The organism is Bradyrhizobium sp. USDA 336 (assembly GCF_044908355.1).
Lineage (GTDB): Bacteria > Pseudomonadota > Alphaproteobacteria > Rhizobiales > Xanthobacteraceae > Bradyrhizobium > Bradyrhizobium yuanmingense.
Genome location: NZ_JBIYDC010000002.1, coordinates 2080840 through 2136221, shown reverse-complemented (window position 1 = coordinate 2136221; position 55382 = coordinate 2080840). Strand labels below are relative to the sequence as shown.

Genomic DNA, 55382 nt, shown 5'->3' with positions numbered 1-55382 from the left:
CGTGGCGCGCAGGTCGCGCCAGATCGCCTGCTGGTCGGAGGCGAGCTGGGAGACGGTGCGGTTGATCAGCGCGAGCTGCTCGGACGGCGTCAGGCCGTCGGGGCTGCGCTCGGCGATGCCCTCGCGGACCTGGGCCTTGATGCCGGCGACGCGAACCATGAAGAACTCGTCGAGGTTATTGGCCGAAATCGACAGGAATCGCACCCGCTCCAGCACGGGGTGGCTCGGGTTGACCGATTCCTCCAGGACGCGGCGGTTGAAATGCAGCCAGGACAGCTCGCGGTTGATGAACCGCTCGGGACTGGACGCGATCGCCGGAAGGCTCTCGGATTCCGGGGCTTTCTCTTTCGTTTCAACAGCTTGCGCAGAGTCCATCAGAAGTCGGTCCATCCAGTTCACCCCAATTGCGACTCAAGCGCAAAAATCGGCGGGAGCATGTGTTAGAGCGATGACGTTTCGATGACATTGATGTTCCGCCCCCGCGCCGCGTCAAGCGGACTTCGGGGAGGCCTGCGAGCCGGTCAGGCGTCCCGGAGCAGCTCGGCGGCCAGCGCCCGGGTGACGGGACGGCCGAGCCGCAGGGCTTCGCTGTCGAGCAGCTCGACGGCCCGCCGGGCGGCGGCCGAGGACCGTTCCAGGCGCGTCGCGAGGTAGCCGACCACGCTCTCGTCCACATTGAGCTGGCGGTCGGCGCAGAACTTGACGATGAGGCCGCGGAACAGCTGGTCGTCGGGCGGCATCAGCGTGACCGCCGGAACGGCCCGCAGGCGCGAGCGCAGGTCGCGAAGCTCGATCGGAAGCGCGGCCGGCGCCTCGCGGCCGGTGAACAGGACGTAGGCGCCGTCCTCGCGGGCGAGGTTCATCAGGTGAAACAGGGCACGCTCGTCGAAGTCCCCCGCCTTGACATCCTCGACCACCAGCGCGCCGGTGGCGAGCGCGCCGGGCACGTCCGTCGCGGTCAGCGCATTGGCGGTGGTCGAGCGGGCGCCAGCTTCCTCGGCCCAGATCGCGGCGAGATGGCTCTTGCCGCTTCCCTCCGGGCCCGCCAGCGACATGATCCGGTTCGGCCATTCCGGCCAGCCGTCGATGAGGCCGAGACCGGCCGCATTGGCGGGGCCCTCGAGGAAGTTGTCCCGGCTGAGGCTCTCCGCATGCGGAAGCGCAAACGCCAATTGTCGGGGATGAACGCGGCCTGCCACGCTTGCTCTGCTCCATGCCGGCGCGCCGGCCCGCTTGTAGAGATTCGACTTGATGGTGCGGGACTTGGCCTTTTGCTGGGCCGCTTCCCCGCTCATTTGGCCTCGATCGTGCTCATGTGCCGCAGCCACTCGACGAGATAGAGCGACACGGAGGAGAGCGTGAAGACCGTGACGAGACCCATCAGGATGATATCATAAGGCGCGGGCTTGAAGCCGAAGGCAAGCGCCGCCAGCACCAAAGCTGCGAACGCTACTTGTGCCACCGTGTTGAGCTTGGAGACTTTCGACGGCTTCATCTCGACCGGCCGGTCGAACAGCCAGGACACGATCACGGCGGCGACAATCATGATGTCGCGCGAGACCACCAGGATCACGATCCAGCGCGGGATCGCGCCCCAGATGCCGAGCGCCATGTAGATCGAGACCAGCAGCGCTTTGTCGGCGAGCGGATCGAGCAGCGCGCCGAGCTCGCTCGTCATGTTGAAGCGCTTGGCCAAAAAGCCGTCCACGGCATCGCTGATGCCGGCGATCAGGAAGACGGCGAACGCCACCTCCATTTGGCTCGACACGATGGCCCAGACGATGATCGGGACCAGCATGATGCGGCCCAGGGTAATGATATTCGGAATACTCACGCAGCGCTTCCCGGCACCGGTTCTGACCTCAAATCCGGCCCGTGGCAGGCTGAACCGGTTGATATGTCTACATAGTATAGCGGGGAACGCCATGCGAGCCATTGCGCGTCCCCGGAATTCGACGTAACCAGCCGCAAACCCACTGGAAATCGGGCATGACCGACCGCAAAAACGGCCTCACTTACGCCGATTCAGGCGTCGATATCGACGCGGGCAACCGCCTGGTCGACCTGATCAAGCCGATGGTGCGCGCCACGGCGCGGCCGGGCGCCGATGCCGAGATCGGCGGCTTCGGCGGCCTGTTCGACCTCAAGGCGGCCGGCTTCAAGGACCCGGTCCTGGTGGCCGCGACCGACGGCGTCGGCACCAAGGTCAAGATCGCGATCGAGACCGGCCTGCATGGCGGCATCGGCATCGACCTCGTCGCCATGAGCGTCAACGACCTCGTGGTGCAGGGCGCCGAGCCGCTGTTTTTCCTGGACTATTTCGCCTGCGGCAAGCTCGACCCCGAGGCCACGGCCGCCATCGTCGCGGGCGTTGCGGAGGGATGCCGCGAATCCGGCTGCGCTTTGATCGGCGGGGAGACCGCCGAGATGCCCGGCCTCTACAAGGACGGCGATTACGATCTCGGCGGCTTTGCGGTCGGCGCCGCCGAGCGCGGTACCTTGTTGCCGCGCAAGGACATCGCCGCGGGCGACGCCGTGATCGGTCTCGCTTCGTCCGGCGTGCATTCCAACGGCTTCTCGCTGGTCCGCAAGATCGTCGAGCAGTCCGGCCTCGGCTTCTCGGCGCAGGCGCCGTTCGCGCCGGTGATGACGCTCGGCGGCGCGCTGCTGACGCCGACCAGGCTCTACGTCAAATCCTGCCTGCGCGCGATCCGCGAGACCGGCGCGGTGAAGGGGCTTGCCCACATCACCGGCGGCGGCTTCACCGACAACATCCCGCGCGTGCTGCCGAAGCATCTCGGTGTCGGCATCGACCTGGCACGCCTGCCGGTGCTGCCGGTGTTCAAATGGCTGGCGGCGCAAGCCGGCATCGCCGAGCTTGAAATGCTGCGCACCTTCAATTGCGGCATCGGCATGATCGCGATCGTCGAGCCCGACAAGGTCGACAAGGTCGTGGAAGTCTTCACCGACGCCGGCGAGACCGTGGCGCAGCTCGGCACCGTCATTCCCGCCGAGGGCGAGCACCGCGTCGTCTATAACGGCCACCTCGACATGGCACTGTGATGACTGGCGCTGTGATGAAGCGCCGCGTCGCCATTCTGATCTCCGGGCGCGGCTCCAACATGGCCGCGCTGATCAGGGCAGCCGCTGCCGCGGATTTCCCGGCGGAGATCTCGCTCGTCATTTCGAACAAGGCCGATGCGCCCGGACTCGAACGCGCGAGGGCGAGCGGGGTCACGACCGAGGTGATCGAGAGCAAGCCGTTCGGCAAGGACCGCGCCGGCTTCGAGACGGTGCTGCAGGCCGCGCTCGACAAGCACGGCATCGAGCTGATTTGTCTGGGCGGCTTCATGCGCCTGTTCACGGCCGAGTTCACAAAAGCCTGGTACGGGCGGATGCTCAACATCCATCCCTCGCTGTTGCCGTCATTCCCCGGGCTCGACCCGCACGGCCAGGCCCTGCGCGCCGGCGTCAAGCTCTCCGGCGCGACGGTGCACTTCGTCATCCCCGAGACCGACGCCGGCCCGATCGTGATGCAGGGCGCGGTTCCCGTCAGCGACCACGACACGGGAGATACGCTCTCGGAACGAATCCTAGAGGTTGAGCACCGGATCTATCCCGAAGCGCTGCGGCTGCTCGCAACCGGCAAGGTCCGGATCGAGGGCGATGTGTGCAGGACGGACGGCAGCGGGCCCTCGGAGAATTTTCTGATCGCGCCGGTGGTGCACGGCTGATGTCGCCGGAAGACGCCTTGGCGCTTGCTAACACCGAGGTTGTTCGGGTCGGTCAGGCATGCGCGGAAGACCTGATGCTGTCGGGGCAGGCCATCGAGATCGATGAAGGGTGGGTCTTTTTCTACAACACCCGAGAATTCGTCGAGACCGGTAAACCAAGTGCCCGGCTCGCAGGAAACGGCCCCATTTTTGTCGATCGAGACGGCCGCATTCACCAACTTCCAACCTCGATGCCTTGGGAAGAAAGCCTCGAGCGACTTCGGAAGTCGTCGACGTAGATCATCCGCGCGTCCCAAACAAAACCCCCCGGCAGAGCCGGGGGCAACGTCATGATCTCTCGCCTGCGGCGAGAAAGATCAGGAGACCTTGAGATTCTCCGCGGACGACTTGCCGCGGTTCTCCACGAGGTCGAATTCAACCACCTGGTTCTCGTTGAGGGTGGAAAGTCCGGCACGCTCGACGGCGGAGATGTGGACGAACACGTCCTTGTCGCTGCCATTCGGCTTGATGAACCCATAGCCCTTTGTCGGGTTGAACCATTTGACGGTGCCCTTTTGCGGCATCGCTCGTCTCCTCCACTAGATATAAAAACGACGCGGCCGCTTTTTCGCGTGCCACGCCACAAACGGCTCCCGGAAGTCTGTTCGAGTCTTGAGGCGCAATGTCGCGAAACGCACAGCAAACGGTCAATTCCGATTGTGACCGATATTGCAACATGAAATTCGCCGGCTAGCAAGCCGCGCGCGGATTTCAAGACCAAGCCGGGTGCCGTCAAGCGCAAGTTTGCCACCTGTGGCAGCAGAACCACAATCGGTGCAATAGCCTCGGCCGTTATGCGCCAACCGGTTGACCCCTCGTGGCAGTTCGGCACAAATCGTCGCAAGCGCCGCAGACATTGTTGCATTTTTGCGCGCCGCCACTTCGCTTTCGGGATTCATCGTCATGCGCTGCGCCGCGCAGCTCTCCGGGACACGGCAGACGATCGGGCTCACCCGCATCCGCCGGATCGTGGCTGCGCTCGCGATGGCGTTTGCACTGGTCGTGACGATGGCGGCCGTGACGCCCGGCTTCGCGCAAAGCACGCCCACACCGACCCCGACGCCCACGCCGACACCCACGCCGTCACCGACCCCAATTCCGTCGCCGACCTCGACCAATCAAAATCAGTCAGCCGGCAACAGCATGCTCAGTTTCGGCTCGGGCTTCCTGGAGCGGCTCGGCAATCAGGCATCCGGCGGCGTCAACCGTGTGTTCCGCACCAATCCCGGCGGCGGCGGCGCCTCGGCGGCTGCGGAAGATCCGCGCTACCGCACCTGGTTCGAGGGCTATGGCCTTTCGGTCCGCACCGATGCGCAAGGCGACTTCGTCGGCGACAAGCGCAAGACCTTCGGCGGCGTTGCCGGCTTTGGCGCGCGGCTCGCACCCGGCGTCAACATCGGATTCTCCGTCGACCACAGCCACACCGACATCGACGTGCCGCTGGCGCTGCAATCGGCAACCCTCGATCTGACCCAGCTCGGCTTCAGCGGCTCCGTCGACAAGGGCCCGTGGACCTGGGCCTTTGCGGTGGTGCACGGCTTCGGCAAGGTCCATTCCAGCCGCGATACCGGCCTTGGCCTTGCGACCGCGGGCTATCGCGCCGCCGTGGACGGCGCGCTGACCGAGATCAGCTATTACTGGACCAAGGACGAGATGCGCATCGTGCCCAAGGGCGCGCTGGAATATGTGCGCGCCACCAGCGCTGCGTTCCAGGAGACCGGCGGGCTCGATCCGCTCAACGTCGGCTCGTCGGCCCTCTCGCGCGCGCGCGTCATGATCGGGGCCGAGGTCGGCCGCTACTTCATCATCGACCAGAAAATCCTCGACCTCTCGGCCTACGGCAAGTTCGTCGACAATTTCCACCAAGACCTCGGAACCATCCAGGTCAGCCTGGGCGCCCAGAACATCATCGTCCCCGGCATCGGCGAGAGCCGTTACGGCGCGGATGCCGGCGCCTCGGCTTCGCTCAGCCTGACCAACGTGGCGAGGCTCTACGTCAATTACGACGGCAAATTCCGCAAAGAGCTCACCTCGCACCAGGGCACGCTCGGCTTCGAATACAAATGGTGAGTTGACGCTCGCCTGCGTTAAGTCGGCGCCGTCGCCACGTATCCCGCCAGGCCAAAGCCCTCGCGCGCCGCCGTCATCATCGGCACCAGCGCGTTCGGATGGATGAACTCGTCGCGGAAGCAGGGATAGGTCCTGGCATCGAAGATCTTCTTCAGCCAGTCGACCACGATCTTGTGCCGCTCGGAGCTGCGGAACTCCTTGTGATAGGTGAGCCAGAGATCGGCGTGATGGCTGACGCCGAGATCGACCGCAACGAGCGGCGCACCGAGCGCGATCGACACCGTCGGCAGGAAGCCGATGCCGGCGCCGCGCTCCACCGCGTAGAGCACGCCCACCGACGAATTGGTCTTGATCCCGACGATGCCTTCGAGCGACTTCAGCCCGAGCACGCGGGCATAGGCGCCGTCGTCGACCTGCGGCGCGCTCTGCTTGATGATGCGGTGATTGTTCAATTCGGCGAGCGTTGCCGGCACGCCGTAGAGGCTTTCATACTCCTTGGAGACGAAGGGATAGATGTGGAGGCGGCCGAGCTTGGCGACGATCAGATCGGGATTGGTCGGCGGCTCGAGCTGGATGGCGATATCGGATTCGAGCCGCGCGACGTCGGCCTGCTCCATCGCGCAGCGCAGATCGACCGTGATCTTGCGGTAGGTCTTCTGGAAGTCGATCAGCCGCGGCAGGATCCAGAAATTGCCGGGGCCCTCGGTCACCGCGACGCGAACGGTGCCCGAGGTGTCGTTCGAGGACCGCGCGGCGCGGCGGAAGACGTTGAAGGCATGACGCTCCATATGCGTGACGTCGGCGATCATCGCGGCGCCTTCATCGCTGAGCGTCAGCCCGCTCTGGTCGCGCAGGAACAGCTTGCACCCAATGCTCTCCTCGAGCCGGTCGATGCGGCGCATCAGCGTGGTGGAGGTGAGGCCGAGCTCTTCGGCGGCATTCCGAAAACTTTTAAATTTTGCGCACGCTAAAAACAGCTTCAAATCATCCCAGGACGCGCCCAGGGCTTCTTCACGGTGCTGCATCATCGCAGCACCCCGGTGCAATAACTGCTGCATACTCCTGATCCCCAACCGCTAAGCTCGTCGTAGCGGGGCATGAAAGCCTCGAACGATAGAGGCGCGACATGAGTATGGAAAGGGGCACGTTTGCCGCAAGGCATGATTTCGATGCCTTGCCGTTGAGCCCGGACGTCGACGTCCGCTGTGCGCAATTTTCCGAAATTGGAGCGCTTTCGGAGATGGCGCACCGGCTGGTGCCGGGTGTGCAGATCGGGACGGCGGAGCTTGCCAAATATTACGTCTTCGATCCCCAGAGCATCCTGACATTCAGCCGCAAAGGCAAGCTCGTCGGCGGCATGGCCTTCCTGTTTCTCAATGACCGTGGACATGACGCGCTGCTGCTCGACGAGATTTGCCTCACCGCGCCCGAGACGCGTTATCTCGCATCGGCAGACGAAGACGTCGCTGCCATCTACATCTGGGCGATCGCGGCGACGGGCCGCGGCATCGCCGGTCTCGGTAAGGCCGCGGCTCATCTGCGGCAGATAAGGTTTCGCGGTGCGGATTGCTATGCGCAGCCGTCAACGGTGGCCGGACGCGACATCATGAAGGCGACAGGCTTTGCGCCCGTCCCGAGCTTCCAGCCCGACCTTTGGTGCTACGAGCGGCCCTGGCATCGACAGCCGATGCGCATGCCGGGAGCGGTCATCCAATCAAGGAGCTTTGCAGATGCACGGTACTAGGATTCCAGTCGCCAAGCCCTGTTCCCGCGCCATCACCATCCGCCTCGCGCGCGACCCAAGCGATCTCATGCTGGTGACCGCCATCCGCTCGGCGGTCTACCTCGCCGAGCAGGATTGTCCGTTCGAGGAGGAGTTCGACGGCAACGACATGGTCGCGGCGCATTTCATCGGCTTCGTCGGCAACGAGCCTGCGGGCTGCCTGCGGGTGCGCTTCTTCGGCGATTTCGCCAAGGTGGAGCGGCTTGCGGTGCGTCACCAATATCGGCGCTCGCGCGTCTCGTTCAAGCTGGTTCAGGCCAGTGTCGATTATGTGAAGCGCAAGGGCTTTCGCAAGATCTACGGCCAGGCGCAGGACCGGCTGGTCGATTTCTGGGCCCATTTCGGCGCTAAGCCGCTCGGTCACAACCGCAAGATCACGTTCTCGGATTTCTCCTACACGGAGATGCTGCTGGAGATCGAGCCGGGCCCGGACGCCATCACGCTGGACAGCGATCCCTATGTGATCATTCGTCCCGAGGGCGATTGGGACCGTCCTGGCGTGCTCGATGCCTCGGCCGGGCGGGCGGTGACCTCGCCGCTGCGGGACCTCGCGCTCGCCGACCGCTGAAACCGGTGCAGCTGCGCGCAACTCGATGCTGGTTTCAATGCACGATGATCCGCCGATCCTGGTCTGTGCGGATCTTCAGGTCGAGTACCTGACCCCCGGCCGCCGCCACGTCATCCGCGACGGCGATGTGACGACGGCGCGCTGCCTGGAACTCCTGACGCTGTGGCGCAGCAATCTATGGCCGGTGATGCATCTGAAGCGCATCGCGCAGGCGGCCTGGTTCAATCCGTCATCCAGGCTGACCGATTGGATCGCGGAGACCAGGCCACAACCGGGCGAGATGACGTTCGAGCACCCGCTGCCGTCCGCCTACAGCTCGTCGCGGTTTGGCGGCCACATGTCCGCTATCCGCACCACACGCTGCATCCTGATCGGCTTTTCCCTGGACGAGACCATCCTGGCCACTGCCGTCGAGGGGTTTCACCGCAGTCATCGCTACCATGTGATCACCGACGCGGTGGCTTGCCGGCAGCCGGGCACGGACGATGCCGCGGCCTACCGGCATGCGGTAGTGGATGTCATTGCGAATTTTGCTACAGTCCAGTCCAGCGCCGAACTGATCAGAACCAGCGGCGCCGTTGCGGTGTAGGCGGCCGCGGCCGGTCGATGGGGTTGAGAATTGTCGCGGGGAGATGAGCTCAAGGAGCTGGCGAGCGATCTGTCGCATGCCGCCGAGAAGGCGCGCAGGCTTGGGCTGCCCACGACTGTCTACTTGCTCTCGATGGCGCTGATGGAAGTGAGGGAAGCCGTTTCCGCCACCGACGAAGCGAACGACGACGGCGCGGCGTGAGAGCTGCCCAGCCGGATTCTGCGATCCGCGGTCCTGTCATATGCGGCTTTGTGCATCGCTGCTGAGCGCTTGCCGCCGACGAATTGGCATTGCAAGTTTTGCGTCGTGGCAATAGCCAAGTACTTGAGACAAGTACTCGCCATCGAGTGATGACGCCGGCCCGCCGGCGGCGTGACGCTTTTAGGGATCATCAAATGTCCATGCTGCCCAATTCGCAAGAGGCCCGGGATGTAGCCTATCAGCTCCATCCCTACACCAATGCGCGCACGCATCAGCAGGCCGGTCCGCTGGTGATCGAGCGCGGCGAGGGGCCTTACGTCTTCGACGCGTCGGGCAAGCGCTATTTCGAAGCGATGGCGGGCCTGTGGAGCGTCGGGCTCGGCTTCAACGAGAAGCGACTGGTCGAGGCGGCGCACAAGCAGATGCAGGCGCTGCCGTTCTACCATACGTTCTCCGCCAAATCGCACGGTCCCTCGATCGACCTCGCCGAGAAGCTGGTCGCGCTCGCGCCGGTGCCCATGAGCAAGGTGTTCTTCACCAATTCCGGCTCGGAAGCGAACGACACCGTGTTGAAGCTGATCGCTTATCGCTCCAACGCGCTCGGCCAACCGCAGCGCAAGAAGGTGATCAGCCGCCTGCGTGCCTATCACGGCGTCACCATCGCATCCGCCAGCCTCACGGGCCTGCCGAACAACCACCGCTCGTTCGACCTGCCGCTGCCGAACATCCTGCATACGGGCTCGCCGCACTTCTACAAGGACGGCGCCCCGGGCGAGAGCGAGGAAGCCTTCGCCACGCGCCGGGCCGAGGAGCTCGACGCCCTGATCCAGAAGGAAGGGCCGGATACGATCGCGGCGTTCTTCGGCGAGCCGGTGATGGGGGCGGGCGGTGTCGTGGTGCCGCCGGCGACCTATTGGGACAAGATCCAGAAGGTCCTGAAGAAGTACGACATCCTCCTGGTCGCCGACGAGGTGATCTGCGGTTTCGGCCGCACTGGCAAGATGTTCGGCTGCGAGACCTACGGCATCAAGCCCGATGCGATCGTCGTCTCCAAGCAGATCACATCGAGCTATTTCCCGCTCTCGGCGATCATCCTGAACGACCGCATGTTCGAGCCGATCGCGGACGAGAGCAACAAGATCGGCGTGCTCGGCCACGGCTTCACCGCGGGCGGCCATCCGGTCGGCTCGGCGATTGCGCTGGAGAACCTCAAGATCATCGAGGAGCGCGGCCTCGTCGCACACGCGGCCGAGCTCGGTGGCTACATGCAGGGCCGCTTGCGTGAACTCGCCAGCCACCCGCTGGTCGGCGAGGTTCGCGGCGTCGGCATGATTGCCGCGCTCGAGCTCGTGCTCGACAAGGCGCGCAAGACCGCCGCCACGACGCCGGGCGCCGTCGGCGGCATCGCCAGCCGCATGCTCCAGGAGCGTGGCGTGATCTCGCGCAACATGCTCGATGCCATCGCCATCTGCCCGCCGCTGATCACGACCAAGGCCCAGATCGACGAACTGGTGGACGCGATCTCCGGCGTGTTGAACGACATGAAGAGCGAAGTGGCGAAGCTGACGCCGGCGTAAGGCTTCGTCGCTCTCTCCGTCGTCATTGCGAGGAGCTCTTGCGACGAAGCAATCCAGACTGTTTCCGACGAGGGATTCTGGATTGCTTCCCTGAACCTGTCATCGGCCCGCGCTTCGCGCGGACCCGTTGGCTCGCAATGACGGGAAATCGGCGCGGCAGCGTGCCCCTACGCCCGCTGCACCCCGATCACGCGGCCTTTCTCGATCGCGAGCGCGAGCTCGCCGCGCTTGAGCTTCAGCGCGGCGTCGCCGAACAGCTCGCGGCGCCAACCGCGCAAGGCGGGCACGTCGGCCTCATCGTCCGCCGCGATCTCTTCGAGATCGTCGACGGTCGCGATCACCTTGCTTGCGACTGCGTGGCGCTCGGCGGTCATCCGCAACAGCACCTTCAACAGCTCGACGATGGCGGCGCCGTTGGAATTGTTGCGCGGTTTCTCCAGCTTGGGCAGCTTCGAGAAGTCCCGCGCCAGCCCGCGCTCGACCGCTGCGATGATGTCCGCGCCCCATTTGGATTTCTCGAACCCCTTCGGCACCGAGCGCAGATGGGCGAGCTTCTCCAGCGTGGTCGGCGCGTGGGTCGCGATGTCGGTGACGGCTTCGTCGCGCAGCACGCGGCCGCGCGGCACGTCGCGGCTCTGCGCCTCCTGTTCGCGCCAGGCCGCGACCTCCATCAGCACCGCGAGGTCCTTGGGCTTGCGGACCCGCGTCTTCAGCCGCTCCCAGGCGCGCTCGGGATGGAAGTCATAGGTGCGGGGCGAGGTCAGGACCTCCATCTCGATGGAGACCCATTCGCTGCGGCGGCGCTTCTTCAGGTCGGCGTCGAGCGCGGCGAACACGTCGCGCAGATGGGTGACGTCGGAGACCGCGTAATGCATCTGCTCCTTGGTTAGCGGCCGGCGCGACCAGTCGGTGAAGCGGTGGGTCTTGTCCGGGCGGTGGCCGGTGACCTTCTCGACCAGCGCGTCATAGGCGATGCTGTCGCCGTAACCGAGCACCATCGCAGCCACCTGGGTGTCGAACACCGGGTGCGGGATGATGCCCGCCTGGTGCCAGATGATCTCAATGTCCTGGCGGGCGGCGTGAAACACCTTGAGCACGCCCTCGTTGCCCATCAGCTCGAAGAACGGCTTGAGATCGATCCCCTCGGCCAGGGTGTCGATGACCACGGCTTCCTCGGCGCTGGCCATCTGCACCACGCACAGCAGCGGGTAGTAAGTGGTCTCGCGCAGGAATTCGGTATCGACTGTTATGACGGGGTGCTTGGCCAGCCGGCTGCAGGCAGCCGCGAGGTCAGCGGTGGTGGTAATTAAATCCATGAACGGCCCATGACACTTGGTATCAGCCGTTCCGCCGAAAGTGCTGTGATGTCAAGGGGCTCTAAGCGAATTCGAGCCTTGCATCGGGCCGGAATCGTCTCTTTCCGACGAAATTCCTATTCGTAACGGATCCGGTCCGAGGATTTGCGGGCGCAGGGCAGCGCCACCACGATCACGCACATGGCGACCAAGGCCAATCCCAGGAACTCGAAAACCAACAGATCCACGGCGAAATCTCCAGAAACATTGATAGATTTGTCGGGGGTGCGTTGAGGGTCTGTTAATTGCGATGGTTACCGGCGGCGGGCCGGGGCGGATGGTGGACGAGGAGTTAATTGGGCGCAGCCATGGTCACGTCATCAGCTTCGGCAAGCCGGTCGCGAGGATGTCCACGGCAGCGCGCACCTTCGGCGGCAGCCGGGGTGAGCGCGGCCAGAGAGCGTGGCACTCGTAGAGGAATTGAGGCTGATTGCTGAAGAGATTGACCAGCGCACCCGTGTCGAGGCGTTCGCGGACCAGCCAATAGGGTAGCCAGGCGAGACCCATGCCTTGTGCCGCGGCATCGGCAATCGCCTCCAGGTCGTCGAGTCGGAGCCGGCCCGATGGCATGATCTCGCGCGGAGGCCCGCCCTCCTGCGGAAAGAGCCACGGCCGGACACGCCCTGAGCCGCGATAGATGATCGCTTGATGGGCGGCGAGATCGTCGAGCGATTTCGGCTTGCGGCTCGTGCGCAAATACGACCGCGCGCCACATACCACCATGCGCTGGCTTGCGATGCGCCGTGCGATCAGGCCGGACTGGTCGTCGAGATCGCCGGTTCGGATTGCCAGATCGTAGCCGGCCTCGACGATGTCGGCAATCGGATCACCAAACGAGAGGTCGAGTTCGAGATGCGGATATTTCCGCGCGAGCTTCATCAGCAACGGCGCAATGCAGTGCCGTCCCAGCAGGGCCGGCATGGTGACGCGCAGCCTGCCGCGCGGCTCCGACAACTGGTCGGCAACGACGCTATCTGCGGCTTCGGCCTCGCTCAGCACCGCGCGGCAGCGTTCGTAGTAGGCCTGGCCGGCGTCGGTGAGGCTCTGGCGCCGCGTGGTGCGGTTGAGGAGCCGTGCCCCGAGGCGCTCTTCGAGGAAACGGACGTGCTTGCCAACCATCGGCCCCGACATCTCCAGGGCATCGGCCGCAGCCGCGAACGAGCCGAGATCGACGGCCCTGACGAAGACGGCCATGCTGGTCAGGCGATCCATGATTGAAAACTCCTGGTTTCGACTGTTGGCTTGCTTGGGCGATTTATCCTCTTCGCACGGATCGGCATAGCTCTATTCAGTTCAACTGTTTTGGAGTGCATCCATGGCCCGCGCCGTTCGCTTTCATCACCATGGTGGTCCCGACGTGCTGCGCATCGAAACCATCGATGTTCCGCCACCGGCGACGGGCGAGGTGCAGATCCGGGTCAAGGCACTCGGCCTCAATCGCGCCGAGGCCTTGTTGCGAAGGGGGACCTATATCGAGCGCGCGACATTTCCATCTGGGCTGGGTCTCGAGGCGGCCGGCATCGTCGAAGCGGTCGGGCACGAAGTGACGAGCTTTGTGCCGGGCGATATCGTGAGCATCGTGCCGCCGCTGTCGATGGTGCGATGGCCGGCCCATGCCGAGCTCGCGACGTTTCCGGCCGAACTCATCGTGAAACATCCGCCGGAGCTCGGCTTCAAGAAGGCGGCGGCCGTGTGGATGCAGTATCTGACGGCCTACGGCGCTTTGGTTGATATCGCCCGGCTTGGCCGAGGGGACATCGTTGCCATCACCGCTGCATCCAGCAGCGTCGGGCTCGCGGCGATTCAGATTGCGAACCGGGTCGGCGCGACGGCGGTCGCGCTGACGCGGACCTCGGCCAAGCTTCGGGCCTTGCGCGATGCCGGCGCGGCCCATGTCGTCGCCTCGGACGAAGACGACATTCGGGCGCGGCTGGAGGCGATCGCCGGATCTAACGGGGTCCGCGTCGTCTTCGACGCCGTCGGTGGTCCCGCGTTCGAGCCGCTGACCGCGACCATGTCGCCGGGCGGAATCCTGATCGAATATGGTGGATTGAGTCCTGAGCCGACGCCGTTTCCGCTCTTCAACGTGTTGACGAAAAGCCTGGTGTTGCGCGGCTACCTCGTGCACGAGATCATCCGCGATCCCGCGCGCCTCGCACGGGCGAAGGCGTACATTCTCGACGGGCTGTCGGATCGCACGTTGCAGCCGGTCATCGCCAGGACGTTCCGCTTCGAGGACATCGTCGAAGCGCATCGGTTTCTGGAGTCGAACGATCAGTTCGGCAAGATCGTGGTGACGATCTGATGAAGTGTCTTTCGTGAGCGGTGCTTCGTAGGGTGGGCAAAGCGAAGCGTGCCCACCATCGATCAACAGAGTTGAGAGGTAGATGGTGGGCACGGCGCTATGCGCCTTTGCCCACCCTACGAGATGCGTATTCGGTTCGAAATCGTACAGCCCCTTACGGCAGCTTCAGCGACGTCTCCGCATTGTACGGCTTCAGCGTCTCGTCGGCGGCCTTCTGGGCGGCGGCGAGGGCTTCCTTTGGCTGCTTCTTGCCGTTGAGGACCAGCATCACCTCGTCCTCGAGGTTCTTGCGCACCGGGACGGTCTTGTAGGTCGCAAACCAGGGCTTTGCGACGTCGAGCTGCTCGACGGCGGTCTTGGCGTCCGGGTTCTTGCCCAGGAATTCGACCATCTCGGGCGTCTTGTAGGCGGCCATGTTCGGCGCGAAATAGCCGGTGGCGCGGCTCCACCAGCCGCTCTTCTCGGGCGAGGTCATCCACTTGATCAGCGTCCAGGCGGCCTTCTGCTTGTCGGCCTCTAAGCCGGCCGGCATGATCAGCGAGGCGCCGCCGATCGGCACCGCGTTGCGGACGTTGCGCGGAATGAAGGCGACCTTGTAGGCGAACTTGGCGTTGTCGCGCACGTAGGTGAGCGAGCCCGTCGACAGCATCATCATCGCGGCATTGCCCGAGATGAAGGAGGTGCTCACGGCAGGGCCGGGCGTGGCGCCGGGCGTGTGGACCTTGTGCTTGTAGATGAGGTCGTTCCACCAGGTCAGTGCACCCAGCATCGAGGGCGTGTCGTAATAGACCTCGCCGCCGAACTCCTCGTTGTAGTAGCGGCCGCCATTGCTCATGGTGAGCGTTTCCATCATCCAGCCGCAATAATCGTAGGCGCAGGGGATCGCGATGCCCCATTGGGTCACCTTGTCGCCCTCGCGCTTGGTCAGCTTCTTGGCCCAGTCGGTGAGCTCGGCCCAGGTCTGCGGCGGCTTGCTCGGATCAAGGCCTGCTTCCTTGGCCTTGTCGGCGTTGATGTAGAGCAGCGGCGTCGAGTTGTGGAACGGCACGCCGTAGACCGAGCGGTTGATCACGGCATTGCCGTGCAGCGCCGGGAAGAACTGGCCGAGGAACTGCTCCTTGGTGGTGCCGTCGGCCTTGATCAGCGCATCGAGATTGGTGAGCTCGTTCTCGATCTGCATGTCGAGCAGGAAGTTCGCCGACATGATCACGGCGGCCGGCGGCTTGCCGGCCTTGATCGCTGCGCGCGTCTTGATCAGCGTGTCGTCATAGGAGCCGGTGTAGACGGCAGTCGCCTTGACGTTGGGATGAGTCTCGTTGAACTCCTTGATCAGGGTGCCCATGTCGCGGGCGAGCTTGCCGTCGACGGGGACGGGGAAGAACAGGTCGACCTCGGTCGGACCTTCGGCCTTGGCCGGGACGGCGAGGGCGCCTGCCATGGTGCCTACCATGGCAAGGCCGAGCATGAGCCTGCGGGAGAACAGCATCGGAAAATCTCCTATTTGATGCCTGAGGTGACGAAAGAGCTGATGAAGCGTTTCTGGAAGATCAGGAAAGCGACGAGCAGAGGCGCGATCACCATGAGCGTACCCGCGGCGATCGTGCCCCAGGCCTGCGTGCCTTCGGCGGTCTTGGTGAAAACGGAGAGGCCGATCGTGAGCGGGCGCTTGTCCGGCGAATTGATCACCATCAGCGGCCACAGGAAGTCGTTCCAGTGGCTGGTCACAGAGATGATGGCGAAGGCCGAGAAGCTCGGCATAGACAGCGGCACGTAGATGTGGCGGATGCGCTGGAACAGACCGGCGCCGTCGATCAGGGCGGCGTCCTCCAGCTCGGTCGGAATGGCTTCGAACGCCTGACGCATCAGGAAGGTGCCGAAGGCGGAGGCGAAGAACGGCATCATCACGCCGGTGAGCGTGTCGTAGAGGCCGAGCTGCGCCACTAGCGACAGGTTCGGCACGATCAGCAGCACCGGCACCAGCATCAGCTGCATCAGGAACAGGTAGAAGATCGGCGTCTTGCCGGCGAAATCCAGGCGCGCGAAGGCAAAGCCCGCCAGCGTGATCGTGACGAACTGCACCAGGAGGATGCCGGTGCAGATGATGGTGGTATTGAGCGTGTAGCGCGGGAAGTCACCGATCTCCCAGGCATCTCTGACATTGTCGAGCGTGGGTTTGAGGCTCGGCATCAGCTCGGCCATGGCGTTGATGCCGTCGGACGCCGGCCGCAGCGTCGCGACGACCATCCACAGGAAGGGGATCAGCCAGATGACCGCGAGCAGCACGGTCAGCGCAAAACCAAGCTTGGGCGTGATCTCGCCGCGGGTGGCGAGCGGGGCGTCCTTCCACAGCGTATCAAACAGCTTCATGGCCCGCCCTCGCGGTTCGCCATGGTGCGGAAGGACAGTGCGGTGAGGGCCATCAGTGCGGCCAGCGTCAGCAGCGTCGCGGCCGAGGCCTTGCCGATGTCGTAATGCTCGACCGCCTGCTGGTAGATGTAGAACAGCACGAGGTTGGTCGCATTCGACGGCCCGCCCTGGGTCATGACGAAGACGTGGTCGACCTGCGTCACCGCATTCAGCGTGGCGATGACGGTGACGAACAGGAAGGTCGGCTTCAGCTCCGGCAGGATGATGTGGCGCAGCCGCCGATACGGGCCGGCGCCGTCGAGATGCGCGGCCTCCATCACGTCCTCGGGTACGGCCTGGAGGCCGGCGAGGAAGAACAGCATGTAATAGCCGGCATTCTTCCAGATCGTGATGACCATGATCGCATAGAGCGCGATGTCGGGATCGCCGAGCCAGTTCGGCAGCACCGGCAGCAGCCGGCCGATGTAATAGTCGAGCAGGCCGACATTCGGCAGGAAGATGAACAGGAACAGCGCGGATGCCGCGACCATCGGAATCAGCACCGGCAGGAACAGCGCGGCACGCAGCGCGCTGTTCACCGCATGGGTGCGCGACAGCGCCAGCGCGAACAACAGCGCAAGCGCAATGCTCGGCACCGCCGTGCCGAAGGCGTAGATCAAATTGTTGAAGACGGCGCCTGCGAAGGCGGGGTCGGCGAGCACCGCGCTGATGTTCTCAAAGCCGACGAAACGCACCGGCGCCTTCGGCGTCGCACGCTGATAGAGCGCATCGATCAGCACGCGCCCCATCGCGCCATAGGTGAACAGCGCGAGGAAGACCAGCGAGGGCAGGAGCAGCAGATAGGCCGGCAGCGAGGCCTTGAAGCGGCTCGTGAACCGTTTCAGGACGTGTAGACGCGGTGCCGCCGACGTCGCGACCGGGAGAGCCGCGGGTTCAGCGAGGCTCATCTCATCGCGCCCGGAAATTGAGCGCGTAGTCGCGGCCGTCCACTCCTGCCGGCGGCTCGAAGGGGAAGCGCAGACTTTGGTCGAGGAAATCGTGGCTGTGCACGACGACGTTCTCGTCGTCGATCAGCACGACGCCATAGGCCGGCGGCTCGTGGCTGGCGAGATGCTCGCTGGCCGCGACGTCGAGTTCGAACCAGACCTGGTGGTTGGTCCCGCGCAGCGTCGAGAACGGGATCTTGCCGTAGCTGCCGAAGATCGGCCGGTGCACATGACCGAAGAACAGGTGGCGGATGCGTGCGCGATAGGGCGCGATGACTTCCGCGAATTCGGCGCTCTGCTTGAGCGCGATCTCGTCCATGGCGTGGACGCCGACCGGAAAGGGCGGATGGTGCATGAACACGACGAATTCCTGGTCGTCGGGAGCGGCCGCGAGCGTGCTCGCCAGCCAGCCGAGGCGCCTTGCGCACATCTCGCCGGCATGGCTGGTCTCGTCCAGCGTGTCGAGGAAGACGAACAGGCCATGCTCGGTGGTGCGCGTGCCCTGCACGAAGCCGTTGGCATCGCGCGGCGCGGCTTTCAGCGCGTCCAGGCAGGTGACGCGCTTGTCGTGATTGCCGACCATCGCGATGTAGGGAATCTTCAGCGCCGCCATCGCCTCGGCGAAGTTGGCGTAGGATTCAGCCTCGCCCCAATGGGTGAGGTCGCCGGTCACGACCGCAAACGCAGCGTCGAACTGATGCTTGTTGATGTCGGCGATCGCCGCGTCCAGCCGGGCGCGCGGATCGAGGCCGTAGAGCATCGCGCCGGGGTTCGCGAGATGCGTGTCGGTGATGTGGATGAACTTGAAGGGCATGGCGCGCTGTCGGGACGGTTGGAGGATGGACGTCTCCGGCAAGACGACCCTGACAGGCGGTTAGAGCGCGTGTGTTTCAGTTTGATGACAGCGGTTCCCGCGGGCGGAACGTGTCCACAGGGCGTGCGGGACGGGAATGGACCGCGCAAAGCGCAATCCATGCAGTTGATCAATTAGAGATGGTGGTGCGCGGTGGAGCCCGCCTCACGTCCCACAGAACGTCTGCAGCACGCGCTGATCCGGCAGCGGCGGGTCGGCGTACGCGGCGTATTCCGGTTGGTCCTCGAACGGCCTCGCCAGCACCTTCACCATTTCCTCGAACGGCGCGTAATTGTCGTCGTTCACCGCGGCCTGGATCACGGCCTCGACGCGGTGGTTGCGCGGGATGAAGATCGGGTTGACCGCGTGCATGGCGGCCTGCCGCTCCGCTGCGCTCTGCGGCTCCAGCGCGATGCGCGCGCGCCAGCGGCCGGCCCATTCGTCGAAGGCTGCGGGCTCCATGAATTGCGCGCGCACGTCGGCGCCGTCATCGGCGGCGGCGTCGCCCAGCTTGCGGAAGGTGAGGGTGAAGTCGGCCTGGTTCTTGGCCATGGCATCGAGCAGGTCCTGGATCAGCGCATCGTCGCCGTCTCGCTCCGTGAACAGGCCGACCTTCCGCCGCAGGCCGGTCTGATAGGCGGCGCTGAACTGGTCCGAGAAGGCGCCGAGAATATCCTGCGCCTCGGCCACCGCCTTCTCCTGCTCGTCCGAGAACAGCGGCAGCAGGCATTCGGCAAGGCGCGTCAGATTCCACAACCCGATGCGCGGCTGGTTGGCATAGGCGTAGCGGCCCATCTCGTCGATCGAGGAGAACACCTGGGCAGGATTGTAGGAATCCATGAAGGCGCACGGGCCGTAGTCGATGGTCTCGCCCGAGATCGAGCTGTTGTCGGTGTTCATCACGCCGTGAATGAAGCCGACCAGCAGCCAGCGCGCGATCAGCTCGGCCTGGCGCGCGACCACGGCGGCGAGCAGGTCGTGATACGGCCGCTCGGCGTGGAGCAGGTCCGGATAATGGCGCGTGATGACGTGATCGGCGAGCCGGCGGATCGCCTCGGTGTCGCGGCGGACGGCGAAGAACTGGAAGGTGCCGACGCGGATGTGGCTGGAGGCGACGCGGGTCAGCACCGCGCCGGGCAGCGCGGTCTCGCGGATGACGTGCTCGCCGGTAACGACCGCGGCGAGCGAGCGTGTGGTGGGAATGCCCAGCGCAAACATGGCCTCGCTGACGATGTATTCGCGCAAGACCGGGCCGAGCGCGGCGCGGCCGTCGCCGCGGCGGGAGAACGGGGTGGGGCCCGAGCCCTTGAGCTGGATGTCGCGGCGGACGCCGTCTTTGTCGATGACCTCGCCGAGCAGGATGGCGCGGCCATCGCCGAGCTGCGGCACGAAATGCCCGAACTGGTGCCCGGCATAGGCCATGGCGATCGGATCCGCTCCGTCGGGAACCGCCTTGCCGGCCAGGATCTCGGCGCCTTCGGGGGTCTCCAGCAGATCAGGATCGAGCCCGAGCTGGACCGCCAGCGGCCGGTTCAGCTTGATCAGCCGAGGGGCGGCCACCGGGGTCGGCGCGACGCGGGCGAAGAAGTTGTCCGGCAGCGCCGAATAGGAGTTCTGGAAGGGGAAATGGACCGTCATGGGCTCAAGATAGGGCTGGAACGCCTGATGGCAAAGGCTCGGTCTGTGATAAGCCAAAAATGGGCCCTTCGGGTTCAAAACAGGGCGTTCCCTTGGTTGCCGCCTTGGTCCTCGTCGGGTAAACCCTGCCGCAACTTCGGACCGGTCGTTTCAGGCCGTTCGATTCGCCTCCTTTTGACATCGATTTTGGGACGACCATGCATCGCTACCGGTCACATACATGCGGCGCGCTCCGCGAGAGCAACATCGGCGAGACCATCCGCCTCTCCGGCTGGGTCCATCGCGTCCGCGACCATGGCGGCGTGCTGTTCATCGACCTGCGCGACCATTACGGCCTGACCCAATGCGTGGTCGATCCGGATTCGGCGGCGTTCTCGCTGGCCGAAAAGCTGCGCTCGGAATTCGTGGTCAAGATGGACGGCAAGGTCCGCCGCCGCCCCGAGGGCACCGACAACGACGATCTGCCGACCGGCAAGGTCGAGGTCTACATCAGCGAGATCGAGGTGCTGGGACCGGCCGGTGACCTGCCGCTGCCGGTTTTCGGCGACCAGGAATATCCCGAAGACATCCGCCTCAAGTACCGCTTCCTCGACCTGCGCCGCGAGAAGCTGCACCAGAACATCATGACCCGCGTCGAGATCATCAAGTCGATGCGCCGGCGCATGGAGGGGCAGGGCTTCTTCGAGTTCAACACCCCGATCCTGACCGCGTCCTCGCCGGAAGGCGCGCGCGACTTCCTCGTCCCGTCGCGCATCCATCCGGGAAAATTCTACGCGCTGCCGCAGGCGCCGCAGCAGTATAAGCAGCTGCTGATGATGAGCGGCTTCGACCGCTACTTCCAGATCGCGCCCTGCTTCCGCGACGAGGACCCGCGCGCCGATCGTCTGCCCGGCGAGTTCTACCAGCTCGACGTCGAGATGAGCTTCGTCACGCAGGAAGACGTGTTCGCGGCGATGGAGCCTGTCATTACCGGCGTGTTCGAGGAGTTCGCGAAAGGCAAGCCGGTCACCAAGGGCTGGCGCCGGATTCCGTTCGCCGAGGCGTTGCGCAAGTACGGCAGCGACAAGCCGGACCTGCGCAATCCCATCGAGATGCAGGACGTCTCCGAGCATTTCCGCGGAAGCGGCTTCAAGGTGTTCGCGCGCATGCTCGAAGATCCCAAGAACCAGGTCTGGGCGATCCCGGCACCGGGCGGCGGCAGCCGCGCCTTCTGCGACCGCATGAACTCGTGGGCGCAGGGCGAGGGCCAGCCCGGCCTCGGCTACATCATGTGGCGCGAGGGCGGCGAGGGCGCAGGTCCTCTCGCGAACAACATCGGGCCCGAGCGCACCGCCGCGATCCGTGCACAGCTCGGCGTCAAGGAAGGCGATGCCGCCTTCTTCGTCGCCGGCGACCCCGACAAGTTCTGGAAGTTCTCAGGTCTCGCCCGCAACAAGGTCGGCGAGGAATTGAACCTCACCGACAAGGAGCGGTTCGAGCTCGCCTGGATCGTCGACTTCCCGATGTACGAGTACAACGAGGACGACAAGAAGGTCGACTTCTCGCACAACCCGTTCTCGATGCCGCAGGGCGGGCTCGATGCGCTGAAGTCGCAGGATCCGCTGACCATCAAGGCGTTCCAGTACGACATCACCTGTAACGGCTACGAGATCGCCTCGGGCGGCATCCGCAACCACGTGCCGGAAGCCATGGTGAAGGCGTTCGAGATCGCAGGTTACGGCGAACAGGAAGTGGTCGAGCGCTTCGGCGGCATGTACCGCGCCTTCCAGTACGGCGCGCCGCCGCATGGCGGTATGGCCGCCGGCGTCGACCGCATCGTGATGCTGCTCTGTGGCACCACGAATCTGCGCGAGATCTCGCTGTTCCCGATGAACCAGCAGGCTGTGGACCTCCTGATGGGCGCCCCGTCGGAAGCCACCACGAAGCAGCTCCGCGAGCTGCACATCCGGGTGAACCTGCCGCAGAAGTAAGTGTGGCGGTCGGTCTCGTGCCCCGGACGCAGCGCAGCACGCGAGTGACGCGCTGCTGAGCCGGGGCCCAAGAATTCCGGTGAACTTGCCCTTTTCGTCTTCGTCGTGTTCAAGTTGACGTTAATCGTGACATCGATCTAAGGTCGCCTCGCGGACGGAGAGCTCAATGAGCAACAGTCGCGTCGCCACCCTAGTCTTGGCAGTGATTGCGCTGCTTATCGCCGGCATGATGGTCGAATTTTACTGGGATTGCCGCCTCCTGAAGGGAGGAACGATGAAAGACTGCATGCCCGGTCGCCCCGGACCGACGGGACTTCACTGACGACACGAGTTGAAGCCCTCCCGAGCTGCATCCGGGAGATCGAACTACAGCCCCGTCGAGGCCTCGATCCTGAACTGCGCCAGCGCGATGATCGGTTCCTGGTCGAGGACATCCATCAGCTGAAGTACCGGCAGATTGCCGAGCGGTGTCAGCCTGATGCTCAGCGTTTGCCCCGAGGTCTCGACGAAGCCGGCGAGTGCATCGACCGCGACCTTGGCATCGAGATTGGAGGCCGCGACCTTCTCGCCCTGGGCCCGGATCATCGCGACGATGGCGCTCCGCGCCGCATCGCGGCTGACATTCTGCATGCGCGCGAACTGGGCTACGACCAGATCGACCACGCCGCGGTCGCGCAAGGAGAGCTCGATTGCGCCGGTCTCGACCTGCGCCAACTGACCCATGGCCTCGGACGGGTCCATCGTGGTGAAGAGGTCGCGCGGCACCTTGGCGAGGGCCACGCTCAGCTGCGCCCTGGCGAGGTTGCCGAGATCGAGCGTGGCGGGGGCGAGCGCGAATGCGCCCGACGATTCCGTCCAGGCCGCACCGAGATCGAGGTCGATCGCGAGCTTGTCCACGCCTGCCACGATCAGCGGCTGCAGCGCCGGATTGGCGGGATCGGTCGGCGTGACCATCTTCACGACCAGATTTGCCTTGCTCGGGATCGATCCCACCAGCTGGCCCCAGTTCAGGCTGATCGTGTCGACGGTGATGGGCTGCCGCGCGGTGTTGTGGGGCGCCACCACGCCCTTGATCTCGGCGCCTTCGAGCACACGGAACAGGCCCAGCATCTGATCGGGTGAGGGCGGCTGTCCGGGATTGCTGAGACCAGAGGCCCAGCGCATGAAGTTCGGCATGCTGAAGGATTTGAGCGCGAAGCGCTCCATCTTGAACTGACCCTGCGGCGAGGGAGCATCGACACCCTCGATCGCGAATTCGCCCTGCCGGTAGCGGATCGCATTGATCTTTCCTGTTCCCTGCGGTGTGCCAATCGAGGTCTTGCCGATTTCGGCCTTGCCGATGCGAATGCCGTCGTAGAAGCCAGCGACCTTCTCCATCCGCTCGCGTGTTTGCGCCGAAGTTGGCGCGGCCCATTTATCCTGCGGCATGTTAAACATCTCGAACAAATGGAGCTTCGACGGCTGCACGTCGATGTCTTCCATCGCGAAGCCGTCGACATCCATCCGCAGACCTAGCGTGGACTTGAGCACATAAGGGCCGCTCGAGATTTGCCGGTAGACCCGGCGGTAGCTGTCGTCACGGCTCGTCTGTGGATCGAGCGCGGCGAGGAACGGGGTTGAGTCGAAATCATTGACAATGATGCCGGAGATCTCGCCCGTCAGCTTGTCCGTCTTTCCCGGCTGCGTCACGTTGATCGCGAAGGTGGCGCGGTCCGTCTTCATTGCATCGACCTTGCCGCGGCCGAGGTTTTGTAGCGCGAGGCCGGAATAGACCACTTCACCGCCCCCGATGTTGCTGCCGGCGTCGAAGCTGATGTTGATGGACGGCATCATCACGGACGTTGCCGTCACGCTCGCGAACTGGTCGAGCCCGAACCGGTACATTTCGCTGAGGGAGCTCGATGCCGGCGCGTTTTGAACGCGGAAGGGACCCGCATAGTCGCGCAGCGTCACCTGCGGGATCTTGTAGGCCACTTTGAGCTTGCCGGGGCCGACTTCGTCCAACGCAATCTCGACACCCGAAATGTCGATGCCGTCGGCGGCAAAGCGCATATCGCCGATCTGGCGGACGCCCGTGCTCTTGAAGGCGCCGATCTTGACGTGCCCCTGCGGCTGGTCGCGGGGCTCGACTGCGATGTCCTCGATCGTCAGCGTCCGAGTCGCGACCTCGAACCCGATCTTGCCATGGCTCGCCTTGCCGCCGCCTGCGCGCAGCTGGGCGAACACCGCCTCGACCTCGCTGGTCGCCCGGTGCTGGACATACAGATTGAAGCCGAACCATCCCCCCGCAGCGAGCACGGCAGCCACGATCAGGCCGATCAGGATTCGCTTCATTCCCAGCTCCAGTTGCTCGTTTTGCACCGCGCAACCTGCCATATTCGTGAAACGTGGCGCGGTCCAGAGAAAGCTATGGTTTCAGATATTTGACGGCGCGCCCTGTTGACGGGGCCGCAATCCGATGTTGCCACCGGGGCTTCGGCCGTGCTTCATCCGGTTTCCATGACCCGGAAATACGGTCCGCTCGGGCCGTCGCTCCGGATCATGCATTTTGGGGCCGGTAACGCGAAGCGAGACACCGCATGTCGTCCTATTCTGATGATCTCCACCAGGCGGCGCTCGCCTACCATCGTCTGCCGCGCCCCGGAAAGCTCGAGATCCAGGCAAGCAAGCCGCTTGCCAACCAGCGCGATCTCGCGCTGGCCTATTCGCCGGGCGTTGCCGCGGCCTGTACCGAGATCGCCAAGAACCCGGCCGAGGCCGCTACGCTGACCACGCGCGCCAACCTGGTTGCCGTGGTCTCCAACGGCACCGCGGTGCTCGGCCTAGGCAATATCGGTCCGCTGGCCTCCAAGCCGGTGATGGAAGGCAAGGCGGTCCTGTTCAAGAAATTCGCCGGCATCGACGTGTTCGACATCGAGATCGCCGCCGACACCATCGACCGCGTGGTCGAGACCGTGGCCGCGCTGGAGCCGACCTTCGGCGGCATCAATCTGGAGGACATCCGCGGACCGGAATGCTTCGAGATCGAAGCGCGCTTGAAGGAGCGCATGAAGATTCCGGTCTTCCACGACGACCAGCACGGCACTGCGATCATCGTCGCCGCCGCCATCACCAATGGTCTGAGGCTGAACGGCAAGAAGCTGTCCGAGGTCAAGATCGTCGCGTCGGGGGCAGGGGCCGCGGCGATTGCGACACTCAATCTCCTGGTCTCGATGGGCGCGCAGCGCAAGAACATCTGGGTCTGCGACATCGACGGCCTCGTGCACGAGGGCCGCAACACCTCGATGGACCGCTGGAAGGCGGTCTATGCGCAGAAGACCGACAAGCGCACGCTCGCCGACGTGATCGGCGGCGCCGACATCTTCATCGGACTCTCGGCACCCGGCGTGCTCAAGCCGGAGATGGCCAAGGCGATGGGCGACAAGCCCCTGATCATGGCGCTCGCCAATCCGGTGCCGGAAATCATGCCGGAAGAGGCGCGCAAGGCGCGCCCCGACGCCATGATCTGCACCGGCCGTTCCGACTACCCGAACCAGGTCAACAACGTCCTCTGTTTTCCCTTCATCTTCCGTGGGGCGCTCGACGTCGGCGCCACCGCGATCAACGAGGAGATGAAGCAGGCCGCCGTCGAGGCCATCGCGCAGCTCGCGCGCGAGGCGCCGTCGGATGCCGTCGCGCAGGGTTTCGACACCGGCGAGACGCAGGGCTTCGGTCCGGGCTCGCTGATCCCGAGCCCCTTTGATCCCAGGTTGATCTTGCGCATCGCGCCGGCCGTGGCGAAGGCGGCGATGGAATCGGGCGTCGCAACGCGCCCCATCACCAATTTCGACGAATACACCGCGCTGCTCGAGCGCTTCGCCTTCCGCTCCGGCCTCGTCATGAAGCCGATGTTCGCCAAGGCCAAGACCCAGCCGGTGCGCGTGATCTATGCCGAAGGCGAGGACGAGCGCGTGCTGCGCGCCACGCAAGTCGTGCTGGAGGAAAAGCTGGCTCGGCCGATCCTGGTCGGCCGTCCGTCGGTCGTGGAGGCGCGCATCAAGCGCTTCGGCCTCTCGATCCGCGCCGGCAAGGATTTCGACCTCGTCAATCCCGAGGACGATCCGCGCTACCGCTCCTACGTGCAGTCCTATGTCGAGGTCGCCGGTCGCCGCGGCGTGACGCCGGATGCAGCCCGCACCGTGGTGCGCACCAACAATACGGTGATCGCCGCGCTCGCGGTCACGCGCGGGGAAGCGGACGCCATGCTCTGCGGCGTCGAGGGCCGCTACATGAGTCATCTGCGTCATGTCCGCGAGATCATCGGCTTCTCGCCTGGAATCAGCGACTATGCGGCGCTGGCGCTATTGATCACCAGCAAGGGCGCCTTCTTCATCGCCGACACGCAAGTTCGCCCCAATCCGAGCGCGGAGGAGCTTGCCGAGATCGCATCGCTCGCCGCGGTCCACGTCCAGCGCTTCAACATCAAGCCGAAGATCGCCTTCGTCTCGCATTCGGATTTCGGCAGCTACGACACCGATTCCTCACGCAAGATGCGGCTGGCGACCCAGCTTCTGAAGGACAAGCATCCGGAGATCGAGGCCGACGGCGAAATGCAGGGCGACACCGCACTCTCCGCAGCTGCGCGACGGATGGTGCTGCCGCATTCCAAGCTGGAGGGCGAGGCCAACATCCTGATCATGCCGACCCTGGATACCGCCAACGTCGCCTATCAGATGATCAAGTCGCTGGCGGACGCGCTGCCCGTCGGCCCGATCCTGGTCGGCCCGGCGCGCCCGGCGCACATCCTCACCCCCTCGGTGACGGCACGCGGCATCCTCAACATGACCGCAGTCGCCGTGGTGGAAGCGCAGGAGCGCGCCTCGCGGCAGCAGCCGACGTTGTTTACGTAAGGCCTCAACGTCCCACGAAGTCGTCATGCCCGGGCTTGTCCCGGGCATCCACGTTCTTTGTGCGGTGGGACAGCTCGTCGATGGCCGGGTCAAGCCCGGCCATGACGCCGAGAGAGTAGTACTCAGCTCATCCCAGCTGGTTCGATTCCGCTAGGGAGTGCCAACTTTGAATTCCTATCAGTTCGCCATTTCCCCGTTTGTAAACCGGCGCACGACTCTCCATAATCCCCTTCAAGCGTTCCGCGCTTTGAGCTTGCCAAGAGGCCGATCATGCCAGCGTTCGTGACTTTCGGGCGAATCCTGTTCGCCGTGCTGTTCATCTACACGGGCGCGACCAAGCTCTTTGCCATGCAGGCCACCGCCGACGTCATCGCAACCAAGCTCGTGGTGCCCGATGTCGTCGCGCCTTATGCCCAGCAGGTCGAGACGGCGACCGCCATGACCACGCCGCAGCTCTTGGCGATCGCGATCGGCGGGCTCGAGATCATTGCAGGGCTGATGATCGCGCTGAATTTCGGCGCGCGTTTCTTCGCGATGCTGCTGATCGTCTACGTCGCCGTCGCGACCGTCCTGTTCTACGATTTCTGGAACATGGCGGCGCCCGACAACGCCAAGATGCTGGTCGACGCGCTCAAGAACCTCTCGATCATCGGCGCGCTCTGCATGATCATCGGCTATGGCCGCACCACGCGCCCGGCCGAGGCGGCCTACGGCGACGTCTAGCGGTCACTCCGCTCTCGGCGGCGCGATCTCGCGCATCCAGCGGGAAATCGTCGCGCTGCTCGCTCCATCGCTGCCGCGCTGTCGGCCGAGCAGGGCGGCCTCCCGTGCGGCGCGGGGCGTGATGCCGTAGGCGGCCTTGAACGAGCGCGTGAAGTGCGCGTCGGTGCCGAGCTGCCAGCGCCGTGCCACCTCGCTGATCCGGGGGCCCCGCGCGCCCGAATTGGCGAGGTCGAAGAAGGCGCGGTGCAGCCGGCGGCTGCGGATGTAGTCGGCGATGCCGCCGACCGGCGCGAACAGCCGGTACAGCGAGGCCCGGGACAGGCCGAAATGGGCGGCGATCGAATTGGCCGACAGATCCTCGCTGGCAAGGCCAGCCTCGATGTATTGGCGGATCCGCATCAAGGACGGGCTTGCCGCGACGCTATGGTCGGCATCGGCCTCGCCACGTTCGATTTCATTGCGAAGGCACGCGGCCAGCAGCGACACCGTGCCCTCGACTACCGATTGGCATTCGTCGAGGCTCATGCGCGGCGCAAATTCGAACAGGGCGGTGAGATGCCCGGCCAGCAATCGTGCGATCACGCTGCTGCCCGGCAGGACCAGGCCATGCAAATCATCGACCCGCAAGAGATGGGCGGCGAACATCGGCCGCGGCACGACCAGCGTGACATTCTCGAACGCCGTGGCCTTGGTCTCCAGCGTCTGGGCGAGATCGAACAGGCAGATGTCGCCGGCGCGCACGCGCATCGGCCGTGTGCCGGCAACGCCGTCATAGCCGCCCTTCAGATAGAGCTGCAGGATGATGTGGTCGACGCCGCTGCGCGCGATCGTTTCGGCCGTCCGGCGGAAGCGCTGGCCGCTGGCACGGCTCAGCCCGATCAGCACCGGTCCCATGGCGTAGGAGCTGAGGTCGGCGCGAAACGGGCCCGGTTCGCCGGCGGCGAGCTCGTCCACCTCGAACAGCGTGGCGACGGCTTCCCGCCACGCTGCGATGTTCGCCTCCGTCTCCATCTGATCGGCGCTGAAGCCGAATGCCGGCAGCAGGGACGATATAGGGGCGACATCGTCATTCAATCCGGAAGCGTCCGTCGGACTAGTCGTCGTGCAGTCGTCGCTCATTCTGGCCGTGGGTTAGTTTTTGCTCTTTTGTCTCAGTCTATTGATGCGGTGTGTCGCAGCCGCCCGCTCGTATTGACGCCGCGCCTCGGACGTTGGCTATAGCGCCACGACCGCCGTCGGGGCCGATTTTCGGGTCTCGGCAAATATGCTAGCCGGCTTTGCGCTGGCCGGCGGCGGGACCAATTTTAGCACGGCACACCAGCAATATGCGGAACGGTATGATGTTGCCGATACTGTGCATGGGGTTGTTTTTCCAGTTTGAGTCGGAGCGCCGCGGCACTGCCGGAAGGCTACCCCCGCCGCCACGGGGTCACGGTCACTTCATGCGCCGCGTCGAGGAGGTAGGGCGCACCCCGCCTCATCCCGTGGGCAGCCAGCACCTCGTGAGGCGTCCGCTGGGGTACGCCGACGAAGCAGCCTTCACCGCCGGGCAGCCGCACATGCGGAGCCTCCGACAGCCAGAACGTGTCGTAGCGGTCCATGAACAGGTCGAACACGACCGGTCCGCCGATGACGGCGACCATGCCGGATGCGACGTCGGCGAAGGCGCAGGCTTCCTCGAAGCTCGCATGCTCAGGATTCCACAGCGTCGCGTTCGGCATCTCCGGATCGACGGTGAGGTCCCTGATTTTGCGGGTTAGGATCAGCCGCTTGCGCCTGGCCGAATTCGGCTGCTGCTCGTGCGAGTTGCGGCCGTGCACGATCAGCGCGGCGCGATCGAGCGCCTGCTCGAAGAACCGCTTGTCGCCTTCGAATTTCAACGTCTCAGGCATGATGTGCGACGGATCGGCGAGCATGCCGTCCGCGGAGACGATGACGTAGCCTTCGATACGGAAAGACAATTGCGACGGCTATTCGGAAACGGTGGTCACCACCGAATTGACCGGGCGCTGGCTCACCGTCGGCAGCTTGAGATCCTTGAGCAGCTCCTGGTCGTACTCCGGCAGCGTCGAGGCCGGGAACTTGGCGCGCATCGCTACCACCTTGTAGCCGCCGGCCTTCAGCCGCTTAAGCAGCTCGGGCAGGGCCTCCGCGGTGTGCTTCTGAAAGTCGTGCATCAGGATGATGCCCTTGCCCTTGGAGTCTAGCTTCTTCATCACGGTCTCGACGATCTTCTCGGGCTTGGAAGCCTTGAAGTCGAACGAGTCGATGTCGCAGGAGAAGCTCGCGACATTGCGGTTGCCGAGATAGGTGACCATCTCCGGCGGATGCTGCAGCGCCGGGAAGCGGAAGAACGGCGCGGGCGAGATGCCGCCGAGCGCCCACTTCACCGCCGCAAAGCCTTTCTCGATCTCGTCCTTGCGTTGCGCTTCGTTGAGCTTCTTGTTGTTGAGGTTCGCGTGCGACCAGGTGTGGGCGCCAACGGTGTGGCCGGCTGCGTAGACCTGCTTGAGGACCTCCGGCTCGTACGTCGCGTGCTTGCCGATGATGAAGAAGATTCCGGTGGTGCATTCGTCCGCGAGCGCCTTCAGCACCGCGGGCGTGTTGCGCGGCCAGGGGCCGTCGTCGAAGGTCAGCACGACCTCCTTGTCACGCAGGAAGTCGAGCTCCTTGAAGTGCTCGAAGCCGAAGCCGGGACCGCCCGTGGTGTCGATCTCGACGGTGCGGGCGACGCCGAGCGCGCCCGGTGTGTTGCAGGCCGCGCGGGCCGGCTGCGGCGGCTGTTTCGGCGGGGGCGGATTGACGAAGCCCGCCGGCGCCGCGGCCGCTGCTGCAGGCGCTGGACCTGCAGGGGACGTTGCAGCCGCTGGTGTTGCCGCCGGCGCGGCTTGCGGTGCGGCCGCGGGCTTCGCGGCCGGCGTCTGCGACCATGCGGCGCCGGTCAGCGCCACCGACATCGCACCTGCTAAAATCAGTCCTGCCGCCACGCGCATGGTGATGTCCCTCGAGATTGATCCCGTTGTTCCGCCGGGGCTTTTCGCCTGCGGCAAAAACCGTCCTGCCCAAAACAATCCTAGCCTAGATGGTGGGCCGTCGCCATTGCAACGGCTGTTTGATGCCGCGCCGCAATTGTGCCCAGCCGGATGGCGTGCACCTGGATCAAGTGTCGGACAAGGCCCTTGCAATGGCGGTCTTGATCCGCGTGTCGGCCGGCTCGACGGCGGATGGAAATACCTCGGCGATATAGCCGTCGCGGCCGATCAGGTATTTGTGGAAGTTCCAGCGCGGAACTTCCTTCGGTCGGGCTTCCGCGGCCCATTTGTAGAAGGGATGCGCCCTCGCACCGACCACCGCAGCCTTGGCTGTGATCGGGAAGGTAACGCCATATTGGTGGTGTGCGGTCTGCGTGATCTCGCTGCCGCCACCGGGCTCCTGGCCACCGAAATCGTTGGACGGCACGCCGATCACGGTGAGCCCGCGCCCGCGAAATTCGTTCCAGATCTCCTGCAGGCCGGCATATTGCGGCGTGTAGCCACAGAGCGAGGCCGTGTTCACCACCAGCAGCGGTTTGCCGGTGAACGTGGCGAGGCGGATGTCGTCGCCTGACAATGCGGGGAAGGAGAAGGCGTAGGCCGAGATCCGGCTCATGGCGCCATCAGCGAGGGCGCGCGTGACAGGCGCGAACGCGCCCACAAGCGCGACGCTCAGCACGGTTCTGCGATTCATCATGACGGCGTCCCCCGAGATGATCCGAGGGCAGATTACTCCGCCACTGCGGCCTCGCGCGTCAACACCGCGTTATCGGTCCTGCGAGAGAGCTAGTACAGGCGGACGATGAAGTCGGTGCCTTCGCCGGTCTCGCCCTGGTTGATGCCCTGGTCGGAGACGATGATCGAGCCGCCTGACGTCAGCATCTCGTTGATCTTCGCCATGGTCTCAGTGGGGACCGAGATGCGGTTGAGGGCTTCGGCCGGGCTGTCCGGCGTCACCACCGGTTTTGCGGCGACGGGGATCACGGCGGCACCGCGCTGGCGGCGCGCCACGCGGCTGTCGTCCTCGCGCGCCGCGGAACGGGCGGACACGGGCAGCGACACCACCGACCAGCGCAGCGTGTTGGCATCGGCCTTGTCGAGCTCGGCGGTGAAGACATGCGTGCCGAGCGGCCGGTCGCTCGCGGCGATCGTGACAGGCACCTCGAACAGCGGCGCAAAATTCTGCCGCACATAGAGCTTGGAATCCTTGCGGCTGATGAAGACGGCAATCTGGCCGGCCCGCTTGGGTGTGTCCGGCTTTGCCGCCGGCGCAGGATCGGTGAGGCGGCCCTCGTCCTTCTTTGCATCGGGTGCGGTGGCGAGCGCCGGCGCATCGGGTGCCTTCGCGGCTTCGGTTTTGACCGGCTCGACTTTGTCGGCGGGCTTGTTCTCGTTCGCCGGCTTGGCGGCGTCTTCGGACGCAGGCTTGGCCGCTTCGGCCGTCTTGACCTCGCCGGCCGTCGCGGCGGCTTCCTCGCGCGCAGCCGCTTGGCCGGTGGTAACGTCCGACAACACGGCGTGGCCTACCGAGGTGCGCAGCTCGACCACGCTGTCGGCGCTGGCCGTCTTGGTCTCGACCGGGCTGGCTTCGGTCGTGCCTTTATCGGCCTTGTCAGCGACATTGGTCTGCGGCGCGAGGCTGGCGACGGGCTGCGGCGGCACGCGCATCGAGGCAAGCGCGGGATGGGAGAAGCTTTGCGGCGACACCTGGCCCGGCGCCACGATCACGCGCGCGCCCATCCTGGTCCAGTTCCACATCTTCATCGCGAACGCCATGGGCATGCGGATGCAGCCATGCGAGGCCGGATAGCCCGGCAGCGCGCCAGCATGCATCGCGACGCCGGACCAGGTGATCCGCTGCATGTACGGCATCGGCGCGCCGCTATAGAGGTTGGAACGGTGGAATTTGTGCTTCTGGATGATGCTGAACACGCCCATCGGCGTCGAGTGGCCCTTCATGCCCGTCGACACCGGTGATTCCGCGAACACACCGGCTTTGTCGTAGACCGTCACCTTCTGCCGCTCGATCGAGACGACAATGACGAGCGGCCCTTGCGGCTTGGTGCCGGCTTCCTTCTCGACGACGACGTCCTTCTTGCTTGCGGCGCCGCGCTTTTGCGGCTTCTGGCGCGGTATTTCGGGAAGCCGGTTCGGCCGGGCGTAGTAGGGCCGGTCGGAATAGTCCGTCCAGTAATAAAATGCTGCGTTCGCCTCGCTGGTCGCGCCGATCGCACCCGCCGCCGTCAAAATGGCGACCTGCCACAGCCGTGCAGGCTTGGCAGAAGAACCCCACCCGTTCACGCTGTTCATGTTCGAATCCATAATCCAAATCAGACGTTAGTCTCGCAAAGGGGATACGCGTTCACCAGCAGCGCGGTTCTGTCATCAGCTACTTTTGTCCAAGGCGTAGCAAAAAAGCCTCACGGAGCGGTAAACGGCGGCCGCGTCCGCTCCCTCCGCCGCCTTCCTGAGCGCCGCTTGCGTTCCTACATTGCGGGGACTTGTTAGCGGAGAACTTCATGTCATCTCGTTTCCCCGGTCTTTCGAGCATCCGTCTGAAGGGCCTCGCTTTATTCCTCCTGGCTCTGACTGCGCCAATGGCGTCGGCATCTGCGGCCGACGAACCTGATCTGATCTTCCGCCGCTCTACCGTGTTCAAATGGATGAGCCCGAACGACAAGCTCGCGACCTATGGTCTCGACGATCCCGAAGTCGAAGGCGTCGCCTGTCATTTCACGGTGCCGGAGAAGGGCGGCTTCAAAGGCTGGCTCGGCCTTGCCGAGGAGGTCTCGGATATCTCGCTGGCCTGCCGCCAGGTCGGTCCGGTTAAGTTCAAGCACAAGATGGAGCAGGGCGACGACATGTTCCGCCAGCGCCGGTCCCTGTTCTTCAAGAAGATGCAGATCGTGCGCGGCTGCGACGCCAAGCGCAACGTGCTGGTCTACATGGTTTATTCAGACAAGCTGATCGAAGGCTCGCCCAAGAACTCGACGTCGACCGTGCCGATCATGCCGTGGGGACCGGCGGACGCAAACGTCCAGAAGTGCGGCGAGTTCTTCACGCAATGAGGCGCTCCGCGTTCACTCCTGCGACGCGCTCGCGTTCACCCGGTGGCGATCGCGCGGCCTCGCAAGGCGCGACCCGGTCAGCCGCACGAATGTCTGCGGCGCGGCCTCGAAGCCGCGGCTCGATTGCAGCGCCATTGCGCCGGTGCTGCCGCGAATGATCGGTTGATCTGCGCGCTCCGTCGGTGGATTTTCATCGCGCGGCGTTGCGCGATTTCCCGCCATCATGGCCATCCCTCACGTGAATGCGCCCGATGATCCGGGCGTCTCGGTTTCGATGGCTTGGGTCGTTGTTGAACCAATTCCGGTTCGACAGGATCCAGCCTTCTTTTGCCGCCCTTTCAGCAGAAAAACGTAAAATGCATGTGAAGCGCGCGCGGCGGCCGCGTGACGACGCTTGGGCGGGTGCATGTCCGGGCCGGCGCCGGAACTTGGCAGGCGACTATGGCCTGCCGCGAGACCTGTCTGAAATAATTGGCATTTTCCGAGAATTGTTTCGTCGCCGCGGCCAGAACGAAACAATTCTCACGAAGACGAAACCATTTTCAGCGTTTCGCGCATCACGCGCGAAACCGCCCATGGTTATCAGGCTCATAACGACGACGGCGCACCGCCGGCCACCGAATTGGGACACAGATCATGCGCGCGCTCAGCTTCATCCTGGCTTTCGGTTTCGTGCTCGCCGGCTCCTCGTTGGCGGGTGTGCCCGACGGCAATCTCCCTGGAGTCGGAACTTTCCAGTACAGCGGCTCGCCCGTTGCGGTTCCGGCCGCTCAGCCGATCATGGTTGCCGCGCGCTTCTGACCGCCCACAACAAAACAGCCGGCAAAGCCTATCATGTTGCTTCGTCTCTGCGCCGCAGCGTTCGTGTCCCTTCTGACCATCAGCTCCGTTCAGGCGCAGGTCCGCTCACCGTCCAGGCTACCCGATCCGCGTGGCGAGTTCGTGCGCCAGTGTGCGCCGCGCATGCTCGGGCGATGGGAGCATCCGGAAGCGGTCTGCGGCTGCCTGCACGATCACGCCGCCGCGGCCGTCGAGGATCGCGATCTGCGCGAAGCGCTGCTGCGCGGCATCAGCGAGACCGGCGTGCCCACCATCGAGACCGATTGGCTACCGGCCTCCAAGCACAGCGAGATCGGCCCGACCTTCACGAAGATCGCCAAACCGACCCTCCAGTGCATGTTCGATCCGGCGAAGTAGCTTCCCGGATCCTTACTTCGTTTTCGGTCCGTGCCGCGGCACGCAGGAGCTCGTGCGCGAGACTCCTTTGTCGGTCATCTTCGCGCCGCGCACTTCCCTGAGCTGACCGGCGGGGCAGGTTCCGTCATCCACGAGCACGCGCTGGCCGAGCTTCAGATCGCCGATGTCCTGCTCGCGTCCGACTGTGGCAGCGCGTGCCGTCGAGACAAGTGCGATGGAGATCAGCAGCGAGAGGCAGGTCGTGTGGCGCAGCAGCATGATGTGAGGTCCCGGAATCGATGCCGCAATCTAGGGAGCGGCGGGCGATTCTGATAGTGAAGCTTCGTCAGGCCCGGCGGGCCGGTTTTCCTTTTGCGGCCAAGGCTGCGCGCGATTCCCTCGCGAGACGTTCGGCGGAGGCCACGAGCTGCGGCACGGGATGTCCGGAAAATCCCAGCACGAAGCCGGGCAGGGGACGCCCGCGCGAATAGGTGTCGGCCAATAGCCAGCCTTCGGCGTCGGCCGCTTGCTTGGCATGCGCCGCCACCGCCGGATCGACGGCAGGATCGAATCGGGCGACAAGATGCAGGCCTTGTGAGGGCACCGGCACCGAAAGCGCGCCACCGGATGCGATTTCCAGCCTCTCGGCGAGCACGTCGCGCGCCTCGCGATAGAGTTTCCGCACGCGCTTCAGATTCGCCGCGAAGGCGCCGGAATTGAGCATGTCCGCCACCGCGCCCTCCATCAGCGTGCCGGGAAAGCGGTCGAGCGCCGCCCGCGCCGTCGTCACGTCCGCGATCAGGCGTTCGGGCAGCGCGCAATAGCCGATGCGCAAGCCCGGAAACAGCGTCTTGGCAAAGGTGCCGAGATAGATCACGCGCTGGAGGCGATCGATGCCGGCGAGTGACATCAGCGGCGCGCCGTCATAGCGGAACTCGCTGTCGTAATCGTCCTCGAGCACGAATGCGCCGGCCTGTTTGGCCCAGTCCAGAAGCTCGAGTCGTCGCGGCATCGACATCTGCACGCCAAGCGGAAACTGGTGCGACGGCGTAACGTAGGCCGCGCGCGCGGACGGCGCCGCGATGCGGCCTTTGGCGACGCGCATCCCGTGCTCGTCCACCGGGACGGGCACGGCGCGATAACCGCAATGGGCGATGGTTTTTCGCGCGGCGGGATAGCCCGGGTCCTCGCACCAGACCTGGTCGCTGGATTTCAGGATCGCGCTCAGCACGATGCGCAGCGCGTGCAGCGTGCCCGAGGTCAGCATGATCTGGTCGGGATCGCAACGCAGCCCCCGCGCCGACAACAGATGGTCGGCGATCGCCACGCGCAGCTCGCGGCTGCCGCGAGGGTCGCCGTAATGCAGGTGCTCGGTTCCGAATGCGCGCATGCGGCGGCCGACGAAAGCGCGAAAGCGCTGCACGGCGCGTTCGTCGATATGGGTGCAGCCAAGCGCAAACGCGCCTTGCTTTGGAGCTTCGAGAACGACCTTCGGCTTGTTCGGCTCGGCCGCGCGCTGGGGGATACGCGCCGCGACGAACGTTCCGGAGCCGACCGTTGCGTCGGCAAAGCCGTCGGCGATCAGGCGCTCATAGGCGGTGACGACGGCGTTGCGGCGGAAGCCGGTCTGCCTCGCCAGCGTCCGCGACGGCGGCAGCGGCTCGCCCGGCCTGACCAGGCCGGAGACGATCATCTCGCAGAGCGCCTGATAGAGCCGGTGCGCGGCGGAAGCGCCGGCCGTGACGTGAGGGCCGGTGAGATCGAGCGGAAGCTCGGGCTTGGTTCGGGAGGAATTGGTCGGAATTTTTTGCATGGAATTGGAACTATCGCAGACCAAATGCGCCGCTACAACTGCTCCGGATTTCTTCCATCCGAGCAGGAGCGGCCGTGAGCCAGACCGAGACCTCGAATTCCTATCCGACATCGGCACGCAACCAGGTGAAGCGCCGGCACGACCGCGGCTTCTATGATCACGACACGGTTCACCGCATCCTGGATTCCTCGATGCTGTGCCACGTCTCCTACGCAATCGACGGCCAGCCCTATTGCACGCCGACCTTCTTCTGGCGCGAGGGCACCAGGCTGTATTGGCACGGATCGAGCGCCAGCCGCATGCTACGCAACCAGAGCAAGGGCGAGCGCGTCTGCCTGACGGTCGCCCATCTCGACAGCCTCGTGCTGGCACGCTGCGGCTTCAACCATTCCGCCGACTACCGCGCCGTGATGGCGTTCGGCACGGCCTATCTCGTCACCAACCCTGATGAGAAGGAGCGGGCGGTGATCGCGATGGTCAATCGCTTCTTCCCGGATCGCACCGCCGGCCTGCGACAGAGCACCACGCAGGAAATCAAGGCGACGTCCTTCATCGCAATGGAAATCGAGGAAGCCTCGGCCAAGATCCGCGCCAAGGGCGTCGCCGACGACGACGAGGACTATGTGCTGCCGATCTATGCGGAGCGCATCCCGGTCCGCACCGTGCTCGGCGCCCCCGAACCGTGCCCGCGCCTGCTCGATGGTGTGAGTCGGCCTGCGACTCTGAACGGCTATTCCGAAGGCCGGCTGCTCGAAGATGCATTGCGGGATGCATATTTTCTGGAGTACCCGAACGGCTGAAATCGGCTAGTTTGCGCGTTCCCTGGGACCATTGGAATGTCTGGAGTCGCCCGAATGAATGCCGAAACGCAGCAGAGGATTCTTGACGCCGTCGACAGCGGCTTCGAGGCTCAGCTTGCAACCACAAGCGATTTCGTCGCGATCCCTTCGACCCGCGGGGCGGAGGGACCATGCCAGGACATGATCGGCGATCTCCTGCGCGAACGCGGCTACGAGGTCGACGACTGGCATATCGACGTCGAGGATTTGAAGGATCTGCGCGGCTTCGGTCCGATCGAGCACGACTTCTCGAAGGCGCGATCCGTGGTGGGAACTTACCGTCCGAGAACCAATGGCGGCAAGTCGCTGATCCTGCAAGGGCACTGCGATGTGGTGCCGGCCGGTCCGCTAGAATTGTGGGAAACGCCGCCATTCGCGCCGGTCATCAAGGACGGCAAGATGTTCGGCCGCGGTGCCTGCGACATGAAGTCCGGGACGATCGGTGCGCTCTATGCGCTGGACGCGATCAAGGCCGCGGGCTTCAGGCCGACGGCGCGGATCCATTTCCAATCGGTGATCGAGGAGGAGAGCACCGGTGTCGGCGCACTCTCGACGCTGCAACGCGGCTATCGCGCGGACGCCTGCTTCATTCCGGAGCCGACCGGCGGCAAGATGGTGCGCTCCCAGGTCGGCGTGATCTGGTTCCGCCTCCGCGTGAAGGGGCATCCGACCCACGTTGCCTTCGCAGGCTCCGGCGCGAACGCGATCATGGCGGCGTATCACCTGATCCAGGCGCTGCAAAAGCTCGAGATCGAATGGAACGAGCGGGCCAAGGCCGACCGTCACTTCAAGACGCTCGACCATCCCGTCAACTTCAACGCCGGCATCATCAAGGGCGGTGACTGGGCCTCGAGCGTGCCGGCCTGGTGCGATGTCGACTGCCGGATTGCGGTGTTGCCGGGCTGGTCGATCGCCGATCACCAGAAGGAGATCATGGCTTGCGTCGCCGCCGCTTCGCGCAACCACCGCTTCCTCGCCAACAACCCGCCGCAGGTCGAATGGTCCGGGTTCCTGTCGGAAGGCTATGAGCTGACCAATGCCGCGGAGCCCGAGGCTGCGTTCGGGAAGGCCTTCAACAGGGTCTATGGCGGCACGCCAGAGGACCTCGTCTTCACGGCACTGACCGACACGCGCTTCTACGGCCTCAACCACGGCATCCCGAGTCTGTGTTTTGGTGCCAGCGGAGGCGAGATGCACGGCTTCAACGAGTTCGTCGACCTGGAGTCATTGAAGAAGGCGACCAAGGCGATGGCGCTGTTCATCGCGGAATGGTGCGGCGTGGAGAAGGCGTAGGCCTCTTCGCCGTCATTGCGAGGAGCCCTTGCGACGAAGCAATCCGGGCTGTTGCCGCGGAGACAGACTGGATTGCTTCGCTGCGCTCGCAATGACGGATGATAGTCCTGTAGAATCGGCAAAGGCGCACTTGCGCCGTGCCCACCACCTTTCTCTCAGATGAACCAGGATGGTGGGCACGCTCCGCTTTGCCCACCCTACGACACCTCGGCTCGTAGCGGTCGGTGCCCAATCCACCGGCTCCCTCAAATCCTTTAAGCTTAAAAGAAAGACTAGGATGCCGCCCTGACCGGTGGCAGACTGGCGTTCGTTCGTCGGACGAGTCCTCGGGAGCAACGATGCGCGATTGGGATGACGCTTACGCCAATTCGGCCCACATCCCGGGCTCGGACAAGCTGCCGGCGCTGTGGGCGGAGCGGGCGGCGGCCTACCGCGCCGGGATGAGGGAATTTCGCCCCGACATCGCCTACGGCGCCGGCGAGCGCCAGAAGCTCGATCTGATCCTGCCTGACGGCGACAGCAAGGGTCTCGTCGTCTTCGTCCATGGCGGCTACTGGATGCGCTTCGACAAATCGACCTGGACCGATCTCGCCGAAGGTGCGCGGCATCATGGCTGGACGGTGGCGCTGCCGAGCTACACGCTGGCACCGGCTGCCCGCATCTCCGATATCACTGCGGAAATCACTGCCGCGATCGCCAAAGCGGCATCGCTCGTCTCGGGGCCGATCCGGCTCGCCGGCCATTCCGCCGGCGGCCATCTCGTCACGCGCATGCTGTGCGACGACAACCGGCTCGAGTCCGCCGTCTACAACCGCATCGCCGGTACGCTCTCGATCAGCGGCCTGCACGACTTGCGTCCGCTCCTGAAGACGGGGATGAACGAGACGCTGCGAATGACGATGGAGGAGGCGACGCTGGAAAGCGCGGCGCTGCATCTGCCACGAGGGCATTCGCCCGTGACGGCCTGGGTCGGCGGGAGCGAGCGGCCCGAATTCATCCGCCAGTCCGATCTGATGGCCAATATCTGGACCGGCTTCGACGTGCCGACGCACCTCGTCGTCGAGCCCGGCCTCAACCATTTCACGGTGATCGATGGGCTCAAGGATCCGTCGTCACAGATCACCGCGCGCCTGATCGGCCTCGACGGATGAGGCCAGGGACGATCGATCGAGAGGGCCAGCCATGACGTCCAGCGATTACGATCCCACAAGCGAAGGCGCCGAGACCGATTTCACCCGGCGCATGTCCTACGGCGATTATCTCGCGCTGGACGCGATCCTCGGTGCGCAGCATCCGCTGTCGGAGGCGCATGACGAGATGCTGTTCATCATCCAGCATCAGACTACGGAACTGTGGATGCGGCTCGCCATCCACGAGCTCGCGGCTGCGCGCCGTGCGATCTCACGGGATGAGGTTCAACCCGCGATGAAGATGCTCGCGCGGATGTCGCGCATCTTCGAGCAGCTGAACGGGGCCTGGGACGTGCTGCGTACAATGACGCCGAGCGAGTATACCCGCTTCCGCTCGCAGCTTGGACAATCCTCGGGCTTCCAGTCGCGGCAATACCGGCTGATCGAATTTCTGCTCGGCAACCGCAACCACGCCATGCTGAAGCCGCACGCGCACGATGCGGAGACGATCAAGCTGCTCGAAGCCGAGCTCGCGACGCCGAGCCTCTATGACGAGGTGCTGCGGCTTGCCGACCGCAACGGGCTCAAGATGCCTGCTGCGGTGCTGGCGCGCGACGTTCGCGAAACCCACAGCTTCAACGAAGGCGTGCTGCAGGCCTGGCGGATCGTCTACGAGGCGCCAGAAACCCACTGGATGCTCTACGAACTCGCCGAGAAGCTGGTCGATTTCGAGGACTATTTCCGGCGCTGGCGCTTCAACCACGTCACCACGGTCGAGCGCGTCATCGGCTTCAAGCGTGGTACCGGCGGCACTGGCGGCGTCAGTTATCTCAAGCGCATGCTCGAAGTCGAACTGTTTCCCGAACTCTGGCGCGTGCGTACGATTCTGTAGGGATGTCCATGACCCGGCTTCGCGTCTACGATGATACCAGAACCTTGTTCCATTTGCCTGACGGCGTGATCTATCTCGACGGCAACTCGCTGGGTGCGCTGCCGCTGGGCGTTGCCGAGCGTGTCAACCGCGTGATCACCGAGGAATGGGGCAACGAGCTGATCCGCGCCTGGAATAGTGCAGGCTGGTATGTGCAGCCGCGCCATGTCGGCGACCGCATCGCGCGGTTGATCGGCGCGGATGCAGGCTCCGTGATGGTCGGAGACACGCTGTCGCTCAAGGTCTATCAGGCGCTCGCTGCCGCGCTCGACATGAACGTCTCGCGCAAGGTGATCCTGTCGGATACCGGCAACTTCCCGACTGACCTCTACATGGCCGAGGGCCTGATCGAAACGCTCGGACGCGGCCATCAATTGCGCCTGGTAGCACCGGAGGAGATCGAGACCGCATTGTCGGAGGAGGTCGCGGTGCTCTACATCACCGAGGTCGACTACCGCACCGGCCGCCGCCACGACATGGCGAAGTTGACCGCGAAAGCGCATGCGCTCGGCATCGTCACGGTTTGGGATCTCGCCCATTCCGCCGGCGCGCTGCCGGTCGATCTCGCCGGGAGCGGCGCCGATTTCGCCGCGGGGTGCACCTACAAATATCTCAACGCCGGCCCCGGCGCGCCGGCCTTCCTCTATGTCGCACCGCGCCATGCCGACGGCGCGCGCGCCGCGCTGTCGGGGTGGATGGGCCACGCAAAACCGTTTGCGTTCGAGCTTGCCTATGCGTCCGCGGGCGGCGTCGAGCGCATGCGCGTCGGCACCCCGCCGGTGCTCGCCATGGCGGCGTTGGAGGCCTCGCTCGATATCTGGGACAAGGTCGATATCGCAGAGGTTCGTGCGCGTTCGCTGGCGCTGGGCGATCTCCTGATCGGTGAAGTCGAGCGCCGCTGTCCGCAACTCAAGCTCGTGACGCCGCGCGACCATGAGCGGCGTGGCTCGCAAGTCTCCTTCGCCTTCGCCGGCGGCTACGCCGCGATGCAGGCCCTGATCGCGCGCGGCGTCATCGGTGATTTCCGCGCGCCCGACATCATGCGCTTCGGCCTCACGCCGCTTTATGTTGGAGCGGACGAGATCATGCGCGCGGCGGAGATCATCGAAGAGGTGATTGCCAACGAGATTTGGCTCCGGCCGGAGTACCAGGTCGTGAATGCGGTGACGTGAAGGACGCTTCTCAGATGTCCGGGATGATTACCTCGGACGTCATTGCTTTGCCGAGCGGGGCAATTCACGTTGAGACAACAATGAATTGGGAGGACTTTTGATGACGCCGCTCGAGAAGCTTAAAGCGATGAAGATGCCGTTCGCCGAACTCAAGGGCGTCGAGTTTGTCGAGGCGGAGAAGGACCGCGTGGTGGCGCGGATGACGGTCCGGCCCGAACTCTGCACGCTTCACCACACCATCCACGGCGGGGCCGTGATGGCGCTGGCCGATTCCGTCGGCGCGGCGGCGACCGTGATCAATTTGCCCGAGGATGCCAAGGGGACCACCACGCTGGAGAGCAAGACCAATTTCATCGGCGGGGCCAAGGAGGGGGCCACGGTCATCGCCACCGCCACCCCGGTGCACAGGGGTCGGCGGACCCAGGTCTGGACCACCAGATTGGAAACCGAGGACGGCAAATTGGTTGCGGTTGTGACCCAGACCCAGCTGGTCCTGTGAAACTGCGGGACTTTGATTTTATTAACGAATTGGTCGCTTCGGTGCCCGAAACTTGGGCAGGTCTCCGTCTTGAAAATCATGGTGCGATGCACAATATAGGAGGCCTAGGGATTCGAACGCCTCCTCGAGGGAACACCAAGAGGAGTTCTGACGTGGTACTTGAAGACGCCGTCCGTACCGTTCCCGGCTATGTACGGACCCTGATCCAGCAGGAAGAATTGCCGCTCCTGCGCGATCACCTGCTGAGGCTTGATGCCGGCAGCCGGCATGACCGTTTCAACGGCTTTCTCGACGACAGCTTCATCGAGCGCTATGCCGCCCGCTGTGCCGAGGACGGCACCGTGATCGTTGCCTATATCGTCGATGGCGTGGTGCGCGGCGCGGCCGAGCTGCACCCGCCGGAGGACGGTTCCTTGCCGGAGGTCGCCTTTAGCGTGGAAGCCTCAGCGCGCCGCCAGGGCGTCGGCACCGTGCTGTTCCGCCGCCTGATCGCAGAGGCCCGCTGGAAGGACTACAAACAGCTGCGCATCACCACGGGCGCGGACAATCATGCGATGCGGGCGCTCGCCAGGAAGTTCGGGGCCCATCTGGCTTTCCGCCACGGTGAATCGACCGGCACGATCGACCTCGCCAAGACGCCCGAGGCCGAGCTTGCCGATCTCGCGGCCTCGCCGTTCACGGCTGGGCGCGCGCTCCTCAGCTTCAACAGCACGTGCTGGAAGCTGATCTCGAGCATGTACGGCAATCGCGCCGCATAACCGGGAATTGCGGACAGGAATCACAAAGCGGACCGGCCAGGCCGGTCCGCTTTCGTGTTCGGTGCGATGAAAGGAATGCTCAGCTGCGCGTGCCGGCGCCGAAGCGGCGGACGACGCGGCGTTCGACCACGACGGAGCGCTGCGCGCCCTGTTCGCCGGCGATCACGCGCGTGGCGGTGATGCGGCTGTTGGTGCGGGCCTGCTTCTTCACCTCGGCCTGGACGACGTCGAGCGGCATTCCCATCAAGGCTGCGGCGATCTCGGCCTGCTGCGCCTGGTCGTCGGTGATGCCGACAGCGGCGAAGATCGCCTCGTCCAGGGTCGGGGGATCGTGGCGGACGCGCCGCGTGCCATATTTGGTATTCCAGTCTGCGCTCATAACGGCCTCATCTTGATGCCGGGATACCTAGTGCCGCCAATGTTGCATTGCAATATGAAATCGGTGCGGCATCTCAGCTATGCACCGGTCTGGTGTCACAGCGGTGACGCAGCACCTGCGCCGCCCTCCACCCGTTGCTGAGGCCAACGTTTCAGCGCGGCGTGCCCAGCTTCGGTGAGCCGGTAGATTCCCCGCTCCGTGCGTTCGAACCAGCCATACACATTGTTAAGCAAGATCTTGCCGGCATCGGGGCAGCGTTCGCGCAGCTCGCGCACCGGCTTCGATCCTTCGGCAAGGGCCGACGCGCAGGCCAGCGCCTGCTGGCGATAGGCCGTCATGATCGGTGCGCGGGTGCTGCCGCCGAGCACGGGGTCGCCCTGGCGGCGCTGATGCTCGGCGACGAGACGCGAGCGGACCTTCGGCTCGCGGCGCGGCGCCGCGGTCGGCGGCTTCACCAGTACTTCGACCTGGCCGCGATCGGTCACGCCGAGCATGCCGAAGCCGAGGCGGCGGCAGAGATTGCGATAGCGCGCGTCGCTCTCGCGTCCCTTGCCGCGCGCGGACATCTTCGCCGCGATCCAGACCTCGTCACCGGCCGGCGCGCGATCGACCGCCTGCAGGATCAGCTCGAGATTGAAGGCAAGCTTGAGCTCGCCGATCACCACGACCGGCGGATCGCCGGCGCTGAGGCCAACGAGATCGCAGCCGCCGATCTCGCCCTTGACCGTGAAGCCGAGCTCTTCGAGGAAGCGTTTGACGGGCAGGTAAAGCGCGGTTTCCAAGGGGGACGTCCGATCGGAGAATCAGTTGTGGACAGTCTAGAGCGTTCTCGGCCCTGATTGAATCCGGGCCGATGTCTCTAACGTTCCAATCGGAACGCGATTACATCCGTCCACCGACGGGGATCAGGGCGCCCGTGACGCCGCTCGCGGCATCGCTGGCGAGGAACAGGATGACTTCGGCGAGCTCCTGGGGCGTCACCCATTTGGAAAAGTCGGCTTTCGGCATGTCGGCGCGGTTGGCCGCGGTGTCGATGATCGAGGGCAGCACCGCGTTGACGGTAACCTTGCCCTTCCACTCGCTGGCGAGGGCCTCGGTGAGGCGATGAACGCCGGCTTTCGACGCGGCATAGGAGCCCATGCCGCTGCCGGCCTGTAGCGCGCCCATGGCGCCGATATTGACGATGCGGCCGGCCGTGGACTTGGCAAGGTGCGGCAACGCCGCACGCGAGGCGTTGAGCGCGGTCAGCACGTTCAGCGCATGCATGCGCTGCCACGTCGCGATATCGCCGTCGCCGACGGTCTCGAAGGCAAAGCCGCCGGCGATGTTGATCAATGCGTCGAGCCCGCCGAAATGCTTTGCCGCCGCATCGACGGCCGTTTTCGCCTGCGCTGGGTCGGACAGGTCAACGCCCGCGATGTCGATGTGGTCAGCGCTTGCGGCGGTTTGCGAAGACGCGTGATCGATGCCAGCCACGCGCGCGCCGCGTACCAGCGCCGTTTCCGCGACTACTTGACCGAGCGCGCCGCGTGCGCCCGTCACGATCAAGATTTTGCCTTGCATGATCGTTCTCCCGGCACAGCCGCCCTATGCTTGCAGATAGCGCGCCTTCAGTGCGTCTCGTTCTGCCGTGCCGAGCTTGAGCCCGTCGCGCAAATAGGTTTCGAGATCGCCATATTCGCCGCCGACCGCTTCGAAAGCGGCCGCAAGGTACGAGGCCTCGACGCTGCCGATCGCGTCGAGAACATCGGCGGGCAGATCGGAGACGTTCGACGGGTCGCGCTTGTAGTGCCGGTTGGTCAAGAGATAATCCTCGGCGATGACCTCGTCCGCCACGCCAAGCGCATGCAGAATCAGCGCGCTGGCGAAGCCGGTGCGGTCCTTGCCGGCGGTGCAGTGGATCACGAGCGGTGCGCGATCTTCCAGCAAATGACCGAACAGCGCGCGGAAGCTGTGCGTATTGTGGCGCACATAATTGCGGTAGGACTCGCGCATGAGCTCGAGCGCGACGGCCGCGGTCAGCGTGCCTTTCGCGAGCTCGGCGCGCAGCCCGGCCACGACGGTCGGCTCGATCGGCAGCGAATGCACCGTGATCTCGTCCACGACGCAGATGCCGGCCGCGCGCTCCTCCAGGCCACGGAAATCGAAGGCGCTGCGCACGCCAAGCGCGCGGACGACCTCGATGTCGGCAGCCGTGAGCTGGCCGAGATGGTTGGAGCGGAAAATATGCCGCCAGCGTGTGGTGCGGCCATCAATGGTCGGGTAGCCGCCGAGGTCGCGGAAATTGCTCGCACCCTGCAGCGCGAGATGGCGGGCAGGGGAGTCCTTCGGGGAGGAGTCTTGCATGGTATCAGCTTGGGCTATGGTTCCACCGGATGCACGTTTGGCGTCCTTGCGGTCTATTACAGGGGGCGATCATGAGCCGGCACAAGGCCATTGTTTTGACGGTCAGTATGCTGGCGGGCGCAATGCTCGGTGCGCGGCAGGCCGATGCGCAGACCTTCCAAACCTACCGCTGCGCCGATGGTACGCAGTTCATCCTGGGCATTTATGACCACGACAAGCGGGCCTTCGTCCAGATCGATGGCCAGCCGGTTACGCTCGCCAAGCGGCTGGCTGTTTCCGGGACGCGCTATTCGGGGGCGGGAGTCACGCTGAGGATTCCCAAGACCGGGCCCGCTACGGTCAAGCACCTGAAGCGGCCGGTTACGGCCTGCGCGGTGGTCGAAAAGCCCGGGATCTAGGCGCGGGCGCGCCTGGAATTAAAAAGAGCCGAAACGCCGTTGTTTCGACCCTTTTTCAAACTGCCGCCGGCCGCTTGGGAAAGCCCGGCACTGTCAGACCAGCAGCTGGCATCAGCGTTCCCATTTGGGCTTGGCTTCGTCGACCGCATCCTGGTGATACCAGCTGTCGCTGCAGATCGAGACGTTCGCGGGCAGCGACGCCTGATCGGCGGGAAGACGGGTCTCGCCATAGCGGCGTCCGGCGAGGGCCGCACGGCCGCCGACGGGGAATTGGTAGATCTTTGCAGATCCGTGACTCAGACCATTGTTCATCATTGCGATTCTCCTTGGTCGAAGCGCCTTGGCCTCCATGGTGCGCCCGACTCGTTCGATTGTGGTTACTGGAATCCCCATATCGGCCGCTCATCCCTGATTGGAAAGTGCTGAAAAGGAAATCAGTTTCCGCTCAATTTGTAGGCAGATGGCCTTCTGCATCCTCCAAGGCACGCTACCGCTGACCAACGCGTGGTCCATTCCGAACGTTGCTGGGGAGGGGCGGGGGAGTTTGCGAAAGTTACCGGACGTTGATGCGCGTTTCATCGGCAACGCGCAGGGCGGCGTCCGCTGCTTCTAAATCGGGCGTTTTCCGCCGGATTTTTGCAGCGCAGCTTCGCGCCAAGGTGCGCGGCTATGACGCACGGTGCCGTGGAGGGCTCGTCCGCGGTGAGGAGGAGCCGGAAGCGGTGGAAAACCGCCCGTACTGCGGCCTTTTGGCACGCGAAATGCTTGGGAAAGGCTGGCCGATGATGGCCGGGTACAAACGTGCGGGGGCCCGCCCGGGCCCCCAACCTTTCGCATCATCTACAGAGAGGCTCAATGACCAAGTACAAGCTCGAGTACATCTGGCTCGACGGATATACGCCGACTCCGAATTTGCGCGGCAAAACTCAGATCAAGGAATTCGCGTCGTTCCCGACGCTCGAGCAGCTTCCGCTCTGGGGCTTCGACGGCTCCTCCACCCAGCAGGCCGAAGGCCACAGCTCCGATTGCGTGCTGAAGCCGGTCGCGGTGTTCCCGGACGGTGCGCGCACCAACGGCGTGCTGGTGATGTGCGAAGTCATGATGCCCGATGGCAAGACCCCGCATCCGTCCAACAAGCGCGCCACCATCCTGGACGATTCCGGCGCCTGGTTCGGCTTCGAGCAGGAATACTTCTTCTACAAGAACGGCCGTCCGCTCGGCTTCCCCGAGTCCGGCTATCCGGCGCCGCAGGGCCCGTACTACACCGGCGTCGGCTACTCGAACGTCGGAGACGTCGCCCGCAAGATCGTCGAAGAGCATCTCGACCTGTGCTTGGCTGCCGGCATCAATCATGAAGGCATCAACGCGGAAGTCGCCAAGGGCCAGTGGGAATTCCAGATCTTCGGCAAGGGCTCCAAGACCGCTGCCGACCAGATGTGGATGGCCCGCTACCTGATGCTGCGCCTGACCGAGAAGTACGGCATCGACATCGAATTCCACTGCAAGCCGCTCGGCGACACCGACTGGAACGGCTCGGGCATGCACGCCAACTTCTCGACGGCCTATATGCGTGAAGTCGGCGGCAAGGAGTATTTCGAGGCGCTGATGGCCGCCTTCGAGAAGAACCTGATGGACCACATCGCCGTCTACGGCCCGGACAACGACAAGCGTCTGACCGGCAAGCACGAGACCGCGCCGTGGAACAAGTTCAGCTACGGCGTTGCCGACCGCGGCGCTTCGATCCGCGTTCCGCACTCCTTCGTCAACAACGGCTACAAGGGCTATCTGGAAGACCGCCGTCCGAACTCGCAAGGCGACCCCTACCAGATCGCTTCGCAGATCCTGAAGACGATCTCGTCCGTGCCGACCGACAAGAAGGCCGCGGCCTAAGATCCTCCCGGCCCGGGCTGGGGGGCTGGCCCGGGTTGGCATTCAATCCGCCGGAGCGAAGGCTCCGGCGGATTTTTGCATTTTGATGACAACCGTTCCTGTGCCTGCCGACCCGGGCGCCGCGAAACTTGTCCATCGCCGCCGAAAGCGGGATAGAGTGCATCCGGATGCGCGCAGGGCCGGGGACACGGCTGGTGATTGAAGGCTTCTACAAGGTGAGATTTCAGCTCGGCGATACCGTCGGCCGCAGCGTGATGCATGCCGGCGACGGCAAGATGCTCGGCGGCAATTCGGCCTTCGCCCATATCGGCACCTATGAGAAGACCGACAGCGGCGTCGACATCGTCATCAAGACCGTCCGCCATAATCCCGATCCGAGCTACCGCGCCATGGCGGGCACCGACGATGCGACCCTGATCGCGAAGGGCTGGGCCGACGGTGATCTCTATCGCTTCAAGGGCGAGCTCAAGGAGCTGCCAGGCGTGCCGTTTCAGTCGCTGATGACGCCGATCACGGACGAGGAGGTGCCGATCGCCGGCGGCGTCGGCGAAGCCGGCATCAGCGACGGTCTTTACTCCATCCATTTGCGCATGCTCGACGGCCTCGACGGCGGACTCACCGGGGTGATGCTGCTCAACCAGGGCCGCATCCTCGGCGGCGATGCGGCTTTCTACTACCTTGGCAGCTACACCGCCGCGAAGGGCCGGTGGAAGGGCCAGATCCTCAACCAGGAGCACACGCCGGCCAAGGACGATCCGATCTTCGGCGGCCACGAGGTCGGCATCGGCTTCTCCGGCAGCTATGACGCGGAGCAGGCGGTGCTGGAGGCAACCGCGCTGGCCGGCAAGCGGAGCTTGCGCCTGACCGCAGCGCTCAAGCTGATGCATCGCGCCTGAGCCACACATGGCAGACGTGAACCGACTTGAGCCTTGAATTTGCCGGGCCACAGACGCAACGTGACGATCATGCGGACTTTCCTCCTTGCCATGCTCTTTGCGCTCGCCGCGCCCCTGACGGCGCAGACGCAATCGGCCGACCTCGTGTTGTGCGACCGTCTCGCTGCCGATCCCAGCGATCCCGACAAGCCGGCTGACGTGAAGGGCGTCGCGGAGATCGCTTCCGCCGACATCGCAACCGCGGTCAAGTTCTGCAGGCAGGCGGCAAACGCCTCGCGCCGGGCGATGTTCGCGCTCGGGCGCGCTTACGCGGCGAACCGGCAGACCGCGGAGGCGATCGCGGCCTGGCGCAAGGCGGCCGACAAGGGATCGAGTGCGGCGATGGTCGAGCTCGGTGTTACCTACGCCGCCGGCTCGGGCGTCGCCAAGGACGAGGCGCAGGCGCGTAAGCTGTTCGAGAAGGCGGCGCAGGCCGGCAACCCGCGCGGCGTCAGCAATCTCGCAGCGCTCGGTGGCGCAGGTGGCGCGGCGCCGGCCGATCCCGCCCAGGCTCGTGCGCTGCTCGGCAAGGCCGCCGAGACCAACGCGGAGGCGCAGTACCAGCTCGGCCTGATGTTGTCTGAAGGCGATGGCGGCGCAAAGGACGATGTCGCGGCGCGCGCGCTGTTTGAGAAGGCGGCGGCGCAAAACCATCCCGGCGCGCTGGAGCGGATGGGCGCCTTTGCGCAGGAGGGGCGCGGCGGTGCGAAGGACAAGGACGCGGCAAAGGCCTATTACGAGCGCGCCGCCGCGCTCGGTGACGAGGATGCCAAGAAGGCGCTGGAGCGCATTCGCTGTCCCTATGCGATCAAGGACAAGCAGGGCAGGCTGGTCACCACGCTGTGCTTCTAGTTCACCTCATGTAGTAGGCGAGGTCGTTGCGGGCGTCGCGATAGGTGGTCTCGAGATAATGCGGATATTTCCGCGCGGCCTGTTTCACCGCGCGCGCCACGCAATCCTCGAAATCGGCGTTCCAGTCGAAGTGCTTGTTGTAGGCGTCTTCGAATTTGACCGCCGTGATGATGGCTTGCCGGATCGCCTCATCGTCGGCGCGCGGATGAGCGCGCTTCACATAGCCGAACATCGGCCCTTCATGGGCATGGGCGCGTTCATGGCCGTACTGGATGATGAATTGCTCCGGCGAGAAGGTGCGATTGACCCGCACCTCTTCGGCGGTCGGACGTCCCGCAATCGTCTCCAGCCGATAGCGTTGGCGCCAGAGTGCGTAGGCGGCATCGAGCAGCGGCTGCTTCGCGGCGCCGGCGATGATCGCGCTGAGCTCGTCCTCGGCTGAATGTGTGTCCATGCGCGATTGGTCGTGCGTCCGTGGGAGCAGGTTCGAGCCTGGCACCGATCGGCCGAGGAGCTTTTTTGGAGGCCGGCAAACAAACCCCCAAAACAACCCCATGCACAGTAGCCAAGTCCCTGAAATCATTGACTGCGGGTTTTACGAAGTGAAGTTTTGACCCGTCGGGCAAAACAGGAGCATAATGGCATCATGGCGGGCGGCTCCCCCGGGGTGGCGATGCGCGCAAAAGCCGGTGGCTTCGCTGTGGCGTCGATGCTAGGTAGCCCGCAATTCATTTTCGATTTGCAGGTTCAGGACGTTGCTGGACGGGCTCTACAAGGTTGAATACGGCGTCAACGATGGCTTCGGCTGCAGCATCATGTGCCTGCATGACGGCAGGATGCTGGGCGGCAATTCGGGCTTTGCGCATCTCGGCACCTATGTCGAGCGCGACGGCGAGATCATCGCCCAGGTCATCACCGAGCGGCACAACCTCGACCCCAGCTACAAGCCGCTGATGGGCGCCGACGTCGCTTCGATCGGGGCGCGCGGCCGGCTCTACGGCAACCAGATCCGTCTCGAAGGCGGCGCGGACACTATGCCGGGCGCCAGGTTCTGGGCCAATCTCACGCGCCTCGACGACGAAGGCTTGCCGCCGAGCGGGACAGTCGGACCGGGCGGCATCGCCAACGGGCTCTATGGGATGGGCTTGCGCGCGCTCGACGGCGTCGACGCCGGACTGTCCGGCGTGATGCTGCTGATCGACGGGCGCATCCTCGGCGGCGATGCGTTCTTCTACTATCTCGGCGCCTATTCCTCGGCGGACGGCCGCTGGAAGGGTGAGATGCTGAACCAGGAGCACACGCCGGCGAAAGGCGAGAACCCGGTGTTCGGCGGTCTCGAGGTCGGCATCGGATTCTCCGGGACCTGCACGGAAGACAGCGGCGAGCTCGAAGGCATCGCGCTTGCGGGCAAGCGAAGCCTGCGGCTGAAGGCTTCGCTCAAGCTGATGCGAAGGGCGTAGGTTGCCGATAAATTCCGGCGCGTCTGCTCCGAAGGCGACACTCAAGTCGCGCATCTGGATGTCAGCGGCCGGTGCCCCAGGTTTTTTCCAGAAAGGCGAAGATTCGTCGCTGCGCCTCGTGGGTTGCGCTTAGGTCGTATCGGTAGCTCACTTTAGTGCCACGAAAATCGATTTTTGAGAACCCGTTCAGGTGCTGACAGTCCCAACAATGCGTAGCATTCGGGAAGGTGTACCACTCAACGGGTGCACCTGCGTTCTTTGCCGCTTGAAGTTTGGGAATACATTCTTCAGGCGGCGTTTCGGTATCCTTATCGCCCATCAAGACCAGAGTAGGACGGTCAATCTTGGTCTGAACGATTTCATATGGAGGGCCTGCTTTGGGTTGGATTGAGAAGCACCCCGGATACACCGCCACAGCTGCTGTAAATGCTTCACTCCCTGGCGCAGCTGCTCGCCAATTGCTGCTGCTGCCCAGCAGCGCGACCATTGCACCCCAGGAAAACCCTACATGGGCGACTCGTTGCTTGTCGACGAATGGAAAGGCTCGTAGGTGATCAGCAGCCTGAAGAGCATCGCGGACGCCGCGCGGAAAGTTAACGCCCTTCTTCACTTCCAAACACACCATATCGACATCGCGAGGTCCCAAGGAATCTATCAAAAGGACTACGAAGCCTTGCTGAACCGCAGCTTGCGCCCAGGTGCCCATCGACCTGTTCGGGCCGCCTTTGGTGCGCAGACCGGCACATTGGTGGTGCAGGACCATAGCAGGAAACGGTCCCGCTCCCTTCGGTTTGAGCAAGATCATACGTGAACCGTCTGCTGGGCTAGCGGACGGCGAATCGGGAAACGTCAGATCCTTGGCGCCTGTAGCAGCAGCAAACAACCCCTGAGCGCTGGCATTATGTTGATTCAGCCAAACAACGGCAGCAACCACGCCGAGCCACTTGGCTAGCGTACGTACTCTCTTGGGATGAGATTGAATGAAATAATCCATATTCGCTGGGATCAAAAATCTCCGCCGCCTCATGCCCATTTCCCCTGCTCGAACCGACATGATAGCGGGTCAGACTAGCGCTTCGATAGGGGCTGAAAGTGCACGCGCATTCAAGATGACGGCCCGGCCATGTCGGCCTTGGGTCGAAATGCGAAGAACTCAGGTTGAGCAAATCTTGTCCACTCTACCGTCATAAGCGGACCTCCGACAGATGTGTCGCAACTTCGCAGATGGGCCATAACCGGAAGTGCCACCCTATTCGATCACGTCGTCGGCGCGAGCAAGTAGTGTAGGTGGGACCGTGAGACCCAGCTCTTTGGCCGCCTTAAGATTGATCACCAACTCGTATTTGGTTGGCTGCTCAACCGGCAATTCAGAAGGTTTATTACCTTTCAAGATTTTATCGACATAGCCGCCAGCACGACGAAACAAATCGGGGAAATCGGGACCGTATGAAATCAATCCAGCAGGGGTGGCAAATTGTCGGCTGAGATAAATCGCCGGTAGGCGATGCTTCGCCGCCAACGCCGCAACTTGCGGAGCATTGCGCAGGGTCAAAGGATCACCAAAAGGAACGATTGCATCTGGTTGCTGGGCTGCGGCTGCGGCAAAGGCGGTGTCCAGTTCCTCAGCAGTCGTCGCCTCCACAATCACGAAATTCAAGCCTAATTTCCCGGCTGCTTGGGGCAACTCCTCGGCCAATACGAACTTGTGGATGGCATTGCCCGGGTTGGCTACCACAGCGATTTTCGAGGCAGTAGGAACCAACTCGCGCAATATTTCGATCTGTTTGCTGATGAACTGACCCGGCACGAAAGTCGCGAGACCTGTGATGTTGCCGCCCGGACGCGCAAGGTTATTGACGAGGCCGATCCTGATGGGATCGGCCACACCCACGAATACGATCGGTACGCTGGCGGTTGCCGATTTCAGGGCTACAGCTGCCTGTGGGTTGCCGGCCATAAGAACATCGGCACCAACAGCGACCAGTTCTGCTGCCATAGCAGGCAAGCGATCCTGGGATCGGGCAAATCGGTACTCAAAGGTCAGATTTTTTCCCTCAACCCAGCCGTGGTTTCGCAAACCCTCGAGCCATGCGCTCTGCCAAGCGGGTGGCAGCTCATTGACAAAGAGCAAGCCTATGCGGCGGCGGATCTCTTGCGCCACCGCTGGTGAAAGTAGCAACGCCGCAGTAGCGGCAATGAACTCTCTCCGCTTCATCCGGCACCGACCAGGATGACAGATCAACGTAGTTACATTTTGTCGCCGGTCCATGCGGCCGAATGTCCGTTTCGGGTGACCGCTCTGCTCGTCCGGTCCGGTTTCTCTGCGAGAGCAGGCTTCGCGGCGGTTCATGGGCCGTTCGGCTGAGGGCCAATGAGCTGACATTCGACGCAAACGCGCGCCATTTCGCTCACGGCGGCTGAAGTGCTCTTGCTATTGCTCCGACGACGTCGCGGTTAGCCGCCGGTCGATGGGATCGAACGAAAATGAAACGGGAGGCCACGGATATATCCGTTTCGGAGCGACCATCCTGGCCGATGAGTATCAATCCGGCGCCGCCATTTGCCACATTCAGAATGATCGGCTCGCCGCTCCATGTCTTGATCGGGTCCATTCCGATGATGAGAAATTCGCCGATAGGCTGGTCGAAATATTGAAGACGCAATTGTGGGCCGACTTCGGCCGCAGCGAGTTCAAGGCCGAACTGCTGGGCGCGTGCGTAAACGTTAGCCAAAGTCACGGTATCGGACGTGAATCCAAGCTGCGCAGGCGATAGATCGAGAAGCTCCACATATGTCTTCCGAGAGCTAACGGTGAACGTCGGCCTAGCAAGGATTTCAGCGGCCTGACCACCGACATTGCAGCCCTTGCTATCGAGTTCGTTGCGCAAGGCAAGAGAGTCGGCGAAGGTCCCTATTGCGATCGTCTTCCATGTCGCAACGTCGCGCGCGGACTTAATAGGCTGTTGCGACGCCGGGGCCGAGCGCGTCTTGAGCTTCAGCTTGTTTTGCAACACGTCGCGCGCCGCGCATTGAGCGGACGCGGCGCTCGCAAAGGAAATGACGCAGGCGGCCGAGAGTATGGAAGCCAAAACGTAGAGGAAAGGTCGGCTTGCTTGGTTATGACCTGCCGCGCACCGGGCTCGGCTTGTGAAGATACACATGGCAAATGACTTTTCTGAAAACGTTGGACCGAAAAAGCCCAATTCCGGCAGCGGACGCTGCGCCACCGTTTCGACGCGATGCCCTTCTCTTATCCGGCTTCTTCCGACCGTACTCCGTTTTAGCTAAGTCAGCATGTGAACCAGCTCACAGCCTCCTTCGACGCGTGCCTACGCACTTACATCACCGGCGCCGAACTTGTGATCAGCGGCGGCTACTTGGCGCAATAGCCCGCTGCCACGGCGGCACGCGCGCTCAGCATTGCATGGCATCAGCCAGGGAAACAGGACCAGCGCGCGTCCGCCGTGATGCAGCTCGATTGAAAAAAGGGTAGGGAGCACGCTTGGCAATGTCTAAACTATCACAAGAGCCATTGCCTTGAAATCATGCTCTGGCGTTCTCGTCTCCTACCGCCCCGCCTCAATCACGCTTTAGTCACCTCACCACCTGAGGAGAAGAAATTGAACCATCCCGCGCGGCCTCGCTCCTCTGGTTGCCTGCTGGCCCTGATCATCCTCGCATCGGTCGCGGCCCCGGTGCCGGCTCACGCACATGTCAAATGGTTTGCGCCCTATATTGTCGGAGCGCCACCACAGTCGATCGGG

60 protein-coding genes (1 of these 60 running past the window's edge) are annotated in these 55382 nt (G+C 64.1%); 29 read left to right on the top strand and 31 right to left on the bottom strand.

What is annotated here, in order from left to right; all coding sequences use genetic code 11:
- The 3 genes from ABIA45_RS11025 to ABIA45_RS11015 form a co-directional block, all read right to left on the bottom strand.
- A protein-coding gene (locus ABIA45_RS11025; RefSeq protein WP_198399804.1) for an RNA degradosome polyphosphate kinase crosses the window boundary here: on the bottom strand, positions 1-375 show its beginning. Its footprint begins 1815 nt before the window's first position; 375 of the gene's 2190 nt are visible here — the first part of the coding sequence; its start codon is at positions 373-375; the stop codon falls past the left edge of the window.
- A 146-nt stretch (positions 376-521) separates the two neighbouring features.
- Positions 522-1199 carry a chromosomal replication initiator DnaA gene (locus ABIA45_RS11020; protein WP_404655652.1) on the bottom strand — a complete coding sequence of 226 codons (678 nt, stop codon included), beginning with the start codon at positions 1197-1199 and terminating at the stop codon, positions 522-524.
- A gap of 92 nt (positions 1200-1291) precedes the next feature.
- Entirely contained in the window at positions 1292-1834 is a 543-nt protein-coding gene (locus ABIA45_RS11015; protein WP_025035876.1) for a CDP-alcohol phosphatidyltransferase family protein, read from the bottom strand.
- A gap of 155 nt (positions 1835-1989) precedes the next feature.
- On the opposite strand from ABIA45_RS11015, the gene purM reads away from it, so the two are divergent.
- From purM to ABIA45_RS11000, 3 genes are read left to right on the top strand one after another with little or no spacing between them, the layout of a single operon-like run.
- Positions 1990-3063 (top strand): phosphoribosylformylglycinamidine cyclo-ligase, encoded by a 1074-nt coding sequence (gene purM, locus ABIA45_RS11010; RefSeq protein ID WP_271546974.1) that lies wholly within the window; start codon positions 1990-1992, stop codon positions 3061-3063.
- 14 nt (positions 3064-3077) lie between these two features.
- The gene (gene purN / locus ABIA45_RS11005) at positions 3078-3734 is read left to right on the top strand and encodes a phosphoribosylglycinamide formyltransferase (protein ID WP_271546972.1); all 657 of its coding nucleotides are present in this window, start codon (positions 3078-3080) and stop codon (positions 3732-3734) included.
- Complete coding sequence (locus tag ABIA45_RS11000) at positions 3734-4012, top strand: YrhB domain-containing protein (protein ID WP_271546970.1); 279 nt, start codon at positions 3734-3736, stop codon at positions 4010-4012. Before purN ends, ABIA45_RS11000 begins: the two co-directional genes overlap by 1 nt.
- A gap of 78 nt (positions 4013-4090) precedes the next feature.
- Here the strand turns inward: ABIA45_RS11000 and ABIA45_RS10995 are convergent, their stop codons facing one another.
- A complete protein-coding gene (locus tag ABIA45_RS10995) occupies positions 4091-4297 on the bottom strand; it encodes a cold-shock protein (protein ID WP_027576280.1) in 207 nt (68 codons plus the stop codon).
- A 123-nt stretch (positions 4298-4420) separates the two neighbouring features.
- The gene (locus tag ABIA45_RS10990) at positions 4421-4678 is read right to left on the bottom strand and encodes a hypothetical protein (RefSeq protein WP_271546968.1); all 258 of its coding nucleotides are present in this window, start codon (positions 4676-4678) and stop codon (positions 4421-4423) included.
- On the opposite strand from ABIA45_RS10990, the gene ABIA45_RS10985 reads away from it, so the two are divergent.
- The gene (locus ABIA45_RS10985; protein ID WP_271546966.1) at positions 4677-5843 is read left to right on the top strand and encodes an autotransporter outer membrane beta-barrel domain-containing protein; all 1167 of its coding nucleotides are present in this window, start codon (positions 4677-4679) and stop codon (positions 5841-5843) included. The two genes, ABIA45_RS10990 and ABIA45_RS10985, sit on opposite strands and share 2 nt — an antisense overlap.
- A gap of 17 nt (positions 5844-5860) precedes the next feature.
- On the opposite strand, the gene ABIA45_RS10980 is transcribed toward ABIA45_RS10985, so the two are convergent.
- Positions 5861-6901, bottom strand: coding sequence for a LysR family transcriptional regulator (locus ABIA45_RS10980; protein WP_036000552.1), 1041 nt, complete (start codon positions 6899-6901; stop codon positions 5861-5863).
- A 68-nt stretch (positions 6902-6969) separates the two neighbouring features.
- Here ABIA45_RS10980 and ABIA45_RS10975 point away from each other — a divergent pair, with 68 nt between their 5' ends.
- The 5 genes from ABIA45_RS10975 (at position 6970) to ABIA45_RS10955 (ending at position 10561) form a co-directional block, all read left to right on the top strand.
- Positions 6970-7587, top strand: a complete 618-nt coding sequence (locus ABIA45_RS10975) for a hypothetical protein (RefSeq protein WP_198399794.1) — start codon at positions 6970-6972, stop codon at positions 7585-7587.
- Positions 7574-8194, top strand: a complete 621-nt coding sequence (locus ABIA45_RS10970) for a GNAT family N-acetyltransferase (RefSeq protein WP_036000546.1) — start codon at positions 7574-7576, stop codon at positions 8192-8194. The genes ABIA45_RS10975 and ABIA45_RS10970 overlap by 14 nt, the downstream gene beginning before the upstream one ends.
- A 25-nt stretch (positions 8195-8219) precedes the next feature.
- Entirely contained in the window at positions 8220-8783 is a 564-nt protein-coding gene (locus ABIA45_RS10965; RefSeq protein WP_404652020.1) for an isochorismatase family protein, read from the top strand.
- Positions 8784-8813: 30 nt separating this feature from the next.
- Entirely contained in the window at positions 8814-8984 is a 171-nt protein-coding gene (locus ABIA45_RS10960) for a hypothetical protein (RefSeq protein WP_198399795.1), read from the top strand.
- Between the two features lie 194 nt (positions 8985-9178).
- The gene (locus ABIA45_RS10955) at positions 9179-10561 is read left to right on the top strand and encodes an aspartate aminotransferase family protein (RefSeq protein ID WP_036022740.1); all 1383 of its coding nucleotides are present in this window, start codon (positions 9179-9181) and stop codon (positions 10559-10561) included.
- Positions 10562-10728: 167 nt separating this feature from the next.
- Here the strand turns inward: ABIA45_RS10955 and rnd are convergent, their stop codons facing one another.
- Complete coding sequence (gene rnd / locus ABIA45_RS10950) at positions 10729-11877, bottom strand: ribonuclease D (RefSeq protein ID WP_036000537.1); 1149 nt, start codon at positions 11875-11877, stop codon at positions 10729-10731.
- Between the two features lie 351 nt (positions 11878-12228).
- Entirely contained in the window at positions 12229-13128 is a 900-nt protein-coding gene (locus tag ABIA45_RS10945) for a LysR family transcriptional regulator (protein WP_404652017.1), read from the bottom strand.
- Between the two features lie 103 nt (positions 13129-13231).
- Between ABIA45_RS10945 and ABIA45_RS10940 the strand changes: the two genes are divergently transcribed.
- Complete coding sequence (locus ABIA45_RS10940; RefSeq protein WP_404652016.1) at positions 13232-14221, top strand: zinc-dependent alcohol dehydrogenase family protein; 990 nt, start codon at positions 13232-13234, stop codon at positions 14219-14221.
- 154 nt (positions 14222-14375) lie between these two features.
- Here ABIA45_RS10940 and ABIA45_RS10935 read toward each other — a convergent pair whose 3' ends face one another.
- From ABIA45_RS10935 to ABIA45_RS10915, 5 genes are all read right to left on the bottom strand, one after another.
- Complete coding sequence (locus ABIA45_RS10935; RefSeq protein ID WP_225171258.1) at positions 14376-15707, bottom strand: ABC transporter substrate-binding protein; 1332 nt, start codon at positions 15705-15707, stop codon at positions 14376-14378.
- Positions 15708-15718: 11 nt separating this feature from the next.
- The gene (locus ABIA45_RS10930; protein WP_404652015.1) at positions 15719-16588 is read right to left on the bottom strand and encodes a carbohydrate ABC transporter permease; all 870 of its coding nucleotides are present in this window, start codon (positions 16586-16588) and stop codon (positions 15719-15721) included.
- Positions 16585-17535, bottom strand: a complete 951-nt coding sequence (locus ABIA45_RS10925; RefSeq protein WP_271546950.1) for a carbohydrate ABC transporter permease — start codon at positions 17533-17535, stop codon at positions 16585-16587. The genes ABIA45_RS10930 and ABIA45_RS10925 overlap by 4 nt, the downstream gene beginning before the upstream one ends.
- Position 17536: 1 nt before the next feature.
- Positions 17537-18388, bottom strand: a complete 852-nt coding sequence (locus tag ABIA45_RS10920; RefSeq protein ID WP_404652013.1) for a phosphodiesterase — start codon at positions 18386-18388, stop codon at positions 17537-17539.
- Between the two features lie 204 nt (positions 18389-18592).
- Positions 18593-20065: a YdiU family protein gene (locus tag ABIA45_RS10915; RefSeq protein ID WP_404652011.1), complete on the bottom strand. Its 1473-nt coding sequence runs from the start codon at positions 20063-20065 to the stop codon at positions 18593-18595.
- A gap of 197 nt (positions 20066-20262) precedes the next feature.
- Here ABIA45_RS10915 and aspS point away from each other — a divergent pair, with 197 nt between their 5' ends.
- Positions 20263-22035: an aspartate--tRNA ligase gene (aspS, locus tag ABIA45_RS10910; RefSeq protein WP_404652010.1), complete on the top strand. Its 1773-nt coding sequence runs from the start codon at positions 20263-20265 to the stop codon at positions 22033-22035.
- 166 nt (positions 22036-22201) lie between these two features.
- Complete coding sequence (locus tag ABIA45_RS10905) at positions 22202-22357, top strand: hypothetical protein (RefSeq protein ID WP_275499355.1); 156 nt, start codon at positions 22202-22204, stop codon at positions 22355-22357.
- A 44-nt stretch (positions 22358-22401) separates the two neighbouring features.
- On the opposite strand, the gene ABIA45_RS10900 is transcribed toward ABIA45_RS10905, so the two are convergent.
- Complete coding sequence (locus tag ABIA45_RS10900; protein ID WP_404652008.1) at positions 22402-24369, bottom strand: hypothetical protein; 1968 nt, start codon at positions 24367-24369, stop codon at positions 22402-22404.
- Positions 24370-24614: 245 nt separating this feature from the next.
- On the opposite strand from ABIA45_RS10900, the gene ABIA45_RS10895 reads away from it, so the two are divergent.
- Together ABIA45_RS10895 and ABIA45_RS10890 are read left to right on the top strand one after the other, a co-directional pair.
- Positions 24615-26924: an NADP-dependent malic enzyme gene (locus ABIA45_RS10895; protein WP_157284623.1), complete on the top strand. Its 2310-nt coding sequence runs from the start codon at positions 24615-24617 to the stop codon at positions 26922-26924.
- Positions 26925-27194: 270 nt separating this feature from the next.
- Positions 27195-27647 carry a DoxX family membrane protein gene (locus ABIA45_RS10890; RefSeq protein WP_275516762.1) on the top strand — a complete coding sequence of 151 codons (453 nt, stop codon included), beginning with the start codon at positions 27195-27197 and terminating at the stop codon, positions 27645-27647.
- 3 nt (positions 27648-27650) lie between these two features.
- Here the strand turns inward: ABIA45_RS10890 and ABIA45_RS10885 are convergent, their stop codons facing one another.
- The 5 genes from ABIA45_RS10885 to ABIA45_RS10865 form a co-directional block, all read right to left on the bottom strand.
- A complete protein-coding gene (locus tag ABIA45_RS10885; protein ID WP_275499351.1) occupies positions 27651-28766 on the bottom strand; it encodes a helix-turn-helix domain-containing protein in 1116 nt (371 codons plus the stop codon).
- A 290-nt stretch (positions 28767-29056) separates the two neighbouring features.
- Positions 29057-29608 carry a dihydrofolate reductase gene (locus ABIA45_RS10880; protein ID WP_404652007.1) on the bottom strand — a complete coding sequence of 184 codons (552 nt, stop codon included), beginning with the start codon at positions 29606-29608 and terminating at the stop codon, positions 29057-29059.
- Between the two features lie 9 nt (positions 29609-29617).
- The gene (locus ABIA45_RS10875) at positions 29618-30640 is read right to left on the bottom strand and encodes a polysaccharide deacetylase family protein (RefSeq protein ID WP_404652005.1); all 1023 of its coding nucleotides are present in this window, start codon (positions 30638-30640) and stop codon (positions 29618-29620) included.
- Between the two features lie 166 nt (positions 30641-30806).
- Positions 30807-31376, bottom strand: coding sequence for a glutathione peroxidase (locus ABIA45_RS10870; protein ID WP_157284626.1), 570 nt, complete (start codon positions 31374-31376; stop codon positions 30807-30809).
- Positions 31377-31465: 89 nt separating this feature from the next.
- Complete coding sequence (locus tag ABIA45_RS10865; RefSeq protein ID WP_271546931.1) at positions 31466-32989, bottom strand: L,D-transpeptidase family protein; 1524 nt, start codon at positions 32987-32989, stop codon at positions 31466-31468.
- 209 nt (positions 32990-33198) lie between these two features.
- Here ABIA45_RS10865 and ABIA45_RS10860 point away from each other — a divergent pair, with 209 nt between their 5' ends.
- A complete protein-coding gene (locus ABIA45_RS10860; RefSeq protein WP_036000425.1) occupies positions 33199-33747 on the top strand; it encodes a CreA family protein in 549 nt (182 codons plus the stop codon).
- 12 nt (positions 33748-33759) lie between these two features.
- Here ABIA45_RS10860 and ABIA45_RS10855 read toward each other — a convergent pair whose 3' ends face one another.
- On the bottom strand, positions 33760-33972 hold the full coding sequence (locus ABIA45_RS10855) for a hypothetical protein (protein WP_404652004.1): 213 nt from the start codon (positions 33970-33972) through the stop codon (positions 33760-33762).
- Positions 33973-34383: 411 nt separating this feature from the next.
- Between ABIA45_RS10855 and ABIA45_RS10850 the strand changes: the two genes are divergently transcribed.
- Positions 34384-34548, top strand: a complete 165-nt coding sequence (locus tag ABIA45_RS10850; protein ID WP_271546926.1) for a hypothetical protein — start codon at positions 34384-34386, stop codon at positions 34546-34548.
- Between the two features lie 33 nt (positions 34549-34581).
- Positions 34582-34944, top strand: a complete 363-nt coding sequence (locus ABIA45_RS10845; protein WP_271546924.1) for a hypothetical protein — start codon at positions 34582-34584, stop codon at positions 34942-34944.
- A 12-nt stretch (positions 34945-34956) separates the two neighbouring features.
- Here ABIA45_RS10845 and ABIA45_RS10840 read toward each other — a convergent pair whose 3' ends face one another.
- Both ABIA45_RS10840 and ABIA45_RS10835 read right to left on the bottom strand, forming a co-directional pair.
- Complete coding sequence (locus tag ABIA45_RS10840; protein WP_157284631.1) at positions 34957-35202, bottom strand: DUF6719 family protein; 246 nt, start codon at positions 35200-35202, stop codon at positions 34957-34959.
- A 67-nt stretch (positions 35203-35269) separates the two neighbouring features.
- Positions 35270-36736, bottom strand: coding sequence for a PLP-dependent aminotransferase family protein (locus ABIA45_RS10835; protein WP_271546921.1), 1467 nt, complete (start codon positions 36734-36736; stop codon positions 35270-35272).
- Between the two features lie 74 nt (positions 36737-36810).
- On the opposite strand from ABIA45_RS10835, the gene ABIA45_RS10830 reads away from it, so the two are divergent.
- From ABIA45_RS10830 to ABIA45_RS10800, 7 genes are all read left to right on the top strand, one after another.
- A complete protein-coding gene (locus ABIA45_RS10830) occupies positions 36811-37536 on the top strand; it encodes a pyridoxamine 5'-phosphate oxidase family protein (protein WP_404652001.1) in 726 nt (241 codons plus the stop codon).
- Positions 37537-37590: 54 nt separating this feature from the next.
- Positions 37591-38868 (top strand): ArgE/DapE family deacylase, encoded by a 1278-nt coding sequence (locus ABIA45_RS10825; RefSeq protein WP_157284633.1) that lies wholly within the window; start codon positions 37591-37593, stop codon positions 38866-38868.
- A 338-nt stretch (positions 38869-39206) separates the two neighbouring features.
- Complete coding sequence (locus tag ABIA45_RS10820; protein ID WP_404651999.1) at positions 39207-40019, top strand: alpha/beta hydrolase; 813 nt, start codon at positions 39207-39209, stop codon at positions 40017-40019.
- A gap of 31 nt (positions 40020-40050) precedes the next feature.
- Entirely contained in the window at positions 40051-40890 is an 840-nt protein-coding gene (kynA, locus tag ABIA45_RS10815) for a tryptophan 2,3-dioxygenase (protein ID WP_036033884.1), read from the top strand.
- Between the two features lie 8 nt (positions 40891-40898).
- Positions 40899-42101, top strand: a complete 1203-nt coding sequence (kynU, locus tag ABIA45_RS10810) for a kynureninase (RefSeq protein WP_404651997.1) — start codon at positions 40899-40901, stop codon at positions 42099-42101.
- A 100-nt stretch (positions 42102-42201) separates the two neighbouring features.
- Positions 42202-42600 (top strand): PaaI family thioesterase, encoded by a 399-nt coding sequence (locus tag ABIA45_RS10805; RefSeq protein WP_036000401.1) that lies wholly within the window; start codon positions 42202-42204, stop codon positions 42598-42600.
- A 152-nt stretch (positions 42601-42752) separates the two neighbouring features.
- Positions 42753-43358: a GNAT family N-acetyltransferase gene (locus ABIA45_RS10800; protein ID WP_271546908.1), complete on the top strand. Its 606-nt coding sequence runs from the start codon at positions 42753-42755 to the stop codon at positions 43356-43358.
- A 79-nt stretch (positions 43359-43437) separates the two neighbouring features.
- Here ABIA45_RS10800 and ABIA45_RS10795 read toward each other — a convergent pair whose 3' ends face one another.
- From ABIA45_RS10795 to ABIA45_RS10780, 4 genes are all read right to left on the bottom strand, one after another.
- Positions 43438-43737 carry a hypothetical protein gene (locus ABIA45_RS10795; RefSeq protein ID WP_128261949.1) on the bottom strand — a complete coding sequence of 100 codons (300 nt, stop codon included), beginning with the start codon at positions 43735-43737 and terminating at the stop codon, positions 43438-43440.
- Between the two features lie 95 nt (positions 43738-43832).
- Entirely contained in the window at positions 43833-44519 is a 687-nt protein-coding gene (locus ABIA45_RS10790) for a DUF2161 domain-containing phosphodiesterase (protein WP_271546905.1), read from the bottom strand.
- Positions 44520-44619: 100 nt separating this feature from the next.
- Positions 44620-45300, bottom strand: coding sequence for an SDR family oxidoreductase (locus ABIA45_RS10785; RefSeq protein WP_404651996.1), 681 nt, complete (start codon positions 45298-45300; stop codon positions 44620-44622).
- A gap of 24 nt (positions 45301-45324) precedes the next feature.
- Complete coding sequence (locus ABIA45_RS10780) at positions 45325-46083, bottom strand: tyrosine-protein phosphatase (protein WP_404651995.1); 759 nt, start codon at positions 46081-46083, stop codon at positions 45325-45327.
- A gap of 71 nt (positions 46084-46154) precedes the next feature.
- Between ABIA45_RS10780 and ABIA45_RS10775 the strand changes: the two genes are divergently transcribed.
- Positions 46155-46481: an MliC family protein gene (locus tag ABIA45_RS10775; protein ID WP_275509634.1), complete on the top strand. Its 327-nt coding sequence runs from the start codon at positions 46155-46157 to the stop codon at positions 46479-46481.
- Between the two features lie 111 nt (positions 46482-46592).
- On the opposite strand, the gene ABIA45_RS10770 is transcribed toward ABIA45_RS10775, so the two are convergent.
- Positions 46593-46796 (bottom strand): DUF2735 domain-containing protein, encoded by a 204-nt coding sequence (locus ABIA45_RS10770; RefSeq protein WP_036022780.1) that lies wholly within the window; start codon positions 46794-46796, stop codon positions 46593-46595.
- 540 nt (positions 46797-47336) lie between these two features.
- On the opposite strand from ABIA45_RS10770, the gene ABIA45_RS10765 reads away from it, so the two are divergent.
- The 3 genes from ABIA45_RS10765 (at position 47337) to ABIA45_RS10755 (ending at position 50158) form a co-directional block, all read left to right on the top strand.
- Positions 47337-48371, top strand: coding sequence for a glutamine synthetase beta-grasp domain-containing protein (locus ABIA45_RS10765; RefSeq protein ID WP_157284640.1), 1035 nt, complete (start codon positions 47337-47339; stop codon positions 48369-48371).
- A 194-nt stretch (positions 48372-48565) separates the two neighbouring features.
- Positions 48566-49267, top strand: coding sequence for a GrlR family regulatory protein (locus tag ABIA45_RS10760; RefSeq protein WP_271546897.1), 702 nt, complete (start codon positions 48566-48568; stop codon positions 49265-49267).
- Between the two features lie 69 nt (positions 49268-49336).
- Positions 49337-50158: a tetratricopeptide repeat protein gene (locus ABIA45_RS10755; RefSeq protein WP_404651993.1), complete on the top strand. Its 822-nt coding sequence runs from the start codon at positions 49337-49339 to the stop codon at positions 50156-50158.
- Position 50159: 1 nt separating this feature from the next.
- Here the strand turns inward: ABIA45_RS10755 and ABIA45_RS10750 are convergent, their stop codons facing one another.
- A complete protein-coding gene (locus tag ABIA45_RS10750; protein ID WP_404651991.1) occupies positions 50160-50612 on the bottom strand; it encodes a hypothetical protein in 453 nt (150 codons plus the stop codon).
- A 301-nt stretch (positions 50613-50913) separates the two neighbouring features.
- On the opposite strand from ABIA45_RS10750, the gene ABIA45_RS10745 reads away from it, so the two are divergent.
- On the top strand, positions 50914-51618 hold the full coding sequence (locus tag ABIA45_RS10745) for a GrlR family regulatory protein (protein ID WP_404651989.1): 705 nt from the start codon (positions 50914-50916) through the stop codon (positions 51616-51618).
- Positions 51619-51679: 61 nt separating this feature from the next.
- On the opposite strand, the gene ABIA45_RS10740 is transcribed toward ABIA45_RS10745, so the two are convergent.
- The 3 genes from ABIA45_RS10740 to ABIA45_RS10730 all read right to left on the bottom strand — a co-directional run bounded on the left by ABIA45_RS10740 (position 51680) and on the right by ABIA45_RS10730 (position 54845).
- A complete protein-coding gene (locus ABIA45_RS10740; protein WP_404651987.1) occupies positions 51680-52612 on the bottom strand; it encodes a dienelactone hydrolase family protein in 933 nt (310 codons plus the stop codon).
- 255 nt (positions 52613-52867) lie between these two features.
- Positions 52868-53968, bottom strand: coding sequence for an ABC transporter substrate-binding protein (locus ABIA45_RS10735; protein WP_404651986.1), 1101 nt, complete (start codon positions 53966-53968; stop codon positions 52868-52870).
- 58 nt (positions 53969-54026) lie between these two features.
- A complete protein-coding gene (locus tag ABIA45_RS10730) occupies positions 54027-54845 on the bottom strand; it encodes a hypothetical protein (protein ID WP_275499294.1) in 819 nt (272 codons plus the stop codon).
- Positions 54846-55382: the final 537 nt, after the last annotated feature.

Coding starts and splice junctions, on each gene's coding strand:
- purM (WP_271546974.1), top strand. CDS start 1,990: ATGACCGACCGCAAAAACGGCCTCACTTACGCCGATTCAGGCGTCGAT.
- purN (WP_271546972.1), top strand. CDS start 3,078: ATGAAGCGCCGCGTCGCCATTCTGATCTCCGGGCGCGGCTCCAACATG.
- ABIA45_RS11000 (WP_271546970.1), top strand. CDS start 3,734: ATGTCGCCGGAAGACGCCTTGGCGCTTGCTAACACCGAGGTTGTTCGG.
- ABIA45_RS10995 (WP_027576280.1), bottom strand. CDS start 4,297: ATGCCGCAAAAGGGCACCGTCAAATGGTTCAACCCGACAAAGGGCTAT.
- ABIA45_RS10985 (WP_271546966.1), top strand. CDS start 4,677: ATGCGCTGCGCCGCGCAGCTCTCCGGGACACGGCAGACGATCGGGCTC.
- ABIA45_RS10990 (WP_271546968.1), bottom strand. CDS start 4,678: ATGACGATGAATCCCGAAAGCGAAGTGGCGGCGCGCAAAAATGCAACA.
- ABIA45_RS10980 (WP_036000552.1), bottom strand. CDS start 6,901: ATGCAGCAGTTATTGCACCGGGGTGCTGCGATGATGCAGCACCGTGAA.
- ABIA45_RS10975 (WP_198399794.1), top strand. CDS start 6,970: ATGAGTATGGAAAGGGGCACGTTTGCCGCAAGGCATGATTTCGATGCC.
- ABIA45_RS10970 (WP_036000546.1), top strand. CDS start 7,574: ATGCACGGTACTAGGATTCCAGTCGCCAAGCCCTGTTCCCGCGCCATC.
- ABIA45_RS10965 (WP_404652020.1), top strand. CDS start 8,220: ATGCTGGTTTCAATGCACGATGATCCGCCGATCCTGGTCTGTGCGGAT.
- ABIA45_RS10955 (WP_036022740.1), top strand. CDS start 9,179: ATGTCCATGCTGCCCAATTCGCAAGAGGCCCGGGATGTAGCCTATCAG.
- rnd (WP_036000537.1), bottom strand. CDS start 11,877: ATGGATTTAATTACCACCACCGCTGACCTCGCGGCTGCCTGCAGCCGG.
- ABIA45_RS10945 (WP_404652017.1), bottom strand. CDS start 13,128: ATGGATCGCCTGACCAGCATGGCCGTCTTCGTCAGGGCCGTCGATCTC.
- ABIA45_RS10940 (WP_404652016.1), top strand. CDS start 13,232: ATGGCCCGCGCCGTTCGCTTTCATCACCATGGTGGTCCCGACGTGCTG.
- ABIA45_RS10935 (WP_225171258.1), bottom strand. CDS start 15,707: ATGCTGTTCTCCCGCAGGCTCATGCTCGGCCTTGCCATGGTAGGCACC.
- ABIA45_RS10930 (WP_404652015.1), bottom strand. CDS start 16,588: ATGAAGCTGTTTGATACGCTGTGGAAGGACGCCCCGCTCGCCACCCGC.
- ABIA45_RS10925 (WP_271546950.1), bottom strand. CDS start 17,535: ATGAGCCTCGCTGAACCCGCGGCTCTCCCGGTCGCGACGTCGGCGGCA.
- ABIA45_RS10920 (WP_404652013.1), bottom strand. CDS start 18,388: ATGCCCTTCAAGTTCATCCACATCACCGACACGCATCTCGCGAACCCC.
- ABIA45_RS10915 (WP_404652011.1), bottom strand. CDS start 20,065: ATGACGGTCCATTTCCCCTTCCAGAACTCCTATTCGGCGCTGCCGGAC.
- aspS (WP_404652010.1), top strand. CDS start 20,263: ATGCATCGCTACCGGTCACATACATGCGGCGCGCTCCGCGAGAGCAAC.
- ABIA45_RS10905 (WP_275499355.1), top strand. CDS start 22,202: ATGAGCAACAGTCGCGTCGCCACCCTAGTCTTGGCAGTGATTGCGCTG.
- ABIA45_RS10900 (WP_404652008.1), bottom strand. CDS start 24,369: ATGAAGCGAATCCTGATCGGCCTGATCGTGGCTGCCGTGCTCGCTGCG.
- ABIA45_RS10895 (WP_157284623.1), top strand. CDS start 24,615: ATGTCGTCCTATTCTGATGATCTCCACCAGGCGGCGCTCGCCTACCAT.
- ABIA45_RS10890 (WP_275516762.1), top strand. CDS start 27,195: ATGCCAGCGTTCGTGACTTTCGGGCGAATCCTGTTCGCCGTGCTGTTC.
- ABIA45_RS10885 (WP_275499351.1), bottom strand. CDS start 28,766: ATGAGCGACGACTGCACGACGACTAGTCCGACGGACGCTTCCGGATTG.
- ABIA45_RS10875 (WP_404652005.1), bottom strand. CDS start 30,640: ATGCGCGTGGCGGCAGGACTGATTTTAGCAGGTGCGATGTCGGTGGCG.
- ABIA45_RS10870 (WP_157284626.1), bottom strand. CDS start 31,376: ATGATGAATCGCAGAACCGTGCTGAGCGTCGCGCTTGTGGGCGCGTTC.
- ABIA45_RS10865 (WP_271546931.1), bottom strand. CDS start 32,989: ATGAACAGCGTGAACGGGTGGGGTTCTTCTGCCAAGCCTGCACGGCTG.
- ABIA45_RS10860 (WP_036000425.1), top strand. CDS start 33,199: ATGTCATCTCGTTTCCCCGGTCTTTCGAGCATCCGTCTGAAGGGCCTC.
- ABIA45_RS10855 (WP_404652004.1), bottom strand. CDS start 33,972: ATGATGGCGGGAAATCGCGCAACGCCGCGCGATGAAAATCCACCGACG.
- ABIA45_RS10850 (WP_271546926.1), top strand. CDS start 34,384: ATGCGCGCGCTCAGCTTCATCCTGGCTTTCGGTTTCGTGCTCGCCGGC.
- ABIA45_RS10845 (WP_271546924.1), top strand. CDS start 34,582: ATGTTGCTTCGTCTCTGCGCCGCAGCGTTCGTGTCCCTTCTGACCATC.
- ABIA45_RS10840 (WP_157284631.1), bottom strand. CDS start 35,202: ATGCTGCTGCGCCACACGACCTGCCTCTCGCTGCTGATCTCCATCGCA.
- ABIA45_RS10835 (WP_271546921.1), bottom strand. CDS start 36,736: ATGCAAAAAATTCCGACCAATTCCTCCCGAACCAAGCCCGAGCTTCCG.
- ABIA45_RS10825 (WP_157284633.1), top strand. CDS start 37,591: ATGAATGCCGAAACGCAGCAGAGGATTCTTGACGCCGTCGACAGCGGC.
- ABIA45_RS10820 (WP_404651999.1), top strand. CDS start 39,207: ATGCGCGATTGGGATGACGCTTACGCCAATTCGGCCCACATCCCGGGC.
- kynA (WP_036033884.1), top strand. CDS start 40,051: ATGACGTCCAGCGATTACGATCCCACAAGCGAAGGCGCCGAGACCGAT.
- kynU (WP_404651997.1), top strand. CDS start 40,899: ATGACCCGGCTTCGCGTCTACGATGATACCAGAACCTTGTTCCATTTG.
- ABIA45_RS10805 (WP_036000401.1), top strand. CDS start 42,202: ATGACGCCGCTCGAGAAGCTTAAAGCGATGAAGATGCCGTTCGCCGAA.
- ABIA45_RS10795 (WP_128261949.1), bottom strand. CDS start 43,737: ATGAGCGCAGACTGGAATACCAAATATGGCACGCGGCGCGTCCGCCAC.
- ABIA45_RS10785 (WP_404651996.1), bottom strand. CDS start 45,300: ATGCAAGGCAAAATCTTGATCGTGACGGGCGCACGCGGCGCGCTCGGT.
- ABIA45_RS10780 (WP_404651995.1), bottom strand. CDS start 46,083: ATGCAAGACTCCTCCCCGAAGGACTCCCCTGCCCGCCATCTCGCGCTG.
- ABIA45_RS10775 (WP_275509634.1), top strand. CDS start 46,155: ATGAGCCGGCACAAGGCCATTGTTTTGACGGTCAGTATGCTGGCGGGC.
- ABIA45_RS10770 (WP_036022780.1), bottom strand. CDS start 46,796: ATGATGAACAATGGTCTGAGTCACGGATCTGCAAAGATCTACCAATTC.
- ABIA45_RS10765 (WP_157284640.1), top strand. CDS start 47,337: ATGACCAAGTACAAGCTCGAGTACATCTGGCTCGACGGATATACGCCG.
- ABIA45_RS10755 (WP_404651993.1), top strand. CDS start 49,337: ATGCGGACTTTCCTCCTTGCCATGCTCTTTGCGCTCGCCGCGCCCCTG.
- ABIA45_RS10750 (WP_404651991.1), bottom strand. CDS start 50,612: ATGGACACACATTCAGCCGAGGACGAGCTCAGCGCGATCATCGCCGGC.
- ABIA45_RS10740 (WP_404651987.1), bottom strand. CDS start 52,612: ATGGATTATTTCATTCAATCTCATCCCAAGAGAGTACGTACGCTAGCC.
- ABIA45_RS10735 (WP_404651986.1), bottom strand. CDS start 53,968: ATGAACCGCCGCGAAGCCTGCTCTCGCAGAGAAACCGGACCGGACGAG.